This is a genomic window from Polaromonas sp. (assembly GCF_039930745.1).
Taxonomy (GTDB): domain Bacteria; phylum Pseudomonadota; class Gammaproteobacteria; order Burkholderiales; family Burkholderiaceae_C; genus Polaromonas.
Map to the genome: position 1 here is coordinate 1 of NZ_JBDTTH010000032.1, position 41,926 is coordinate 41,926.

43 protein-coding genes and 1 pseudogene are annotated in these 41,926 nt (G+C 63.2%); 22 read left to right on the forward strand and 22 right to left on the reverse strand.

Features of this window, described 5'->3' with window-relative positions; genetic code table 11:
- Positions 1-80 precede the first annotated feature (80 nt).
- The 13 genes and pseudogenes from ABI660_RS11795 to ABI660_RS11855 form a co-directional block, all read right to left on the reverse strand.
- The gene (locus ABI660_RS11795; RefSeq protein WP_348068163.1) at positions 81-383 is read right to left on the reverse strand and encodes a type II toxin-antitoxin system RelE/ParE family toxin; all 303 of its coding nucleotides are present in this window, start codon (positions 381-383) and stop codon (positions 81-83) included.
- A complete protein-coding gene (locus ABI660_RS11800) occupies positions 380-604 on the reverse strand; it encodes an addiction module protein (RefSeq protein WP_348068165.1) in 225 nt (74 codons plus the stop codon). The genes ABI660_RS11795 and ABI660_RS11800 overlap by 4 nt, the downstream gene beginning before the upstream one ends.
- 124 nt (positions 605-728) lie before the next feature.
- Positions 729-1,172 (reverse strand): cyanase, encoded by a 444-nt coding sequence (gene cynS, locus ABI660_RS11805; protein WP_348068167.1) that lies wholly within the window; start codon positions 1,170-1,172, stop codon positions 729-731.
- Between the two features lie 50 nt (positions 1,173-1,222).
- Positions 1,223-1,666 carry a nuclear transport factor 2 family protein gene (locus ABI660_RS11810; protein WP_348068169.1) on the reverse strand — a complete coding sequence of 148 codons (444 nt, stop codon included), beginning with the start codon at positions 1,664-1,666 and terminating at the stop codon, positions 1,223-1,225.
- Positions 1,663-2,580: an ABC transporter ATP-binding protein gene (locus ABI660_RS11815; protein WP_348068171.1), complete on the reverse strand. Its 918-nt coding sequence runs from the start codon at positions 2,578-2,580 to the stop codon at positions 1,663-1,665. Before ABI660_RS11815 ends, ABI660_RS11810 begins: the two co-directional genes overlap by 4 nt.
- Entirely contained in the window at positions 2,570-3,436 is an 867-nt protein-coding gene (gene ntrB, locus ABI660_RS11820) for a nitrate ABC transporter permease (RefSeq protein ID WP_348068173.1), read from the reverse strand. The genes ABI660_RS11815 and ntrB overlap by 11 nt, the downstream gene beginning before the upstream one ends.
- 163 nt (positions 3,437-3,599) lie before the next feature.
- Complete coding sequence (locus ABI660_RS11825; RefSeq protein ID WP_348068175.1) at positions 3,600-5,003, reverse strand: CmpA/NrtA family ABC transporter substrate-binding protein; 1,404 nt, start codon at positions 5,001-5,003, stop codon at positions 3,600-3,602.
- Positions 5,004-5,301: 298 nt separating this feature from the next.
- Positions 5,302-5,628, reverse strand: a complete 327-nt coding sequence (locus ABI660_RS11830) for a plasmid stabilization protein (protein WP_348068177.1) — start codon at positions 5,626-5,628, stop codon at positions 5,302-5,304.
- Positions 5,629-5,630: 2 nt separating this feature from the next.
- Positions 5,631-6,149: a CBS domain-containing protein gene (locus ABI660_RS11835; RefSeq protein WP_348068179.1), complete on the reverse strand. Its 519-nt coding sequence runs from the start codon at positions 6,147-6,149 to the stop codon at positions 5,631-5,633.
- Between the two features lie 174 nt (positions 6,150-6,323).
- Positions 6,324-6,983 carry a response regulator transcription factor gene (locus ABI660_RS11840; protein ID WP_348068181.1) on the reverse strand — a complete coding sequence of 220 codons (660 nt, stop codon included), beginning with the start codon at positions 6,981-6,983 and terminating at the stop codon, positions 6,324-6,326.
- A 17-nt stretch (positions 6,984-7,000) separates the two neighbouring features.
- Entirely contained in the window at positions 7,001-8,197 is a 1,197-nt protein-coding gene (locus tag ABI660_RS11845) for a PAS domain-containing sensor histidine kinase (RefSeq protein ID WP_348068183.1), read from the reverse strand.
- Positions 8,182-8,360 (reverse strand): annotated as a pseudogene (locus ABI660_RS11850) (hypothetical protein). Before ABI660_RS11850 ends, ABI660_RS11845 begins: the two are co-directional and overlap by 16 nt.
- Positions 8,361-8,426: 66 nt before the next feature.
- On the reverse strand, positions 8,427-9,137 hold the full coding sequence (locus ABI660_RS11855; RefSeq protein WP_348068185.1) for a hypothetical protein: 711 nt from the start codon (positions 9,135-9,137) through the stop codon (positions 8,427-8,429).
- Positions 9,138-9,274: 137 nt separating this feature from the next.
- On the opposite strand from ABI660_RS11855, the gene ABI660_RS11860 reads away from it, so the two are divergent.
- From ABI660_RS11860 to ABI660_RS11940, 17 genes are all read left to right on the forward strand, one after another.
- Entirely contained in the window at positions 9,275-9,835 is a 561-nt protein-coding gene (locus ABI660_RS11860; RefSeq protein ID WP_348068187.1) for a hypothetical protein, read from the forward strand.
- Positions 9,835-11,271, forward strand: coding sequence for an MFS transporter (locus ABI660_RS11865; protein ID WP_348068189.1), 1,437 nt, complete (start codon positions 9,835-9,837; stop codon positions 11,269-11,271). Before ABI660_RS11860 ends, ABI660_RS11865 begins: the two co-directional genes overlap by 1 nt.
- Positions 11,268-11,711, forward strand: coding sequence for a PTS fructose transporter subunit IIA (locus ABI660_RS11870; protein ID WP_348068191.1), 444 nt, complete (start codon positions 11,268-11,270; stop codon positions 11,709-11,711). Before ABI660_RS11865 ends, ABI660_RS11870 begins: the two co-directional genes overlap by 4 nt.
- Complete coding sequence (locus ABI660_RS11875) at positions 11,680-11,949, forward strand: HPr family phosphocarrier protein (RefSeq protein ID WP_348068193.1); 270 nt, start codon at positions 11,680-11,682, stop codon at positions 11,947-11,949. The genes ABI660_RS11870 and ABI660_RS11875 overlap by 32 nt, the downstream gene beginning before the upstream one ends.
- A gap of 128 nt (positions 11,950-12,077) precedes the next feature.
- Complete coding sequence (gene ptsP / locus ABI660_RS11880) at positions 12,078-13,841, forward strand: phosphoenolpyruvate--protein phosphotransferase (protein WP_348068195.1); 1,764 nt, start codon at positions 12,078-12,080, stop codon at positions 13,839-13,841.
- 691 nt (positions 13,842-14,532) lie between these two features.
- Positions 14,533-14,820: an ATP-binding protein gene (locus tag ABI660_RS11885; RefSeq protein WP_348068197.1), complete on the forward strand. Its 288-nt coding sequence runs from the start codon at positions 14,533-14,535 to the stop codon at positions 14,818-14,820.
- A gap of 16 nt (positions 14,821-14,836) precedes the next feature.
- Positions 14,837-16,192: an SWIM zinc finger family protein gene (locus tag ABI660_RS11890; protein ID WP_348068199.1), complete on the forward strand. Its 1,356-nt coding sequence runs from the start codon at positions 14,837-14,839 to the stop codon at positions 16,190-16,192.
- Positions 16,189-17,754, forward strand: a complete 1,566-nt coding sequence (locus tag ABI660_RS11895) for a DUF5691 domain-containing protein (RefSeq protein ID WP_348068201.1) — start codon at positions 16,189-16,191, stop codon at positions 17,752-17,754. Before ABI660_RS11890 ends, ABI660_RS11895 begins: the two co-directional genes overlap by 4 nt.
- Positions 17,755-17,765: 11 nt before the next feature.
- On the forward strand, positions 17,766-18,845 hold the full coding sequence (locus ABI660_RS11900) for an AAA family ATPase (RefSeq protein ID WP_348068203.1): 1,080 nt from the start codon (positions 17,766-17,768) through the stop codon (positions 18,843-18,845).
- A gap of 16 nt (positions 18,846-18,861) precedes the next feature.
- Positions 18,862-21,168: a DUF5682 family protein gene (locus ABI660_RS11905; protein WP_348068205.1), complete on the forward strand. Its 2,307-nt coding sequence runs from the start codon at positions 18,862-18,864 to the stop codon at positions 21,166-21,168.
- Positions 21,165-22,373 (forward strand): VWA domain-containing protein, encoded by a 1,209-nt coding sequence (locus tag ABI660_RS11910; protein WP_348068207.1) that lies wholly within the window; start codon positions 21,165-21,167, stop codon positions 22,371-22,373. The genes ABI660_RS11905 and ABI660_RS11910 overlap by 4 nt, the downstream gene beginning before the upstream one ends.
- Before the next feature lie 534 nt (positions 22,374-22,907).
- Positions 22,908-23,363, forward strand: coding sequence for a Spy/CpxP family protein refolding chaperone (locus tag ABI660_RS11915; protein ID WP_348068209.1), 456 nt, complete (start codon positions 22,908-22,910; stop codon positions 23,361-23,363).
- A complete protein-coding gene (locus ABI660_RS11920) occupies positions 23,356-23,832 on the forward strand; it encodes a DUF4260 domain-containing protein (protein WP_348068211.1) in 477 nt (158 codons plus the stop codon). The genes ABI660_RS11915 and ABI660_RS11920 overlap by 8 nt, the downstream gene beginning before the upstream one ends.
- A 25-nt stretch (positions 23,833-23,857) precedes the next feature.
- Positions 23,858-24,547 (forward strand): response regulator transcription factor, encoded by a 690-nt coding sequence (locus ABI660_RS11925; RefSeq protein ID WP_348068213.1) that lies wholly within the window; start codon positions 23,858-23,860, stop codon positions 24,545-24,547.
- A complete protein-coding gene (locus tag ABI660_RS11930) occupies positions 24,544-25,893 on the forward strand; it encodes an ATP-binding protein (RefSeq protein ID WP_348068215.1) in 1,350 nt (449 codons plus the stop codon). Before ABI660_RS11925 ends, ABI660_RS11930 begins: the two co-directional genes overlap by 4 nt.
- A gap of 186 nt (positions 25,894-26,079) precedes the next feature.
- The gene (locus tag ABI660_RS11935) at positions 26,080-27,270 is read left to right on the forward strand and encodes an HDOD domain-containing protein (RefSeq protein WP_348068217.1); all 1,191 of its coding nucleotides are present in this window, start codon (positions 26,080-26,082) and stop codon (positions 27,268-27,270) included.
- A 189-nt stretch (positions 27,271-27,459) separates the two neighbouring features.
- Complete coding sequence (locus ABI660_RS11940) at positions 27,460-28,668, forward strand: HDOD domain-containing protein (protein ID WP_348068219.1); 1,209 nt, start codon at positions 27,460-27,462, stop codon at positions 28,666-28,668.
- A 181-nt stretch (positions 28,669-28,849) separates the two neighbouring features.
- On the opposite strand, the gene ABI660_RS11945 is transcribed toward ABI660_RS11940, so the two are convergent.
- The 9 genes from ABI660_RS11945 to ABI660_RS11985 form a co-directional block, all read right to left on the reverse strand.
- Positions 28,850-29,707, reverse strand: a complete 858-nt coding sequence (locus ABI660_RS11945) for a DMT family transporter (RefSeq protein ID WP_348068221.1) — start codon at positions 29,705-29,707, stop codon at positions 28,850-28,852.
- 2 nt (positions 29,708-29,709) lie between these two features.
- Complete coding sequence (locus ABI660_RS11950; RefSeq protein ID WP_348068223.1) at positions 29,710-33,315, reverse strand: DEAD/DEAH box helicase; 3,606 nt, start codon at positions 33,313-33,315, stop codon at positions 29,710-29,712.
- A complete protein-coding gene (gene lipA, locus ABI660_RS11955; RefSeq protein ID WP_348068225.1) occupies positions 33,312-34,361 on the reverse strand; it encodes a lipoyl synthase in 1,050 nt (349 codons plus the stop codon). Before lipA ends, ABI660_RS11950 begins: the two co-directional genes overlap by 4 nt.
- A 94-nt stretch (positions 34,362-34,455) precedes the next feature.
- A complete protein-coding gene (gene lipB / locus ABI660_RS11960; protein ID WP_348068227.1) occupies positions 34,456-35,169 on the reverse strand; it encodes a lipoyl(octanoyl) transferase LipB in 714 nt (237 codons plus the stop codon).
- Positions 35,170-36,354 (reverse strand): Fic family protein, encoded by a 1,185-nt coding sequence (locus ABI660_RS11965; protein ID WP_348068229.1) that lies wholly within the window; start codon positions 36,352-36,354, stop codon positions 35,170-35,172.
- A gap of 116 nt (positions 36,355-36,470) precedes the next feature.
- Entirely contained in the window at positions 36,471-36,761 is a 291-nt protein-coding gene (locus ABI660_RS11970; protein ID WP_348068231.1) for a DUF493 family protein, read from the reverse strand.
- Positions 36,758-37,663: a D-amino acid aminotransferase gene (locus ABI660_RS11975; protein ID WP_348068233.1), complete on the reverse strand. Its 906-nt coding sequence runs from the start codon at positions 37,661-37,663 to the stop codon at positions 36,758-36,760. The genes ABI660_RS11970 and ABI660_RS11975 overlap by 4 nt, the downstream gene beginning before the upstream one ends.
- Before the next feature lie 44 nt (positions 37,664-37,707).
- The gene (locus ABI660_RS11980; protein ID WP_348068235.1) at positions 37,708-38,304 is read right to left on the reverse strand and encodes a DUF2062 domain-containing protein; all 597 of its coding nucleotides are present in this window, start codon (positions 38,302-38,304) and stop codon (positions 37,708-37,710) included.
- A gap of 100 nt (positions 38,305-38,404) precedes the next feature.
- Positions 38,405-38,851 carry a CopD family protein gene (locus tag ABI660_RS11985; protein ID WP_348068237.1) on the reverse strand — a complete coding sequence of 149 codons (447 nt, stop codon included), beginning with the start codon at positions 38,849-38,851 and terminating at the stop codon, positions 38,405-38,407.
- A gap of 221 nt (positions 38,852-39,072) precedes the next feature.
- Between ABI660_RS11985 and ABI660_RS11990 the strand changes: the two genes are divergently transcribed.
- From ABI660_RS11990 to ABI660_RS12010, 5 genes are all read left to right on the forward strand, one after another.
- Positions 39,073-39,585 carry an ATP synthase subunit I gene (locus ABI660_RS11990; protein ID WP_348068239.1) on the forward strand — a complete coding sequence of 171 codons (513 nt, stop codon included), beginning with the start codon at positions 39,073-39,075 and terminating at the stop codon, positions 39,583-39,585.
- Positions 39,586-39,602: 17 nt separating this feature from the next.
- Positions 39,603-40,460, forward strand: a complete 858-nt coding sequence (gene atpB / locus ABI660_RS11995) for a F0F1 ATP synthase subunit A (protein WP_348068241.1) — start codon at positions 39,603-39,605, stop codon at positions 40,458-40,460.
- A 73-nt stretch (positions 40,461-40,533) separates the two neighbouring features.
- Positions 40,534-40,782: a F0F1 ATP synthase subunit C gene (gene atpE / locus ABI660_RS12000; RefSeq protein ID WP_096668784.1), complete on the forward strand. Its 249-nt coding sequence runs from the start codon at positions 40,534-40,536 to the stop codon at positions 40,780-40,782.
- A 30-nt stretch (positions 40,783-40,812) separates the two neighbouring features.
- The gene (locus tag ABI660_RS12005; protein ID WP_348068244.1) at positions 40,813-41,283 is read left to right on the forward strand and encodes a F0F1 ATP synthase subunit B; all 471 of its coding nucleotides are present in this window, start codon (positions 40,813-40,815) and stop codon (positions 41,281-41,283) included.
- A gap of 13 nt (positions 41,284-41,296) precedes the next feature.
- Complete coding sequence (locus ABI660_RS12010) at positions 41,297-41,827, forward strand: F0F1 ATP synthase subunit delta (protein WP_348068246.1); 531 nt, start codon at positions 41,297-41,299, stop codon at positions 41,825-41,827.
- Positions 41,828-41,926: the final 99 nt, after the last annotated feature.

Here is a 41,926-nt window from a genome sequence, read left to right on the forward strand (position 1 = left end):
ATTTGGATGAAAAATCTCAACTCAAAGGGGTCAAATTTGCTCGGCAATCAACAGCTACTGGCTCGCCGCTGGCCATCCCGTCACCTTCCGACCGCCCGCCAATAGTTCGGTCTGCGTCGATGGTGGGCAACGGCGATGATTGTCACGGTGTCGTCAATCACGTCGTAGAACACAGAATACGGAAATCTCTTCAGCACACGATGGCGGTTTCCGTCCTCATCTGCGGGTCTGCTCAGAGGGGCATCTGCAATGTGTTCAATGATGTCGAATACCTCTGCGCGAAAGCCGTCGGCAGCCAGCGCATTCCTCTCGCGGTACCAAAGAATCGCGTCCGAGATGTCGCTCTCTGCTGCTGGAGCAAGAACGACGGAGAAGGGGCTCACAAAGCGTTCAGGCGGGAACGGGCTTCGGCCCAGGGCACTGCTTGTGTCACCCCGGACCGCAGGTCACTTTTGCGCTGGCGAATCTCGTTGGCCCAAGCCTTGGCAACAGTGGCCTCGTCCTCGCCGTCCAGGCTGTCGAGCAGCGCAATCATCACCGCCGAGCGCTCATCCGGTGCCAGCGCAAGGGCTTCGTCAATGAGGTGGTCAACGCGGGCATTCATGGTCTGCAGTCTAGCAGTTTTGGCCGGAAAACGGCTTCGACCCCATTGACCAAGGGGGCGAAAGGCGGCGCGCTTTGCCCACCGCTCTTGCCAAACATTCAGGCCTGCTTGATGACTTGCCTACTCAATAAGTCTTGTACGGCAAAAACTTGCCCGACAACACCACATTCACACGGTCACCCTTGGGGTCGGGCTGGCGCACGATGTCCATCGAAAAATCAATCGCGCTCATGATGCCGTCGCCAAACTCTTCGTGGATCAGTTCCTTGATCGTCGTGCCGTACACGCTGACGATTTCGTACCAGCGGTAGATCAGCGGGTCGGTGGGAATGGGTGTGGGCAGCGAGCCCTTGTAAGGCACAACCTGCAGCCACTTCTGCTCTTCGGCGTTCAGGCTGAAGATCTTGCCAACCACTTTCGCCTGCTTCTCGTCAAACGTCATCTGGCCCAGGCAGGCGGCGGTGACCCACTCCTTGCTGAGGCCGACCTTCTTGGCGACCGATTCCCAGGTGATGCCCTTGGACACCTTGGCGGTGATGATTTTTTCGGTGACTTCCATGCGGTTCATGTGGTTTGCTCCTGTGTTTGAAAAATTGAAGAGGGGAAAAAAGTTAAAGGTCAGACCGCGACGGGCCGCGGCCAGTGGAATTTGCGGTCGGCGACCTTGATCGGCACGTCGTTGATGCTGGCCTCGCGGCGGCGCATCAGGCCCAGTTCGTCAAACTCCCACTGCTCGTTGCCGTGGGAGCGGAACCAGAAGCCCGCGTCGTCGTGCCATTCGTACTCAAAGCGCACCGAGATGCGGTTGTCGGTGTAGGCCCAGAGTTCTTTCTTGAGCCGGTAGTCCAGCTCCTTGGCCCATTTGCGTTTGAGGAACTCGCGGATCATGGGCCGGCCCGAGAAGAAGTCGGCGCGGTTGCGCCAGACCGAGTCTTCGGTGTAGGCCAAGGCCACGCGGTCGGGGTCGCAGCTGTTCCAGGCGTCTTCGGCCTTTTGCACTTTTTCTTTCGCGGTTTCCAGCGTGAAGGGCGGCAGCGGCGGGCGGGCTTGTTCGGTGCTCATGCAACAGCTTTCAGGGTGACGGAGGTTGGTGTATCTGCCAGCGCGCCGCGGCCGGGCTCTACCGTGGGCGGGTGCGCGGGCGCCTTGCCGTGCGACAGGTCTTTGGAGCGCGCCACCAGAAAGTCCACCAGGTGGTTGCGCAGCGGGTAGTACTGCGGGTCGTGGTGCACGGTGGCGCGCTGGCGGTCGCGCGGCATGGTGTTGCGCACGATCTCGGCCACGCGGGCCTGCGGGCCGTTGCTCATGAGCAAAATTTTGTCGGCCAGCAGCACGGCCTCGTCTACGTCGTGGGTAATCATGAACACCGTCTGGTGCGTCTCGCGCACGATGGCCAGCAACTCGTCCTGGATGGTGCCGCGTGTCAGTGCGTCCAGCGCGCCGAAGGGCTCGTCCAGCAGCAGCATCTTGGGCTCGATGGCAAAGGCCCGCGCAATGCCCACGCGCTGCTTCATGCCGCCCGACAGCGCCGAGGGTTTCTTGTCAATCGCGCCGGACAGGCCGACCAGGTCCACGTACTTTTTCACATGGGCATCGACCTGCGCCGATGTCCAGTCCGGCCATTTGGAACGCACGGCAAACGCAATGTTCTTGCGCACGCTGAGCCAGGGCATCAGCGCATGGCCCTGAAACACCACGCCGCGCTCCAGGCTGGGGCCGGCGACCTCGCGGCCGTCCATGAACACATGGCCGGCGCTGGCGCTTTCGAGGCCTGCCAGCACGTTGAGGATGGTGGTTTTGCCGCAGCCCGAGTGCCCGATGATGCAGACAAACTCGCCGCGGTTGATGCTGAAGTTGACCTCGTCGAACACCGGCTCGCTGGTGCCGGGGTAGGACTTGGCCAGGCCTTCGACCTGCAGGAAGGGGCGGCCCACAGCGGTGGCGGGGCTCAGGGTGTCTTTCGGCTCATTCGGCATAAGTCACCCACTTTTGCAGCTGCGCAAACATCAGGTCCAGCAGCATGCCCATCACGCCAATCACCGCAATGGCAAAAATCACGTTGGTCAGCGAGAGATTGTTCCATTCGTTCCAGACAAAGTAGCCAATGCCGGTACCGCCCACCAGCATCTCCGCGGCCACAATCACCAGCCAGGCAATGCCCATGGAGATGCGCATGCCGGTCAGAATGGTTGGCGCGGCGGCCGGCAGGATGACCAGAAAGGCCTTGCGCAGCGGCTTGACCTCCAGCGTCTTGGCGACGTTGAGCCATTCACGCTTGACGGCCGATACACCAAAGGCAGTGTTGATCAGCATCGGCCAGACCGAACAGATAAAGATCACGAAGATGCCCGAGGTGGACGAGTCTTTGATGGTGTACAGCGCCAGCGGCATCCAGGCCAACGGCGAGATCGGTTTCAGCACCTGGATGAAGGGGTCGAGCGCTCGCCGCATCAGTGGCGACATGCCGATCAGGAAGCCCAGCGGAATGGCGACCACGCAGGCCAGCAGAAACCCCAGGCCCACACGGGCCAGCGAATAGCCGAGCTGGATCGCGACGCCCTTGTCGTTGGGGCCCTTGTCGTAAAACGGATCGGACAGATGCTTCCAGGCGGTCTGGCCCATTTGCAGCGGCGTCGGAAACCCGCCCGCCTTGGCGGTGCCGGGGTCTTTGCCCAGCATCTTCAAATACTCGGCCTGTTCGGCTGAAACCGCAGGCCCGGCTGCGCCGCCGGTGGCAGGCAGGGTGGCCAGTTGCCACGCCGCCAGAAAAACCAGCAGCAGCAACACCGAGACCAGAGTGGCCTTGAAGTTCAGGGTTTTGAAGAGGTTCACAGTTGAAGGTCCAATAAACGTTGCGGCACCGCCGACGATGCGGATAGCCCCGGAGTATCTTTCAAGCCGGGGCCGCGGGACTGGCTCTGCCAGACCGCAGGCGCAGCGGCCCCCTCGGGGGGCAGGGAGCTACACGCAGTGAGCGACCGTGGGAGCCACATGTTCAACCCATCTTGTTGATAGCGAAGGACTTGAGGTATTCGTCCGGCTTGGCCGCATCAAACACCTTGCCCATCACTGTGAACTTGGGGTAGGCGCCTTCGGGCGGCTTCTGGCCCAGTTCGGCCATGCGCTTTTTGGCGTCGGTCAGCAGAAAGACTTTTTCGGCAATCTGCTTGTAGTTGATGTCGCCCTTCACATAACCCCAGCGCTTCATCTGCGTCAGCATCCACACCGCCATCGACTGCCAGGGGATCGGGTCGAAGTCGGCGCGGTCGGGCACGGTCTTGATGTTGCCCAAGCCGTCGGCAAACCGGCCAGTCAGCACTTGCGCCACCACGGTTTCGGGCTGGTTCAGGTAGGCCTGTGGCGAGATGACCTTGGCGATCAGTTCGCGGTTTTTCGGGTCGCGCGCCATGGCGGCGGCTGTGAGCACCGAGCGGTACAGCGCGGCAAAAGTGTTGGGGTTCTTCTGGATGAACTCGGTACTCGTGCCGAAGGCGCAGCAGGGGTGGCCGTTCCACAAGTCCTTGGTCAGGATGTGCAAAAAGCCGATCTCCTCGTACACCGCGCGCTGGTTGAAGGGGTCGGGGCCGAGGTAGCCGTCGATGTTGCCGGCGCGCAGGTTGGCCACCATTTCAGGCGGCGGCACCACGCGGATCTGGATGTCGGTGTCGGGGTTCAGGCCCGCTTCAGCCACGTAGTAGCGCAGCAAAAAGTTGTGCATGCTGAACTCAAAGGGCACCGCGAACTTGAAGCCCTTCCACATCTTGGGGTCGCGCTTGTCCTTGTGCTTGTTGGCCAGCGTGATGGCCTGGCCGTTGGTGTTCTGTATGGTGGCCACATTCATGGGCACCGGGTTGGAACCCACGCCCATGGAAATCGCCAGCGGCATGGGGCTCAGGAAGTGGGTGGCGTCGTATTCCTTGTTGATCATCTTGTCGCGTATCAGCGCCCAGCCAGCGGTCTTGACGACTTCAACATTCAGGCCCTGCTTGCTGTAGAAGCCCAGCGGGTGCGCCATGATCAGCGGCGTGGCGCAGGTGATGGGGATGAAGCCGATCTTCAGGTTGGTTTTTTCGAGCTTGCCCTTGTCCTGCGCCATGGCCTGCATGGTGCCGACGGGCAGCACGCTGGCAATCGCGGCCATGGCCGTGCCCTTGCCGACGGCGCGCAGAAAGCGGCGGCGTACGGCGTCCTGCGGAAACAGCGCCTTGACCAGCGTGGCTTCAATGAATTCGTTGGAGTAGCTCTCGAACGCGCTGCTCAGGCTGCGGCTGCGCAGCTCGGCGGCGGCGCTGTCGGCATTCATTTCCTGGTGGTGGTCTGCCACCGTGTGGTCGCGCCCGCAGCTGCACTTGAGCATCAGGGGCCTGTCGGCGTCATAGGGAGAGAAATGGTCAGACATGGGGCGCGCACCTTTCAAATGAAGATGCGGCAAGCCATGCAAATGACGCGCCACTTGGGCCTGCTGAATGGCCTTCTGCCTTATTTAGGAGTGGCGTGGATGACGGCTTGTAGGGGCGGCACTACAAAACGCGGCGCATGTGGCGCCGCTAATGCGCGAAGTGCATCGCTAGGCAGGGTGTCCAGTCCGGGAGTGCGGATTTTTGCGGGGGCGCGTCAGCGGCTGCCTCTGCATGCGCCAGCACACGAAGCCGCTGCGCACCAATTTCGCTCACGCCCGGCGGGGCTGGGTGCGGCCCTCAGCGGCCCACGGCTTTTTGGAGCTCGTCCTTGCGCATGCTCGAGCGGCCGCGTATGCCTTTTTCTTTTGCCTCTTCGTACAGCTGGTCGCGAGTGCGGCCGCCGGCCCCGCTGTGCGAGCGCTGGCCACCGCGCACTGGTGCGGGTGTGTCGCTGAGCGTCTGTGCGCTCGCCTCCCTGGCCTCGCCGTGCTGGGCGCGCTCCTTGTTGACCGTGCGGGCCGCGATTTCTTCAGCCGTGTCTTTGTCCTCGCCGCGCTGGAGCACGCTTTCCTTGACGTGCTCATACTGGCGTTCGCGCTTGTCGCTCCAGGCTTTGGGTGCCATGGTCAGCCTTTCTTGCCGGAATTGCGCGCCGGCTTGGCCGAGGCAGCGCCGCCACCGGTGGCGCCGCGGGCCTGTGACTGGCCGCCGCGGTCAGGCGCGGCGGGTGACGAAATGGTAGCGAGCGATTGCCCGACCTCTGCCTCGTCACCGGGGTCTTTGGCGGCAAGGTCGCCGAGCGAAACAATGCCAACCAGCCGGTTGTCGTCGTCAATCACCGGTAGGCGCCGGATCTGGCTGCCGGCCATTTTGCTGAGGATATCTTCCACGTTATCGCCTTCCCTGACAGTACGCACACCGGTGCTCATCACGCTGGACAGCGGGGTGGACTTGCCGTCCAGCCCTTGCGCCACGCCGCGGACGACGATGTCGCGGTCGGTCACCATGCCGAGCAGCCTTTCGCCGTCGCACACGGGAATCACCCCCACATTGAGTTCGTCCATGGCCTGGGCTGCCAGGGCCACGGTGTCGGAGGGGGTCATGGTCCGCACGCCGCGGGTCATCACTTCTGTTGCGGTTGTCATCGAGTTCTCCTTGGTTGGAAGCTGGGCCGGACACTTGCGCCAGCCAGATTCCAGCCTAATGCGCGGGGTGTGGGGCGTTATCGGCCACATCCCAAGCGAACGTAGGACAAGGCCGCATGCGGCCAGCGGTGGTGTTGCCTCCGGGGAAAAGCGTGTGGTACCCGGGTCCGCCGCTCAGGCGCCTGAAGGTGTTTTGGCATGGCGCTCGGCATACAGCGCCAGCTCCACGTCGTTCTTGGTGCCGGTTTTTTCGAGGATGCGCAGGCGGTAAGTGCTTACCGTGTTGGACGCCAAGCCCAGCTGCGCGCCAATCTCGCCGACGGACTTGCCCGACGTGAGCAGGCGAAACACCTGATGCTCGCGGTGTGACAGGGCTTCGGCACCGCTGCGCCCGCCGCTGCCGCCGACCGCGCTGGCCAGCGCTTCGGCGGTGATGGCTGAGACATACAGGCCGCCGGCCGCGATCTTGCGCACCGCGGCAATCATGTCGTCGGGATTTGCGCTTTTGTTCAGGTAGCCGGCGGCGCCCAGCTTGATGCAACGAACCGCGTACTGCTTCTCGGGGTAGGTGCTGAGCATCAGCACCGGCAGCAGCGGCCAGCTCTTTTTGAGGGCCTGCAACACGTCCATGCCGTCGCGCTCCGGCAGGGCAATGTCGAGCAGCACGGCGCCCAGGCCTTCGTGGCCGCCCAGCGCCTGGACGCGCTGCAGCACCTCGGGGCCGGTTTCGGCTTCTGCCGCCACCTCGATCTCGGGCGCATCGGCCAGCACCTGCTTGAGGCCTTCGCGCACGATGCGGTGGTCGTCGCCGATCAGGATTTTCACGGTGTTCATGGTGTGCCTGTCTGCTCTTAATTTGATAGCTGTATGCGCAGGTGGAACAAGGACCCAAGCCCGATTTGGCTTGATATTTCCAGGCTGCCACCCAAATGCCGCGCGCGCTCGCGCATGCCCATCACGCCATAGGCATTGGCCGCTTCAAAGGCGGCGGCTTCGGCGCCCCGGCCGTTGTCCTGCACGCTGATGCTGATCTCCCCGGGCGTGGCGCGGATGGCGATGGCCACGCGGCTGGCGTGTGCATGGCGGCCCACGTTGCTGAGCATCTCCTGGAAGATGCGGAAGACGGCAATCGCCGAGGCTTCGGGCAGCGGGACAGCGCCGGCCACTTCCATCTGCCAGTCAAGCGCCAGCTCGGCCGACTGCACAAACTCGTGGGCCTGCCAGTCCAGCGCAGCCCACAGGCCCTGATGGTCGAGGATGCTGGGGCGCAGGTCGGTGATGATGCGGCCCACGTTGTCAACGGCGGCTTCAATCAGCCGGCTCATGTTCTGGCATTTGCTGCGCATGGTGTCGCGCATGGCCTGGGCTTCGTCGGTGGAGCGGCGGGGCTGCTCGCCCAGGCGCTTGTCCAGCCAGCCCACGTCCATCTTCAGCGCCACCAGCAGGCTACCGAGCTCGTCATGTACCTCCCGTGCGATGCGCGTGCGCTCTTCCTCGCGCACGGTGTGGGTGTAGGCCGAGAGTTCGCGCAGTTGCTGCAGCGCTTCAGATAGCGCCTGGGTGCGCTCGCTGACGCGCTGCTCCAGCACGGCGTGTGCCTGGCGCAGGGCGTCTTCCGCCTGGCGGCGCGCCGAGATGTCCACAAAGGTGACCACGGCACCCTGCACCACGCCGCCTTCGACGATGGGATAGGAGGAATATTCAACCGGGAAGGCGCTGCCGTTCTTGCGCCAGAAGAGCTCGGTGTCTATGCGGCAAGGCAGGGCCTTGCGGAAGGCGTTGAAGATGGGGCACAGGTGTTCCGGGTAGTGGCAGCCGTCAGCATGGCTGTGGTGCGCCAGCTCGTGCATGTTGTGGCCCAGCATGTCGGCCGGCGCATAGCCCAGCTGCTCGGCCCCGGCGCGGTTGATGAAGGTGCAGCGGCCGTCCATGTCGATGCCGAAAATGCCCTCGCCGGTGGACTCCAGCAGCTGCGACAGCTTGTCGCGCCAGACCGGCTGGTCTGCGCCGGACAGCACTCGCGTCGTCAAAATCAGTACGTCTTGCATGGCAAAAACTTGCCCGACAAAACCACGTTCACACGATCACCCTTGGGCAGGTGGCGGTGACCCACTCTTTGCTGAGGCCTATTTTTTTGGCAACGGATTCCCAGGTGATGCCTTTGGAGACTTTGACGGTGATGATTTTTTCGGTGATGTCGTTGCGGTTCATGGTGGCTCCAGTGTTTGAAATGGGCGTCGTGCGGGCAAGGAGTGGCTGGGTTAATTGGGAAATTAATTAGTCCGTAAATTCAGTAAACATCGTGTCAGGGCAGCGCCCGCTTGAGCCATTGCGTACGTAGTAGTTCCAGCGATAAGCCATCTCTGTGTTGTCCTGGCAAACCACGCCTTTGTACAACTTGCCATAAGTGGCTCTGGCCCCCGAGGATGATCGATAGCTGTCAAGAACTTCAGTGACCAGCCCGCCATCTTTGGGATAAACCTTCAGCACGCCAAAAGACGCATTGCTGGGAATGTCGTAGTCCATATACAGTGCGTTCCGCTCAGGATCCGGGTACGCCTTGGTTACCAATAAGAAAACAGCTTGTTGTTGCTCCACCAACTCTTGCTGCGTCAGGTGGGTAAATGAGGTGGATTTGATTTTTGCGCCGAACTTCAGGGCGGGACCCAGCACCAGCAGTGGTGGGCGCTCGCCCGTAGCCGCAGAGTTAAACCGATGTAGCAGCGGCTTTTTAAACCGGTTGACGACAGCCGAGAAGATTTCGTCATCGCTGAAGTTTTGATTCTGCAGCTCTAAAGCACAAACAGGGCTTGCAGCACCTAGACATAGCAATATTGCAGCGATTGATTTTTGCGTTTTGAGGGACATCATCAGTAGCTTATCAAGGCGGACAATGTTCGGTCGGTGGTGACTGCAGGGCTGCATCATTGCGTGGTCAAGTCCTGGCTTCTTCAATTCGGATTCTTCGTGCATGCCATCAGCAAACATCGTGCCCAGCTTGGTGCGTTGGCGGGGGCTGTAACAGATCCAAAACGGTGCATGGTCGGCTGGCCGGGGCGGTTTGCCCCAAAACGGGTTGTACTTTTGAATCGCTGTAAAGTCAGGTGCTCCCTCCAAACAAGACCATGGCCCCGGCTTTCCCTTCCCTGACACCGTTGACGACGCGCCTGTTGGCTGCCACCTTGGTGCTGCTCATGGCATGCAGCCCGGCTTTTAACTGGCGTGAAGTCCGCCCTGACAACACTGCGCTGAGCCTGCTGCTGCCATGCAAGCCCGACAAGGCGACACGCAGCGTGCCATTGGGCGGGCAGACCACCGAGCTGGCCATGCTGGGCTGCGATGCCGGGGGCGCCACTTTTGCCATCGCCGTGGCCACCGTCAAGGACGCCAGCCAGATGGCTGCCGCACTGACCGGCTGGCGGGCGGCCACCCTGGCCAACATGAAGGCCACCGACGCCGGCCAGAGCGCCCCCTTGAAACTGCCCGGGGCATCGGTGCAGCCGTCAGCCCTGCTGGTGCAGGCCACCGGCCAGCGCGCCAATGGTAGCGCGGTGCAAAGCCAGGCCGCTTATTTCACCCACGGCGCCCAGGTGTTCCAGGCGGTGATTTACGCCGACAAGATTTCGCCCGAGGTGGCCGACACCTTTTTCTCCAGCCTCAAGCTGGATGCTGGAAGCGTGCGCTGATGAGTGCTGTTCAGGCGGCCGCAGGTTTTCCGGCTGGCCATGCGCCTTCTGGCCTGCTGGCGCGGCGCGCGGGCATTGTCGTGTTCCTGGCCTTTGCGGCGGCCTACTTCTGCTCGACCCTGGTACGCGCCATCACCGCTACTCTGGCGCCGGTGCTGACGCAGGAGTTTTCATTGCATGCGCGCGATCTGGGGCTGCTGGCGGGCGGCTACTTTCTGGGTTTTGCCGCCACCCAGCTGCCACTGGGCACCTGGCTGGATCGGCATGGTCCCAAGCGGGTGATCCTCAGCTTTTTGAGTTTGGCTGTGCTGGCCTGCCTGGCTTTTTCTGTCGCGACAAGTTTTACCGGGTTGCTGATCGCACGCGTGTTGCTGGGCATGGGCGTCAGCGCCTGCCTGATGGCGCCGCTGACAGGTTACCGTCGCTGGTTTGACACAGGCACCTTGCTGCGCGCGAATTCGTGGATGCTGATGACCGGCTCGCTGGGCATGCTGGCCTCCACCTTGCCGGTGCAGTGGCTGATGCCGCTGACGGGCTGGCGCCCACTGTTCTGGATTCTGGCGGGGCTGATCTTGTTGTCGATGCTGGCGATTGCGTGGGTGGTGCCTGCATGGAGCGCAGGGTCCCCCTCTCCCTTCAAGCAGGGGCCGCGGAACCGGCTTAGCCGGGCAGCAGGCGCAGCGGCCCCCGAGGGGCTGGAGCCTGCGGGTCCAAACCTGCCTGCGCAGGTTTGGACAGGCGACAGAAGCGAAGCCTCTGGCGAGCGGCGGCCTGCAAGGCCTCGCGAACCACACGCAGTGGGGAGCGTGGGGGCCACATTCATTTGGCGCAGCCGCTATTTCCAGAAAATGGCGCCACTGGCTTTTTTCAATTATGGCGGCGTGATTGCCATCCAGACCTTGTGGGCGGGCCCGTGGATGATCCGCGTGGCGGGCTACACGCCGCTGGAAGCCGCCACCGGGCTGTTCTGGATCAATGGCGCCATGTTGTTCACCTTCTGGGGCTGGGGCATGGTCAACCCGTGGCTGTCGCGGCACGGCTGGAGCGCCAACCGGTTGATCACCTGGGGTGTGCCGCTCAGCATGACGGTGTTGGCGGCAAACATTGTTGCCGGGCCCGCCACAGGCTGGGTTGGCTGGGCGCTGTTTTGCATGAGCGCCAGCGTCATGGGCCTGGCCCAGCCCGCGGTGGGCATGGCCTTTCCGCAGGCGTTGGCCGGGCGCGCACTGTCGGGCTACAACCTGGTGATATTTGCCGGTGTGTTTGTCATGCAGTGGGGCATCGGCTTGCTGATCGATGCTTTCCAGGCGATGGGGATGGACCGTGTGGCGAGCTTTCAGGCCGCGCTGGGGGTGTTTTTGTGTTGTTGTATCGCATCGTATGCCTTCTTCCACGGCGCTAAAGCAGACCCCACCGCCGATAATTCAAGGCAATGAACGGCATTCTCATCATCGCCCACGCGCCGCTGGCCTCCGCCTTGCGCCAATGCGTCCTGCACGTGTTTCCCGACAATCCGGCCAGTATCGCGGCGCTGGACGTGCAGCCCAACATGCCGCCGGAGGAAACCCTGGCTCAGGCGCGCATCGTGTTCAGGCAGATGGGCACCTCGCACGCCCTGGTGCTGGCCGACGTGTTTGGCGCCACGCCCTGCAATGTGGCGCAGAAGCTGGTTGACGGCGTGCATTCCAAACTGATCACCGGCGTCAACCTGCCCATGCTTCTGCGCACCGTGTCTTACCGGCACGAACCGCTGGACTCGCTGGTGGCACGCGCCGTGATGGGCGGAACGCAGGGCATCATGCAGGTGGCCATCACCGCACCGCAGAATCAAGCACGTAGAAACCATGATCAAGACCAGCACGACCATCAACAATAAGCTGGGCCTGCATGCGCGCGCTTCGGCCAAGCTCACCAAACTCGCCGGCAGCTTCCCCTGCGATGTCTGGATCTCCAGGGGCGAACGCCGCGTCAACGCCAAAAGCATCATGGGCGTGATGATGCTGGCCGCCGGCATCGGCAGCACTGTCGATATTGAAACCGATGGCGCCGACGAGCAAGCTGCAATGGACGGCATCCTGGCCTTGATTGCTGACAAGTTCGGGGAGGGCGAATAAATGACGCCCCCACGGTCGTTCGCTTCGCGTAACTCCCTGCCCCCCGAGGGGGCCACTGCGCCTGCGGGCCGGCAAAGCCGGACCCGCGGCCCTGGCTGGCTTGGGGAAAAACCGGTGCGGGGAGCCAAGTGACCTTCAGCGTCCACGGTCTGGCTGTCTCTCGCGGGGTGGCGATTGGCCGCGCCGTGCTGGTGGCGTCGAGCCGTGCCGACGTGGCGCACTACTTCATCGACGCCTCCAAAACCGCTGAAGAGATCCAGCGGCTGCGTGTGGCGCGAGACGCGGTGGCCGAGGAGATTGCGCGGGTGCAGCGGGAGCTGCCCAAGGACGCTCCGCACGAGCTGTCGGCACTGCTTGACGTGCACCTGATGCTGCTGCAGGACGAGCAGCTGATCAGCGGCGTCAAGCACTGGATCAAGGACCGGCTCTACAACGCCGAATGGGCGCTGACCACGCAGTACGAAATCATTGCGCGCCAGTTCGACGACATGGAAGACGAATACCTGCGCGAGCGCAAGGCCGACCTGGAGCAGGTGGTTGAGCGCATCCTGGGTTTCATGAAAGGCGTGGCCTCGCCGGTGTTGCCGGCGGCGCAGGCTGGTGCCAACCGTCAGCGGCGCGAGCAGGACCTGCTGCTGGACGACACCATGGACGTGCCCCTGGTGCTGGTGGCGCACGACATCTCGCCGGCCGACATGCTGCACTTCAAGCAAAGCCTGTTTGTCGGTTTTGCCACCGACGTGGGCGGCAAGACCTCGCACACCGCCATCGTGGCGCGTAGTCTGGACATTCCGGCTGTAGTGGGGGCGCGTAGTGCCAGCCAGCTGATCGAGCAGGACGACTGGGTCATCATCGACGGCGATGCGGGCGTGCTCATCGTGGACCCTTCGCCTATCATCCTGGCCGAATACGGCTTCAAGCAGCGCCAGGGCGAACTCGAGCGTCAACGCCTGAACCGCCTCAAACACACACCGGCGATCACGCTGGACGGACAGAAGGTCGAGCTGCTCGCCAACATTGAAATGCCCGACGACGCCGCGGGCGCGATCGCGGTGGGAGCGGTGGGTGTGGGCCTGTTCCGCAGCGAGTTCCTGTTCATGGGCCGGCCCGGCAAGCTGCCCGACGAGCAGGAGCAATACCTCGCTTATCGCAAGGCGGTCGAAGGCATGCAGGGCTTGCCGGTCACCATCCGCACGGTGGACATCGGCTCCGACAAACCGCTGGACAAGCTCGCCGGCCGCGCACAGGACGGACAGCTGAACCCGGCGCTGGGCCTGCGCGCGATCCGCTGGAGCCTGGCTGACCCGCCGATGTTCCTGACGCAGCTGCGTGCCATCCTGCGCGCGGCGGCGCATGGCCAGGTCAACCTGCTGGTGCCCATGCTGGCTCATGGCAGGGAGATTCGCCAGACCCTGTCGCTGCTCGACCATGCGCGCGCCGAGCTGGACAACAAGGGCATTGCCTACGGGCCGGTGCAACTGGGCGCCATGATCGAAATTCCGGCGGCTGCGCTGACGCTCAAGCTCTTCCTGAAGTACTTCGACTTCCTGTCCATAGGCACCAACGACCTGATCCAGTACACGCTGGCGATCGACCGCGCCGACGAAGCGGTTTCGCATCTGTACGACCCCTGCCACCCGGCTGTGCTGCGGCTGATTGCCGACACCATTGCCGAGTGCAATGCGCAGGGCAAGGGCGTCAGCGTCTGCGGCGAGATGGCCGGTGACGTAACCATGACGCGACTCCTCCTGGGCATGGGCCTGCGCAGCTTCTCGATGCACCCGTCGCAGATCCTGGCGGTCAAGCAGCAGGTGCTGCGGGCGGATGCGGGCAAGCTGGAGCGTTGGGCGCAAGACGTGCTGGCCAGCGAAGAGCCGGCTACGCTGCTGTAGTCTTCTTGCTGCTTTTGCTATTGAAGTTATAGCTGCTTGCGCCCGTGCAATAAGGACTGCGGGCATTTTTCTTATAAATTTTGACCGCTGCAGAGAGTTTTGTGGCATCTGATTTTTGATGAAATGTGCCGCTAGCCCTTATTTGATGGGCGCAGACAGCTACTAAATTTATAGCGAAATTTTCCTAGATTTGTCATCCCGGACTTGATCCGGGATCCATGTTTGTTGACCACGTGCTTTGTTCTGGCTGTTGCGGTTTGCCTGCAAGCGGGGGGTTGCCCGGCGGCAACTCACTTTCTTTTTGCGTCGCCAAAAAGAAAGTAAGCAAAGAAAAAGGCGCCCCCGCTGTCTGCGTCCCTTCCCTTCGCTACGGACAGCCTGCGGTGCTCGGTCCAGCCGGGGTCGAGCTCGAACTCGCCTTCGGCTTAGACAATCGCTCGCCCTGGTCCGGCTGGATCTCCGCTCCTCGGCGCATACAGAAGGGTGAGGGATGAAAGCGGGACCGGACGCGCGACCTGATCAGCGACTTGCTGGAAAGCGAGCGGCTGGCCAGTCCGCACGCCACGCTGGACCGTATGCATATGCGGCTGATGCTACGCAACCTGCTCGACAACGCACTGCGCCACAGCGCTGAAGCTGAACGACCGCCAGGCTCGCGCTGGTACTGCAGGGCGAGCGTGTATTCCTGGAAGTGCGCGACTTCGGTTCCCGCGTCGCCCCCAGCCAGTTAACCCGTCTCACGGAGCCCTTCTACCGGACCGACAGCGCCCGCCAGCGCGCCACTGGCGGCGTTGACCTCGGCATGTACCTGTGCCGCCTGATCGCCCAGGCCCACGGCAGCGAGCTCGAACTCCGAAACACCGAACCCGGCCTCGGTGTGCGCTTGCGGTATATTGCTTTGAGCAAAAAACAAACGGGGGATGGTGTGGCGGGATGTGGAAAGCGGTTTGGGCGGTCGATGACCGTACGTCGAATTTGAACCCCCGCCACCGCGCATGAGCCGTGTGCCGTTCAGCGCCGATGCCGTGCTGGCGCTGTCTCCCGATGACAGCTCCAGCAAGGCCGCGCGCGGCCTTGTTGCATCGGGTAAATGGCCCATGCTGGGCGCCAGCGACAACGCGGTCTGGGGCGAATGCCAGGGCAGCGGCAGCAAGCCTTACCAGACTCAGGTCGACCTCTCAGGTGCCGGGCCGACTTTCCGCTGCAGTTGCCCAAGTCGCAAATTTCCCTGCAAACATGGTCTGGCGTTGCTGCTGTTGCAGGCGCAGACTCCTGCCACCTTCACGGCGCCTGAACCGGCCTGGGTCGGCGAATGGCTGGCCTCGCGCAAGGAGCGCGCCGAGAAGAAGGAAGTGCGCGCCTCCGCCGCGCCAGCACCGGCTGATCCTGCGGCCGCCGCAAAGCGCGAGGACAAACGGTTTGAACGCATGGCTGCGGGTGCGCGCGAGCTGGCGCTGTGGCTGGATGACCTGGGCCGCAAGGGATTGGCAGCGCTGGCTGGCCAACCCGGTAATGCGACCGGTATCGCTGCACGCATGGTGGACGCGCAGGCGCCCGGTCTTGCACAGCGCCTGACGCAGGCGATGGCCCTGGTCGGCGAAGGCACCGACTGGCCGGCGCGCTTGCTGGCGCGGCTCGGCAACCTGCAACTGCTGGTCGATGCAGCACAACAGCGCGAGCGCTTGACGCCAGCGCTGCAGGCCGACCTGCGCCAGGCGCTGGGTTGGCCCCTGGAGCGGGAGGAGGTGCTTGCCGCCGGACCGGCTGTGAGCGACAGCTGGCAGGTCATTGCCCAGGTGATGGTCGAGCGAGAGGCACGGTTGACCGAGCGCCGGGTTTGGCTGATTGGGCGGCAAAGCGCCCGGCGCGCGCTGCTCGTCGATTTTTCTTACGCTGGCAAAGCCTTTGAGCACGGCTGGATGGTGGGCCAGAAGAGTCTTTGTGCATTGGCCTTTTACCCCGGCGCCGACCCTCTGCGCGCGATGCTGGCACAGACCGTGGACGATATGCCGGATGGCGGCGACACAGCCTTTTCGCCAGTGCCCGGCTGGGACGACGAATGGTCGGCGCTGGCCGAACGCATGGCCGCGAATCCCTGGGCCGAACGCTGGCCACTGCTGCTCGGCAATGCACAGTTGCTGCGCCACGCCGATGGCTGGGCGCTACTGTGCGGCGAGCGGCAACTGGGGCTGCGACTGAGCGATGCCGACGGCTGGGAGTTGCTTGCGTTTGCTGGCGGGCAGGCGGTCGAGCTGTTCGGTGAATGGGAAGGGGCCGCGCTGCGACCGCTGTCGGCCTGGGTGCGGGGCGGCAGTGACTGCTGGCGCTGCGCCGCGGAGACCACGTCATGATCGACTGGAGCAGCCTGCTGCAGGCCGCGCTGGTGGGCGCCGAGCGACCGTGGTCATTGCCGGCCGGCGTCACAACCGATCCGGTCCAGGGCCTCCTGCGCGAAGCGGCGGCGCTCGCCCCGCCCGATGCGCCCGGGCAGCTGTTGCGCCTGGCCGGTGCGCTAGCACTGTGCCGCCAGGCCGGCTGGCAGGCGCCGCCCGGCACAATCGCCGCGCCTGCGCCGGCTCCCGCTGAAAGCCGGCGTGAGGCAGATGCCGACTGGGTGGATCTGCTGTCCGGGGGGCTGGCCCACGGACCGCTGCGGCTTCAGGCGCAATTGCTGCGGGCGATGGTGAACGCCGGGCTGCATGCGCCGCCGGCCCTGCTGTCTGCGCTTCTGCAACTGGGCCGCGCCAACGTGTTGCTGCGGGCCGACCTGGGGCCGGTGCTCGGCGAGCGCGGCCGTTGGCTTGCCGCACAGAATCCCGATTGGGCCTATGCCTGCGGTGCCGAGGAAAGCGCTAGCGCGGCGACGCATTGGGAGCGCGGCAACCTTGAGCAGCGACGTGCCGTGCTGCATGCCGAGCGCGCCAGTGCGCCCGGCCAGGCGCGCGCACGGCTTGAGGCAGATTGGAGCAGCCTGGCCGCGAAGGACCGGGCGCTGCTGCTGCAGACCCTTGCGACCGGGTTGTCAATTGACGACGAGGCCTTTCTGGCGGCGCAGCTCAAGGATCGCGCGCAGGATGTGCGCTCCGGCGCGGCCGACCTGTTGGCGTCCTTGCCTGACAGCGCCTATGCCCAGCGCATGGCCGCGCGCCTCGCACCGTTGTGCGTGTCCGGGAACGAAAGCCCCGGCCTGCTCAAGCGCATCACCGGGCTTGCCGTGCCGCGTGTCCGCTTCGAGGCGCCGCTGCAAAAAGAGGCCGACTGGAAGGCAGACGGCATCGAAACGGAGTTGCCCAAATATGAATCTCTCGGCGAGCGCGCGTGGTGGCTTTATCAGCTCACGCGGCGCAGTTCACTGGCCTGGTGGTGTGTGCACAGCGGGCTCGATGCGGCGGCGCTGGTCAGGCTCGCCGTCGCCAGCGACTGGGCCGAAGCGCTTCTGCGCGGCTGGCTGCACGCGCTGCTGACGCAACCGGATGCCGACTGGGCCGAAGCGCTTCTGTCGCTGGGCGGCGCACGGCGCGAGACCATGCCTGCGCCGCTGCTCGCCATGTTGCCGGTTGAGCGCCGTGAGGCGTGGCAGCTTGCACAGCTGTCAAGCGACAACGCCTTGCACGCCGCGATAGACGCCTGCCTGTCCGGCGTCGCCGCACAGGACTGCTGGGGTGCGGCACTTTCCTTGCGGTTCGTGCAACTGCTGCAGCCGAAGCTTGCGCAGGGCGCGCTGCAGCAGGACTACGGCCTGCGCCAGCAACTGCCGGATTTGCTCTGCGCGCTGCATCCCGACGCGCTGGCCGGCTGGTCCAGCCCGCCGCGTGGCGACGACGACACGGCATCGCTGTCGGACTGCCTGAACCTGCTTGAGCAGGTGCTGAGCAGCCGGCGGCGGATGCAAACCCTGATTTCCCAACCTTGAAAAGATCTGCCATGACCCAAGTTCTGCGCCGCCATGCCGAAGACCAGTTTGCTGAAGAACTCGCCGAGATTGGCAAGGTCGACCGGCGTCAGCGCCCCGCGAACTGGAAAATGTCGCCTTGGGGCGTGGTGTCCTACCTGATGGGTGGCAAGCTCGACAACGGCTTCGAGGTGAGCGCCAAATACATCGGCAATCAGCGGCTCATGGAGATCGCGGTCGCGACCCTGGTGACTGACCGCGCGCTGCTGCTCTATGGCGTACCGGGCACCGCTAAATCCTGGGTTTCGGAGCACCTCGCGGCCGCGGTCAGCGGCGACTCGACGATGCTGATCCAGGGCACCGCCGGCACCAGCGAGGAGCAGTTGCGCTACGGTTGGAACTACGCCGAACTGCTTGCCAACGGCCCGAGTGAGAAGGCGCTGGTGCCCAGCCCGCTGGTCCACGCCATGCGGCTTGGCAAGATTGCGCGGGTTGAAGAACTCACGCGGATTCCGGCCGACGTGCAGGACACCCTGATCACCGTGCTTTCGGAAAAGACCCTGCCGATTCCCGAACTCGGCAGCGAGGTCCAGGCGACGCGTGGTTTTTCGGTGATCGCCACCGCCAACAATCGCGACAAGGGTGTCAACGAGCTGTCGAGCGCGCTGAAGCGCCGTTTCAACACCGTCGTGCTGCCGGTTCCTTCAAGCGAGGAAGAAGAGGTGCGCATTGTCGCCAAGCGGGTCTCCGAACTCGGCCGCGCACTTGAATTGCCGGCCGAGCCGCCGGCGCTCAAGGAGATACGCCGCGTCGTTCAGATTTTTCGCGAATTGCGCAACGGCCAGACGGAGGACGGCAAGACCCGGATCAAGTCGCCGAGTTCCACGCTCTCGACCGCCGAGGCGATCTCTGTCATCAACAGCGGCATGGCACTCAGCGGACATTTCGGTGACGGTGAACTGCACGCGAGCGACATCGCTTCCAGCCTGCTTGGCGCGGTGATCAAGGACCCGGTCAACGACACGGTCGTCTGGAAGGAATACCTGGAGACGGTCGTCAAGGAGCGACCGGAGTGGAAAGAGCTGTACCGGGCTTGCCGGGAACAGCTGTAAACGGCGCGCTGCCCGCATGAGCGATTCGCCGGTTCATTACTTCGGCATCCGCCATCACGGGCCGGGCTGCGCGCGCAGCCTCGGCCGCGCGCTCGAGGCATTGCAACCAGACTGCGTGCTCGTCGAAGGGCCGCCTGATGCTGACGCCTTGCTGCCCTTCGTGTTGCAGGCGGGCCTGCGGCCGCCGGTCGCGCTGCTGGTGCATGGCGCTGACGACAGCGAAAGAGCGGCTTTCTACCCATTTGCCGAGTTCTCGCCCGAATGGCAGGCGCTGCGTTTCGGACTGGCGGCCGGGTTGCCGACACGTTTCATCGACCTGCCGCAAGCGATCCGTTTTGCGCAGGACAAGCTCGCTGACGAGGCCGATAAGGACGACGTCGGGCCGAGCGAATCCGCGCCACCCGAGGGCGAATCTCCCGACACCGGGGCATCCGGCGCAAGGCTGCCCGACTTGCAGCATTACGACCCCATGGACGCGCTCGCCGAGGCCGCCGGATTCTCCGACGGTGAAAGCTGGTGGAACCACCTGGTCGAGGAACGCGGCGATAGTGAGGACCTGTTTGTGGCCATCGCCGAGGCGATGACGGCGATTCGCGCCGAGTGGCCCACAGCGATGCGCGGCGAGCGCCATGCGCTGCGTGAGGAGCAGCGCGAGGCACACATGCGGCAATGCGTGCGCGAGGCAATCAAGGCCGGGCACACGCGCATTGCAGTGGTTTGCGGCGCCTGGCACGTGCCGGCGCTGCGCACCGAACACACAGCCAAGGCTGACGCGGCCTTGCTGAAGGGCTTGCCGAAAGCCAAGGTCAACGCGACCTGGGTGCCGTGGACCTACCGGCACCTGACCTCGGCGAGTGGTTATGGCGCTGGCATAGATTCACCGGGCTGGTACGACTTCCTCTGGCGTGGCGGCCAGGGCAGCGCCGGCCGTGCGGGCGGCTGGCTGGCCAGAGTGGCGCGGCTGCTGCGAGACAACAGCCTTGACTGCTCGTCGGCGCACGTGATCGAGGCAACCCGCCTCGCCGATACCCTGTCTGCGTTACGCGGCCGCGCAGCGCCCGGCCTGGTGGAACTTGACGAGGCGGTCTGCAGCGTGATGTGTCTCGGCGATCCTGCCGCGCTGCTGCTGATACGGCGCGAACTCACGGTCGGCGACCGGATGGGTGAGGTGCCGCCCGAGGTGCCGGCCGTGCCGTTGCAGCGTGATATCGATCAGACGCAGAAATCACTGCGGCTCAAGCCCGAAGCGCTGCAAAAGACGCTGGAGCTCGACCTGCGTCAGCCCAACGATCTCGCGCGCAGCCGTATGCTGCACAGGCTCAGCCTGCTTGACATCGGCTGGGGCGCGCTGGCGCGCGGCAGCCGGCAGGGCCGCGGCACCTTCCGTGAGACCTGGCAACTGCAGTGGCAGCCCGAGTTCGCGCTGCGCATCATCGAGGCCAGCCGTTTTGGTTCGACCCTGGAGCAGGCGGCTGGCGCGCGGGTCGTTGAATGGTGCGCCGGCATCAGCCGCCTTGACGAACTTGCAGGCCTGGTCGACAGCGTCCTGCTGGCCGATCTTGGCGATAGCGTGCGTTTGCTCAGCGAGGCGTTACAGGCGCGCGCGGCGATCACCGGCGACGCGCTGCAACTCATCGCCGCTGTGCCGCCGCTCGCCAACGTGTTTCGCTACGGCAGCGTACGTCAGACCGACAGCGGCCTGCTCGCCCAGGTCCTTGACGGTCTGATCGCGCGCGGCGCGATCGGCCTGCCTCTGGCCTGCCAGGCGCTCGACGAGACTGCCGCACAGGCCCTGCGCGACCCACTGCTCGCAGCGAACGAAGCGATAGGACTGCGCGAGAGCGCCGAGCAGACCGAAGTCTGGCGGCTTGCGCTGCGCCAGATCGCCAGCGGCGATGCGCCGCATGCGCTGCTGCGCGGGCTGTGTTGCCGCTTGCTGCTGGACGCTGCGGCGTCCAGCACCGATGAGATTGCGACATGGCTGTCACGCGCGCTGTCGGCCGGCGTAGACCCGTTGGACGCGGCGCTTTGGCTGGACGGCTTCCTGAACCGCAATGCGATGGTGTTGCTGCACGACACGACGCTCTGGCGGCTCATTGACGATTGGCTCACCGGCTTGTCTGACGCGCATTTCCTTCAGGTCGTGCCGCTGGTGCGGCGCAGCTTCGCGGCTTTCTCGAATGCGGAGCGGCGCGACCTCGGGCAGCGCGCGGCGCGTGGCAGTGCTGCTGCGCCGGCGGTCGAGGCCGTTGCCGGCCTCGATGCGGCGCGCGCTGCCAAACCGTTGCCGACCTTGCGACTGTTGTTGGGGCTTCCCGCATGAATGATCCGTCCCTGAACCCCGTCACTCCGGTCGCACCGGCCGCAAACCGCCTGCAGCGCTGGCGCCTGGTGCTCGGCAGTGAGGCCGACAACAGTTGTGGCAGCGCAGAGGGCGGGCTGCGCAACATCGAACTTGCGCTCGCGGCGCTCTATGAGCCGGACGGTAGCGGCGGTCTGGGCCGTGGTGCCCGCGGCGGGCGCGGCGACTCCCGGCCGAACGTCGCACGCTGGCTCGGCGACATTCGCAATTATTTTCCGAGTTCCGTGGTGCAGGTCATGCAGCGCGACGCGATGGAGCGGCTCAACCTGCGCGAGATGCTGCTCCAGCCCGAAATGCTGGAAAGCGCCCAGCCCGATGTCCATCTCGTCGCCAACCTGCTGTCGCTGGCGAGCGTGATTCCCGAGGGAACCCGGGCCACAGCCCGCCAGGTGGTGCGCACGGTGGTCGACCAGCTCATGGACAAATTGCAGGAGCCGCTGCGCGGCGCCATCAGTGGCGCGCTGGACCGCAGCCAGCGCAGGAGCCGGCCGCGCCATGCCGAGATCGACTGGAACCGTACGATACGCCTGAACCTGCGCCACTGGCAGCCGGCATTGCGCACTATCGTGCCGCAGACGCTGATCGGTTACGGGCGCAAAGCCAGGCGGCCGCAACGCGAGGTGATCCTGTGCATCGACCAAAGCGGTTCCATGGCCGCGTCGGTCGTTTATTCAAGCATTTTTGGCGCGGTGCTTGCGAGCCTGCCTGCTGTTGCGACAAAGCTTGTCGTCTTCGACACCAACGTTGTTGACATGACCGAGCAATTGCAGGATCCGGTGGATCTGTTGTTCGGCGTGCAGCTCGGCGGCGGCACCGACATCAACCGTGCGATCGGCTATTGCCAGACTCTGGTGCAGGAGCCGCGCAACACGATCATGGTGCTGATTTCCGACCTTTACGAGGGCGGCGTCGAAACCGGCTTGCTGCGCCGCGCCAGCGAGCTGGTTGAATCAGGCGTGCAACTGATTGCCTTGCTCGCACTCAGCGACGAGGGCGCGCCTTCGTACGACCGCGAGCTGGCCGCCAAGCTCGCGGCGCTCGGTGTGCCGAGCTTTGCCTGCACGCCGGACCAGTTTCCGGGCCTGATGGCCGCGGCCGTCAGGCGCGACGACGTTGGCGCGTGGGCTGCCGGCCAGGGCATCAAAACCAGCCGCGCGCAGGGCTAGGAGCCCAACAGAGTCCTAGCGCGCCCGGGTCGCCAAAAGAAAGTCACCAAAGAAAAAGAGACCCGATGGTCTGGGTCCTTCCGCTTCGCTGCAGGCAACCTCCGGTGCTCGCCGAAAGTGGGATCGAGCTCGAACTCGCCTTTGGCTCAGACAATCGCTCGCCCTGATCCACTTTCGGCTGTGCTCCTCGGCCCAGCCCGACAGGTTGCGGGGAAAAGCCAATACCAATTCAGGGAGAGACATGACGCGCTTCACGCGTCATGTCGAGAACGTGGCCGTCATGCTTGCACGCGGGTGCAGCTCACGTTGCCAAATGAGTCTCCCTTCCATCGCCTAGCGGGGCGAGGGAAGGGCGGGGGGTTGGGAGTGGGGAGTTGCGCCTACTGTCCAAAGCAGACCCTAAGCGCAGCGTGACGACGGATTAACCCCCCGAGAACGAAACAAAGCGAAACACACCGCAACCCCACTGAAACCCCCACCACCCCCAACCCCAGCACCATACAAAGCCTCAACAACTTTTTCAAAAGGTCTCTCATGAAACGCTTCATCAAGAAAACCCTGTTCGCCCTGGCCGGCGGCGCGCTTATCGTTGGCAGTCTTGGCGCCTGTTCCCATCGTGGCCCTGGCGGCTGGCACGAAGCTTCGCCGGAGTCGCGTGCGCGTATGGTCGAGAAGGTTGGCTCCAAACTGGACCTGGACGCAGCGCAGAAGCAGAAGCTCTCGGTGTTGGCCGACAAGCTGCAGGCCCAGCGCGCCGCGCTGCATGGTGCAACCGATCCGCGCGCGGCCATGCAGGGGCTGTTTGCCGGCAGCAAGCTGGACCAGGCCGGTGCCAAAAAACTGATCGACGAAAAAACTGCCGCCGTCCAAAGCGGCAGCCCCGAAGTGATTGCCGCAGCGGCCGACTTCTTTGACAACCTGCGGCCCGAGCAGCAGCAGAAAGTACGCGAGTTCATGGAGCGTGGCCGCCGCTGGGGCCGTCATGGCTAAGGCCTTGAGCTTTGGTCTGGTGGGCGGGCGGCTGGCCCGCCTAGCCCAGGCGCCTCATGTCAGTAGCGTGCCGCGCGCCTTGTCCCCGGGCAGTGTGGGCGGTGGGGTGCGCTGGCTGCTGCGCCTGGAAGGGCTGGCGGTGCTGGCGCTGGCCGTGGCTGCTTACATGCAGTTCGGCGCAGGCTGGGCGTTTTTCGCCTGGCTGTTCCTGCTGCCGGACCTGTCCTTCCTGGCTTATCTGAACGGGCCGCGGACAGGGGCGTTGGCCTACAACGCCGCGCACTCTTACGCTGGCGCGCTGGGCCTGCTGGCGCTGGGCGTTTTGGGAGCGATGCCGCTGGCTTTGGCCGCCGGACTGGTCTGGTGTGCGCATATCGGGCTGGACCGTGCACTGGGATATGGCCTCAAGTACGCAGAGGGCTTTGGCAGCACCCATCTGGGCCGGTTGGGGCGCGCTGACCCGTGGTGAGCGGCAAGCTTCTTATGATGGCGACATGCCCCGCATCCTGCTGATTGACGACGACGAACACCTGGCCGCACCTTTAGCGGCCTACTTTGCGCGTTTTGACTTTGTGCTCGACAGTGCCACGCGCCCGTCGCAGGGTCTGGCCAGATTGCGCGCCAGCGCCTATGACGCCGCCATTTTGGACGTGATGCTGCCCGAGATGGACGGCTTTGCGTTGTGCCGCGAGATTCGCAAGGAAAGCGACATTCCGATCGTGATGCTGACCGCACGCGGCGACGTGATGGACCGCGTGGTGGGCCTGGAACTGGGCGCTGATGACTACCTGCCCAAACCCTTCGAGCCGCGCGAACTGGTTGCGCGCGTGCAGACCATTTTGCGGCGACGCAGAAACGGCGCGCCGACATCACGCGAGCAGCGCCGTGTGTTCCAGGATCTGGTGATTGACCTGGAAACACGTGAGGTGCTGCGCCAGGGCGAGCGGCTGGAGCTGACGGGCACCGAGTTTGAGCTGCTGGCCATGCTGGCGGCCGAGCCGGGCAAGGTGTTCAGCCGCGACGACATCCTGAACCGCTTGCGCGGGCATGAGGCCGAGCTCTACACCCGGGCTGTCGATATTGTGGTGAGCCGGTTGCGCAGAAAACTGGAGCCGCTGGACTGCATCAAGACCCTGCGTAATGCCGGCTACACGCTGGCCGTGGGCAAGGCGGAAGCGCCATGAGAAAAAACAGATACGGCGGACATGACAGACGCGACAAGCAAGGTCTTCAACCCGGCCGCTGGCGCCGGCGCTGGCGTCATTCGCTGAAGCTGCGCCTGGTCACCATGTTTGTGCTGCTGGCGCTGGCCATGACGGCGATTTTCATGGGAGGCATGCAGCGCGCGTTTTCCACCGGCTGGCGCGACGCCGCCAAACCGCTGGTGGCCGACTACATGGACCGGGTGGTCACCGAGCTGGGCACACCGCCGGATGTGGCCAAGGCCGAGGCACTGGTGACACGGCTACCCATTGCCATACGCATCGAGGGGCCGCAGGTGAACTGGCAGTCGCACCCGGAGCGCTTCGAGTTTCGCGAACGCGCAGGCCTGGGCACGCGAGGCGGCGACTGGCTCAGCCGCAGCACAGCTGACGGGCACCGCGTGAGTTTTGGCCTGGGCACCGTGCCCTGGCAGCGCGGGCCGCACGGCCTTTTTGGCTGGCTCACGCTGGCCCTGCTGCTGGCGCTAATTGCCGGGTCCTATATCTATGTGCGGCGCCTGCTCAGGCCACTGGACGACATTGGCGCCGGTGCCGAGCGATTTGGCCGCGGCGACTTTGCTGAAGCGATACCGCTGCGCCGCCGCGATGAACTGGGCGACCTGGCCCAGCGCATCAACGCCATGGCGCAGGACATCAAGGGCATGCTGGACGCCAAGCGCGGTCTGCTGCTGGCGCTGAGCCATGAGCTGCGCTCGCCGCTGACACGCGCGCGCCTGAACGCCGAGCTGCTACCCACCACCGCGCACGGTAACGGCCCCGGCGAGCCCGAGCGCGCCGCGTTGCTGCGCGACCTGGGCGAAATGCGCGACCTGATCAGCGACTTGCTGGAAAGCGAGCGGCTGGCCAGCCCGCACGCCACGCTGCATCGCGAGCCGGTGGACCTGGCCGCGCTGGTGCGTGAGGTGGTGGCCGACATGCCCGACGCAGGGGCCGTGGTGCTGGACCTAGCCGCGGACCTGCCCGTACTGGCACTGGACCGCATGCGCATCCGCCTGCTGGTGCGCAATCTGCTCGACAACGCCTTGCGCTACAGCGAAGAGGCCGGTCAGCCGCCACGTATCGTGCTGAGCCGCCAGGACGGCGGCATGCTGCTGGAAGTGCGCGACTTTGGCCCGGGCGTGGATGCAGAACAGCTCGCCCGCCTGACCGAACCTTTCTACCGCACCGACAGCGTGCGCCAGCGCGCCACCGGCGGCGTGGGGCTGGGCATGTACCTGTGCCAACTGGTGGCGCAAGCGCACGGCAGCCGGCTGGAGGTGCGCCGTGCCGAGCCGGGCCTAAGCGTACGCCTGTTGCTGGCGGGCTAGCTGCTTCCGCCGGTCAGCGGTTCCGCGCCGGCGCGGCTGGATTCACCAAGCAGAGGGAGAAACCCCGGCTTTCTTGAAGAATCAGCTGTCACGCTTTTTCCTTACAGTGTCCCGAGGAGAGCCTGCCATCGGTCTTGCTGATGGAAGGCGGAAGCATCTTTTACCCATAACTGGCGCGACACCTGAATGGCTGAAAATAATTACCTTGTGCGGGCGCCGCTGCTTGATCCGAAGCAGAAGGTTGCCGGCTACCAGCTGGTATGGCAAAAAAATGGCGAAACCAGCAGCGATGCCGAATTGCGCCAGCTGCTGGCTTTTGTGGCCGAACACGTGGCCAACGCCAAGCTGGGGTTCCTGTTTTTTGACGCAAGCCCCGCCCTGTATGGCGCCGCTGCGCTCAATGTCCTGACACCTGCCAGTACGGTGCTGGTGCTGAACCGCGCCGACCTGGTGGAGGAAGACCATGTGATGATGGCCACGGCGCTGCGCAAGCGGGGCTTTGGCCTGGCGCTGCGTGACGCGGACCTGACCTGCCTGGAAGGCGACCCAACGCTGCTGCCTCTGGTGACTCATGTCCGGATAGCTGCCGCTCATCCACAGCTGGCTTTGATCAACCGGTATGCCAAAACCAGAAAATTCCCCCTCTCGGTGGTGGTGGACCAGTTCCCGGGCTGGCGCGAGTTTGATGCCTGCGCCCTCATGGGTTTGAGCGGGCTGTTCGGGAATTTCTGCCTGACGCCGCGCGCACCGAGCCCGGCAGAAAAACCAAGCTCGCAGGCCATACTGATTCTCCAGCTGATGCAGCTGGTTCAGGACAACGCCGACATCCATCACCTTGAAAAAATCCTGAACCAGGATGCCAGCATTTCGGAGAAGCTGCTCCATCACATGAACTCCGCCAGGTTCGGCCTGGATGGCCAGATTGCTTCCGTGCGGCAGGCGGTGACGATGCTGGGTTACAAACCGCTGTTTCGCTGGCTTTCTCTGCTGCTGGCAACAACCAGCAAGACCGGGTTTAGCCCCGCCTTGCTGCAGGCCGCCATTATTCGGGGGCGGTTTATCGAGCTTCTTGGACAGGGACTGCTTCCCAAAAGCGAAGCCGACAGCCTGTTTATCGTTGGCACGTTTTCGCTGATGGACCAGCTGCTGGGAATCTCGATGGACGAAGTGTTCCGCCAGGTGGTGCTGCCGGAGGCTGTGGCGCAGGCCCTGCGTTCGCGCGATGGCGTGTATGGGCCTTTCCTCGCGCTGGCAGAGTCCTGCGAACGAGAGGACGGCAGCACAGCGGCGCTGGCCGATGCCCTGTCCATGGAAGCGGAGCGCATCAACCAGGCGCACCTGGCTGCCATGGTCTGGGCGCAAAACATCAAGCTTTGAGGTCAGTGATGGTGCTCACGTGTAACCGGCAGAAATTTATCTCTCAAAACGCTGAACAGAAGGATAATTTTGATGTCATTGGATCGACCCGGCTCTCTTTGTTGAGAGCTTCTCCGGCCTCTGGCCCGCGCCCTTGCGTCGCGTGACCCAAGGCGTGGCGACCCTGTTTTTACAACCTGGCTTTAAAGTTTGGCAAGCGACAACCGTTATCTTTTCAGGGCACCGCTGCTTGACTCCGAGCAGCGTGTCATCGGCTACAAGCTGGCTTGTCAGAAGAACCCGCAGGACAGCGAATTCTCCGACGAGGCGAGTTCGCATCAACTGCTCGGCTTGCTGGCAGAACATGCCGGTGAAACCCGGTCGGGCCGCTTCTTCCTGCAAGTGAGCCCTGTGGCCCGGTTCGCGGAGGAATTGGCTGCACTCTCGCCCCAGGCCACTGTGCTGATCCTGACGCCGGCCGACCTGCTGGGCGAGGGCAATCGCGCCCTGCTGGCCTCATTGCGTGAGCGTGGTCTGGGCCTGGCTCTGCGCGATGCCGACCCGGTTTTTCTGGCGCCGCTGGCGAACGAAGCGCTGCTTTCCCTGCTCAGCCATGTACTGGTTGCCTTTGATCATCCGCAGCGGGCCGCCATCACCAGCCTGGCCCGGCAACGGCAGCCGCCTCTGGGCGTGGTGGTGGACAAGGTGCCGGGCTGGCCGGAACTCGCCGCCTGTGCCGGCACGGGTGTTTCGGGCATTTTTGCGGACCTCTGCCGGGCGCCGCGCGAGATCAGGCAAGCAGGCAAGCTGGGCCCGCAAGCGCAGCAGATTTTGCAGCTGATGCACATGGTTCAGGGCAATGCAGACATACGCCATGTTGAAAAAGTCCTGAAAAGCGATGTCACGCTTTCCTACAAGCTGCTTCGGTATATCAACTCCGCGGGTTTTGGCCTGGAAGTTGAAATCGAATCGCCACGGCATGCCGTGGCCATGCTGGGTTATGCACCCCTGTTTCGCTGGCTTCTGCTGTTGCTGGCGCGTACGCACACCACCGGGTTTTCTCCTGCGCTGATGCAGGCAGCCATGATTCGCGGGCGGTTTGCAGAGCTGCTGGGCCAGGGTTTTCTTTCCCGGCGGGAAGCGGAAAACCTGTTTGTGGTTGGCATGTTTTCCTTCCTCGATCGCCTGCTGGGCATTCCCATCCAGGAAGTACTGGGCCAGCTAACGCTGCCGGAAACAGTCGCCGAAGCCTTGCTTGCGCGGGAGGGTGTGTACGCCCCGGTCTTGACGCTTGCGGAAGCCTGCGAGGGTGAGGACGGGCGCGCTGCCGATTTTGCGGCGGCGTTGTCCATGAAGGCCGAAGACGTGAACCTCGCCCACCTGGCGGCGCTGGCCTGGGCCCAGAACATCAAGATCTAGTGGCCTGTAACGCTGAAACCAGAAGTCGCTGCCCGCGCGATACAGGGCACGCTGCGGCGTTGCAAATGCGCGCGATGCCTGAGGCATCGCTGTGCTTTGCGCCTTGCATCGCACCCCGTCTCACGCGGTCCTCGCCTCCTATTTCAACGTTACAGGCCACTAGTCCCACGGGGCGCGGGGTTTATGCTTTGGCAGGAGCGCGTGTGCCGAGCACGGCGGCGCCAATGATCATGGCCGCCGCCAGGCCAATGCTCCATGTCAGCGCGCGGCCGCTGACCAGCATCAACAGCGCGGTGGAGCCCAGCGGTGTGAGGTAACTCAGAATGCCGATCTGCCGCGCGTCGCCCAGCTTGAGCGCCTTGTCCCAGAGAAAAAACGCCGCGCCGAGTGGGCCCAGCCCCATCACCGCGATCAAGGCCCAGTCCCGGCCTGACAGCGCTACGGACGGCTCCAGCGCCCAGTGGCACAGCAGCGACAGGATGCCCGAGACCAGTCCAAACAGGCCGATGGCGGCAGTGGGGAAGGGTGCGACGCGTTTTGTGAGCAGCGAGTAGCTGGCCCAAATGAAGGCCGAGGCCAGGGCCGGCAGGTAAGCCCAGGACCAACCGCCGCTTTGGCCGCTGCTGTCACCGCCGCCGGCACCCAGGATGGCGATGGCCGCGCCGGCAAAGCCGAGCAGGGCCGCGACGACATGCATGGCGCGCAAGTGAACGCCGCGCAGAAATAGCGGCGCCAGCACCACCATGAACAATGGCCACAGATAGTTGACCAGATTGGCCTCGACCGGTGGCGCATGGCGCAGGGCGATGAACAGCAGGAAATGAAAACCGAACAGGCCATACACGCCCAGCAACAGCGTGCTGGCGGGGATTCGCCATTGTTGTTTGTCTTTCAACACAAAGGGAAGCGCCAGCAGGCTGCCAACCAGCAGGGCGAGGCCGGTCAAAAGAAAGGGCGGGACGTGGCGCAGCGACACACCCAGTGAGGCGAGGCTGGCCCACAGGGCGATGGCCCCTAAAGCGTACAGATTGGCTGGCATGCTCACGTCCCCAGCGGCTTGAGCAGCGCGGCCAAGTCGTTTTCCGTGAACAGGGGCTGCTTGCGCGCCGCCGCTTCGCTGTACATGCTGTCGGCCAGCGCCGCCTTGCGCTCCTGCAGCGCCAGGATGCGTTCTTCAATCGTGCCCTGGGCCACCAGCTTATAGACCATCACGCGCTGGGTCTGGCCGATGCGGTGGGCGCGATCGGTTGCCTGGGTTTCCACGGCCGGGTTCCACCACGGGTCGTAGTGAATCACAGTGTCCGCCTGCGTCAGGTTCAGGCCCACGCCGCCGGCCTTGAGGCTGATGAGAAACAGCGGCACTGCGCCGGAGGTGAAGCGTTCGATGAGGGCATCTCTCTTCTGGGACTGGCCGGTCAGTTTGACCCACGGCATGCCGCGTTTTTGCAATTCTTCTTCAATCAGTTCAAGCATGCTGGTGAACTGCGAAAACAGCAGCACCTTGCGCCCTTCGGCCAGCAACTCGGGAAGCAGTTCCATCAGCAGTTCGAGTTTGGCCGATTGCCTGATTTTTTTGGCGGCGGCCACCGGCACCAGGCGCGGGTCGCAGCACACCTGGCGCAGCTTGAGCAGTGCGTCGAGAATCTGGATCTGTGATTTGGCCAGCCCTTTGTTTGCGAGCGCTTCACGCACGGTCTTTTCCGTCGTCAGGCGTATGGTTTCGTATAAATCAGCTTGGTGGTCGCCCAGTTCAACGCTGGAAATCGCCACCTGTTTTTCCGGTAGATCCGTGGCGACATCGTTCTTGTGACGGCGCAGCATGAACGGTGTCACGCGGCGGCGCAACTGGTCGGCACGCTCGCTATCGCCGTGTTTTTCAATCGGTGTGCGGTACAGGGCCTTGAACCTGGCCTGGCTGCCCAGGAAGCCGGGCATCAGAAAGTGAAACAGGCTCCACAACTCGCCCAGATGATTTTCCATGGGGGTGCCCGACAGGCACAGGCGATGGCGGGTGTTCAACTCGCCGACGACTTGCGCCGCATGGCTGCTGGCGTTTTTGATGTTCTGCGCTTCATCAAGCACCACCAGGTGCCAGGGCTGAGCGTGCCAGCGCTCGCGGTCCCGCTGCAGCAGGGAGTAGGGTGCGATCACGAGGTCGTACTTGGCGATGTCGGGCGCCAGCGCGTGGCGATCCTTGCCGTGCAGCACCAGGGCGCGAAGACCTGGCGTGAAGCGTTCGGTTTCCTTGCGCCAGTTGCCCATCAGGCTGACCGGCGCAATGATGAGTGCCGGCAAGTCCAGCCGCCCGGCCTCTTTTTCAACCAGAATATGCGCCAGTGTCTGCAGGGTTTTGCCCAAGCCCATGTCGTCAGCGAGAATGCCGGCCAGGCCATGGGTGCGCAGAAACTGCAGCCACACCAGCCCCTGCAACTGGTAGGGCCGCAAATCAGCTTTCAGGCCTGTGGGCAACGCCACCTCAGGCAGCGCGCTGCGTCCGGCCAGCTGGCCCACCATTTGGCGCAGGCTGTCAGCGCCTTGCCATTCAACGCCGGCGCCCAGTGCGGCGCCCATACGCATGGCCTCCAGGCGCGACAGGCGCAGGGCCTCGCCGTTGAAGTCGCTGCCGTGTGCGCTGCTGCGTTCGCCCACCAGGTCCAGCAGAGCTTGCAGCCACGGGTGCAGCGGCCCGGTGGGCAGGCGCAGCCAGGTGCCGCCTTCCTGCGCCAGATAAATAAAGGGCGGCAATTGCAGCGTAGCCGTTTCGGAGGCAGCCGCTGAACCCGGTGATCCCGATGCGGGGGCCGGGCTGTGGCTGGCCGCGCCCAGTTGCGCCAGCAACTCGGGCAGCAAGGGCAGGATGTTGCGGCGCTGGCCGTTAATCGACATACCCAGCGACAGGTCAAACCAGGGTGACTGGCTGTCATCTAGGGCTTTGGGTGCCTTCCCTTCTGCGGCAGCGTTGATGCCGGCATGGGGCGACATTTGTACCTCCAGCGTATCGGCTCTCGCAATCCAGCCAGCCAGGCCGGGTTCCACCGTCACTGTCAGGCCGACCTCGCGCAAGGCGGCGAAATCGTCATCCAGCCACCGCAGCCAGGCATGCTGCTCGGCGGCAGAATTAAATGGCCGGTAAAACTGTCCGACTGTGTCTCCGGCCAGCCCCAGCCCATGCAGGGCCTGGTGGGCGGCACGCTCGGCAGCCAGGTCCCGGTACAGCTGAATGCGCCGGATGGCCGGGTTTGCGTCGGCGCCACCGTCGGCTTGTTCCAGGAGTACCGGGTTGTGCTCATGCATGGCGTAGTGGCGCAAACCAGCGTAGTCGAAACGCAGCGTGGCGCGCAGCAGGCCCAGACGGGCGCGGTCGTCGGCTGTTATGGCGGTGATGTGCACATGCGCCGTGGGCGTAACACCCTCCACCCGCTCTGGCGGCCTCATGACAGGCGGCAGGGGCAGGCCCGCCAGACGCCGCAACAGGGTGGTTTCGTGCAACGCAAAGGCCGACTGCGGAATCGGCGGTGCTTTCATCAGCAGTAGCAAGTGCTCGCTGGACACCCCCGGCGTCTCCAGCGGGCCGCACAGCCCGGCGCGGGCGTGCATGTACAAGGGTGGCATGTTGGCAAAGCACCCGACACCACGCGCTTCATCTGGCAACTGCGGGGTCAGCATCCACACTGGCTCGGGCGCCTCTGGCGCCTGCAGCGCAACGCCCGCCTTTTTAACCACCACTGCCCGGGCCGCCTTGTCGGGTTTGACTTCGCTCCAGCGCCATGCCAGGGGCTGCGCTGGGCCCCAGACGAGGGGTTGACCCAGGACACGGTCCTCGGTGCTTGAAAACAACCGCCCTGTGCTGGATGCAAGTTGCAGCGCCAGCAGGCCGGTCGGGCCGGCCACGAGACCCTGGTTGTTGGAATAGGGGTAGCTGTAGGTGCGGTCGGCCAGGCTTTCGATCAGACGCACGATTTCGAGGTCTTCCCCGCTGGCGTTGTGATCGCCCATGTACCGAGGCTGTTTGACTTTGCCCCAGTTGCCGTTTTTCAGGCGGCGCGTCAGGCCAAAACCGAGCTGCAGCACCCGGTGCGTGCCCATCATGGCGGGGCTCAGCGTGAACACGATGTGGTCCGCCGCATCCGCGTCGGCCTGTGCCCGCGCGTTGCTCTCGCCGGCCTGCGTGCTGGCGCTGGCGTCGCCAAACAGGTCCAGCCACTGGGTGACTTTTTGCTGCGCCTGCCGGCGATCCTGCTCCAGACGGGCTTGTGCCTGCGCTTCCTGTTCGGCTTGCAGTTGTGCGGGGGTTAGAACCGCCGCGGGCGGTTTGCCGTCCGGTCGCATGCCGCCTGATTTATAGGCAGCTCTGAGCGTCAGGGCCACACTGTGCTTGCAGTTGTGACTCACCGGGCAACTGCATTGCGCGTCAAAAAAAACAATCTGCCCCTCGTCCCCTACTTCAAGCGTGGCGGACACGCCGTAGACCTCGTATTTGCTGCCCTGCACGGCTCCGTCAATGGTCCACTCATGGCGCCCCGCGCCTGTGAGCACGCATTCCAGCACTTGCTGGTTGCGCAAAACTTCCAAGCCGCGCGCAAAAGTGGCGGACGGTACCTGTTGGGCCAGCGATTGCGGGTCCAGCAAAAACTTCGACGCGCTCACCTCCCCGCAGCCAGCCCGAGACTTTGGTCACCAACGCCCGCAGCATGGGCCTGCTGGTCGGCGTGGTAACTCGAGCGCACCATCGCGCCCACAGCCGCGTGGGTGAAACCCATCTTGTAGGCTTCGGCTTCAAACATCTTGAAGGTGTCGGGGTGCACGTAGCGGCGCACCGGCAGGTGGCTGGTCGAAGGCGCGAGGTACTGGCCGATGGTCAGCATGTCGATGTTGTGCGCGCGCATGTCGCGCATGACCTGCAGAATTTCTTCATCGGTTTCACCCAAGCCAACCATGATGCCGCTTTTGGTTGGCACGGCAGGGTGAAGCGCCTTGAATTTTTTCAGCAAGTTCAGGCTGAAGGCGTAGTCGGAACCGGGGCGGGCTTCTTTATAAAGGCGCGGCGCAGTTTCCAGGTTGTGGTTCATGACGTCGGGCGGCGCAGCCTTGAGGATTTCCAGCGCGCGGTCGTCACGGCCGCGGAAGTCGGGCACCAGGATTTCAATGGTGGTGCCTGGCGAGAGTTCGCGAATGCGCGTGATGCAGTCGACAAAGTGCTGGCTGCCGCCGTCGCGCAGGTCGTCGCGGTCCACGCTGGTGATCACCACATACTTGAGCTTGAGCGCGGCAATGGTCTTGGCCAGGTTTTCGGGCTCGTTGACATCCAGCGGGTCCGGTCGGCCGTGGCCGACGTCGCAAAACGGGCAGCGACGCGTGCACTTGTCGCCCATGATCATGAAGGTGGCGGTGCCCTTGCCGAAACATTCGCCGATGTTGGGGCAGGACGCTTCTTCACACACAGTGTTGAGCTTGTTCTCGCGCAGGATCTGTTTGATCTCGTAAAAGCGCGTGGTCGGGCTGCCGGCCTTGACACGAATCCACTCGGGTTTTTTGAGCATCTCGCCCTGCACCACCTTGACCGGAATGCGCGAGAGCTTGGCCGCGGCCTTCTGCTTGGCCAGCGGGTTGTAGGCCTCCTGGCTCTGGATGTCGCGCACCACGGGATTGGTGGCGGGGCTGGTGAGGGAGTTGACGACTTCAGGTGTGCTCATGGTCCATACCGTTCGCCCTGAGCCTGTCGAAGGGCTGGTAATCCGTTCACGCCGGTCAGACCGGGGGCTTCGACAGGCTCAGCCCGAACGGGAGTCAGGGTGCCAGATAAGCGCTCAGCTTCTGCCCCAGCACGTCCGCGGCCTCTTGCCACGCGACGGATACGCCAATTGTACGGAGGTCCGTGGTTTGCAGCCCGGCATAACCACAGGGGTTGATGCGCGAGAAGGGTTCCAGGTCCATCGCGACATTGAGCGCCACGCCGTGGTAGGTGCAATGGCGGCTGACCTTGATGCCCAGCGCGGCGATCTTGCCCAGGCCGCGGAAAGGATCGGCTGGGTTGAGCGGGCCGGTCAGCGCGGCGTGCGAGCTGGGGTCGTCCAGGCGCACATAAATGCCGGGGGAGCCGCCGACGCGGTGACCGGTGACGCCGAAGTGTGCCAGCGTGCGGATCACCGATTCCTCGATGCGGTAGACGTATTCCTTGACAAAATAGCCAGCGCGTTTCAGATCGATCAGCGGGTAGGCCACGACCTGGCCGGGACCGTGGTAAGTCACCTGGCCGCCGCGGTCAGTCTGCACCACAGGGATCTCGCCGGGGTTCAGCACGTGGTCGGGTTTGCCGGCCAGCCCCTGCGTGTAGACCGGTGGATGCTCACAAATCCATAGCTGATTGCGCCCATCCTGATTGGGCTGAAGGCCTATTTGGCTTGAATTTTCACGGTTGCGAGCGGCCGTGAAGGCCTGCATGGCGTGGTAGGTGGGCAGGTAGTCCGCGCTGCCAAGGTGGGTGACTTGCATGGATTTCATTTAGCCTGACGTGGCAAGCGGCGCATCAAATAGTGCGTCTCGGTTCAAGGTGTCCAGGTAGGCGCTGTAGCCGAATACGCGGCCGCGGCGCTTGCCCGTCATCTCCCGGACTATGCCGATGGACTCCAGTCGCAACAGGGCAGTATTGACGGTGCCAGGACTTTGCAGCGTTTCTTTGCAGATGCTGTGCACGCTGCGTACAGGTCGTTTGGCAAGGGCTTCGAATACCAGCGTAGCCGACGCAGCGGTACGGCCCAGCGCCGCGATCCGCAAACGGTCCCGGCTGACAAGTTGGTTGATTTGGCGTGCGGTATCCACGGCTTGGGTGGCACATAGCTGCACGGCATCCAGAAAAAAATCAAGCCATGCTTCCCAGTCGCCATGGGTGCGCACGCGGGTCAGCAACTCATAGTAGCGGCTGCGATGCACCTTGAAAAAAAGACTCAGGTAAAGGAGGGGTTGCTGCAATACTTTTTCATTCAGCAACACAAGCGGAATCAGCAGGCGACCGACTCGCCCATTGCCGTCCAGAAAAGGGTGAATGGTTTCAAACTGGACGTGTGACAGCGCGGCTTTGACCAGCGGGGCATGGCGCTGCGGTACGTCGTTTAAAAAGTTTTCGAGGTCAGCGATGCATTGAGCAATATGCTGGGGTGGGGGTGGCACCAAAGATGCCGTGCTGGGGCTCGGCCCGCCCACCCAGTTCTGGATGCGGCGGTATTGGCCCGGGGCTTTGCCTGCGCCGCGACCGGACTGCATTAGATGCTCATGCAACTCGCAAATCAGGCGAGATGACAGCGGAAAATCCTGCGCCAGTCTGGCAATGCCGTGGTCGAGTGCGGCGACGTAGCACGACACTTCGGTGACGTCGTCAATTGGCACACCGGGCGCCGCATCTTCCTCAAACATCAACAGGTCGGCCAGCGACGACTGTGTCCCCTCGATTTGCGAGGACAGCACGGCTTCCTTGCGTACATAGCTGTACAAAAACATGGCAGCGTCGGGCAGCAGCGTGGTCAGGCTGTCGAGCCGTCCCAGCGCCAGATGGGCTTGGTCAAGCTTTTCCTGAAGTGGGGCCGACCATTCGAGACCAGGAATGGGCGGCAAAGGCGTGGGTATAAACCCTGGGCAGGCCAAGCCATGGGCGACCGAAGGTTCAAACCGACCAGAAATACCGCGTTGCATGAGGGCCTTTTTTGGAATAAGAAGTCATACTATTCCAAATTTGGCTAATTATTGAATTAGCGACAGTCTTACTATGCAAAACAGGGCCAATCTTCAGTAGCGACGCAAAAGTAAGCTCACAGCACCACTTTGACCATGGGGTGCGTCGACAGTGTGCGGTACAGCTCGTCGAGCTGTTCACGGCTGGTGGCGGTGACGGTGATGGTGATGCCCAGGTATTTGCCGCCCTTGCTTTCGCGCAGCTCGATGGTGGTGGCGTCAAACGCCGGGTCAAACTGGCGGGCGATCATGCTGATGGCGTGGACCAGCCCATCGGTCTTTTCGCCCATCACCTTGATGGGGAACAGCGAGGGATATTCGATCAGCGATTCCTGGCGCGGTGTTTCTGGTGGGGTGGGGGTGCTCATGCTTGCTCCGTATGCGCCTGTTTGGCGCGCTGGTAGGCGGTGTGCAGCTTCTTGTAAACCGGGCCGGGCTGGCCGCTGCCCACGGGCAAGCCGTCGAGTGTGGTGATGGCCAGCACTTCCTTGGTGGCCGACGACAGCAGCAACTCGTCAGCGGCGAACACTTCCTCGCGGCTGATGCGGCGGAGTTCAAACGGTATGCCGGCATCACGGCAGATCTCTTCGAGCAGGCCATAACGAATGCCTTCGAGCACCAGGTGGTCCTTGGGTGGTCCCAACACCTTGCCGCCCTGAACGACCCAGACGTTGCAGGCAGCGGCTTCGCTGAGGAAGCCGTCGCGGAACATCACGGTTTCCACCGCGCCAACGTCGGCGCTGATCTGGCGCGCAAACACCGCCCCCAGCAGGCTGGTGCTTTTGATGTGGGCCTTGTTCCAGCGGAAATCGTCCGCAGTGACGCAGGCCACGCCGTGTGTGCGCTGCTCCGGCGTCGGGGGCTTCATGGTATTTGTCATGACAAACACGGTAGGTATCAGGTCGGGCGGCATCACATGGTCGCGCGGTGCCACGCCGCGTGTGATCTGGATGTAGACCAGCTGGTCCGTCTTTTCGGGCGAGGTGTGCATCTGCAGCGCGTAGTCGGCCACCAGTTTGAGTGCGACATCGTGCCACTGGGCGGGGGACAGCGGATTGGCGATGCGCAGCTCGGCCAGGCTGCGCTCAAGGCGCGCCATGTGCTGGGCGAAGCGAAAAGGCCTTCCGCCATATACCGGCACCACTTCATAAACGCCGTCGCCGAAGATGAAGCCGCGGTCCATCACACTGACCTTGGCGTCCTTGAGCGCCGTGAATTCGCCGTTCAGGTAGCACGGGGTGGCGGGTAACGGTGGGCTGGAAGTGCTCATCATGTCGTCTGAAGTGGATAGAGGGATGGATTGTGGTGCAGGCTTTACCTGCCGTGCCGCTGAACGCGCCGCTTGAACCAGACGCGCCAGCGCCAGATGAGTTTGACCATAACGTAACCGATGACTGAACCCATGACTGAAAAAATCGCCATGCCGAGGACGGCGGGCCAGCCAAAGTGTGCCAGCCACCCCATGACATCAAATCCGGCGCTGGCCGAAGCGGCTTCCAGGGCGGCACTGCCCGCCTCGACGTCGTGGGGGGCGACGCCCAGGATCAGGCTGCCCAGCTTGTAAGCCAGCCAGAGCCAGAAACCAATGGTGAAGGGATTGGTGACCAGTGTCGCCCCTGCCGCGACCGGAATGTTGCCGCGCCACCAGATGCAGTGGACCGCTGCCACCAGGATCTGGGCAACAGGCAATGCAAACGCCCAGAACAGGCCGATCGCGACACCGCGGGCCACGGCTTCGTGCTGCACATGCCAGAGCCCGGGCTCACTCAGGCGATGAGCCACCGGTTTGAGCCACGGATGGGCCGCCAGTGTTTCGCGGCTGATCCCTTTGGTGAAGCGGTCTGTCCAGTGGCCTCCGCGTTTTTTGCTGACGGGCTGCGCAGATGAGGGTTTTGATTTGTGGGGGCTCATGCAATGGCCGGTCCGGCTGATCCAGCCCGCAACGGCTGGGTATCGCCAGGATTGATCATGGAAAATTCATTGTGATTCATGGATGCGCGGCAGGCTGTTTTCAGTTGTAGAAAATCACGGCGGCAATGGCCAGCGCCCCCAGCCCCAGGTTCAAGCCTGCCAGCGTGGCGATTTGCCCTACCCGACGCCCGCCTTCGGGCCAGTCCGTTGCGGCCACCGCCAGTTTCAGGCGCCGGTAGGGGCCGAAATAGAGGTGTCCAAACAGTGCAAACATCAGCAGGCCGATGCCGAACATCAGATGCCAGCCCCAAGGCGCATTTTTCATGCCGACGGCCAGCAGCATGGCTAATCCGGTGAGCATCAGCAGCCCGATGGCGGGCCAGACCAGCGCAAAAAACTTCTGCAGGACCATGGCGACCAGCGGCAGGCGCTGCGGCGGGGCCAACTGCGCGGTGACCGCAGGCCGCAATGCAAAAAGCATGAAGCTGATGCCACCCAGCCATACGATGGCAGCGGCGATATGGAGGAATTTCATCAGGGCTGGCATGCGAAGATCTTTCAAAAAACGGCGCCCTGCGGGAGCGGAATTTCCGCCTGATTCTTGGAGGCTGCGGGCGAACCGATTGTCGCCTGCAAAGCATCCCGGGAATGTTGCCTGCAGGGATCCCAGCCGCACAATCGTGCGGGGGCTTTCCGGAATGGGCGGGTTTCTACGTATAATCAAGGGCTTTGCTAATAACCCGGCTTGTAACCTGCCTGTAATTTGTGATGGACAAAATGACAGATTCGGCGGTTCACCCAGCGGCGAAAGCCTCAATCCGAAAAGAGGTTGAGGCAGACCGCGAGGATTTCAAGCCGCTGACGCGTGAAGAAGCGCAAAAACTGCGTGAAGCCAGTCCCTCGCTGTCACCCTGGTGGGTGGTGGTCGGTCAACTGGCTGTGGGGGTTGTGGTGGCATGTGCTGCCTGGGCCCTGACCGGAAGGCAGAGTGTGGCTTGGTCGGCGTTCTATGGGGCGCTGACTGTCGTGGTTCCTGCGGCGCTTTTTGTGCGCGGGCTGACCAGCAAGGTGTCTTCCATGAATGCAGGTGCTGCGGTGTTTGCATTCTTTTTGTGGGAAATGGTCAAGATTGCCTTGACGGTTGCGATGTTGTTCGCGGCGCCGCGGCTGATCGAGAATTTGAGCTGGCCCGCCATGCTGGTGGGCCTGATAGTGACGATGAAAGTGTATTGGGGCGTGCTCTGGTTCAAGCCGAAGCGCCCAACTGCACACCAAACTTAACGGGACGAGTAGATTAGATGGAAGCTGCACACGGACCCACCGCTGGTGAATACATTGGTCACCACCTGACCCATTGGCAAAACAAGCCGATGAACGGTGTCATCGATTTTTCGGTCTATAACCTCGACTCGATTCTCTGGGCTGTCATTCTTGGCATCGTCGGCAGCTTTTTCCTCTGGAAAGCTGCCCGCTCGGCGACCTCGGGCGTGCCGGGCCGATTCCAGGCTGCCGTCGAGATCCTTGTTGAAATGGTCGATAGCCAGGCCAGGGGCATCATCAGCAGCGCCCAGAGCCGCAAGCTGGTCGCGCCTATGGCGCTGAGCGTTTTTATCTGGATTTTCCTGATGAACGCGATGGACTTGCTGCCCGTCGATCTGCTGCCCAAAATCTGGGAGCAGATTTTCAATGCTGCCGGGCTTGACCCGCATCATGCCTACATCCGCGTGGTGCCTACCGCTGATCTTTCCACGACGCTGGGGCTCTCGATGTCCGTGCTGCTCGTTTGTGTGGCGTACAACATCAAGATGAAGGGGATGGGCGGCTGGGTGCACGAGTTGTTCACGGCGCCATTCGGCAATCATCCGGTTTTGTGGCCAGTCAACTTTTTGATGCAGATGATCGAGTTCGCGGCGAAGACGGTTTCGCACGGCATGCGGCTGTTCGGCAACATGTATGCCGGTGAGCTGGTTTTCATGCTGATCGCATTGATGGGTGGCGCTGCGGCCATGTCGCTTTCAGGTGTTCTGCTGCCGATAGGCCAGATCCTTGCCGGCACGGTTTGGGCCATCTTCCATATTTTGATCATTACCCTGCAGGCCTTCATTTTCATGATGCTGACGCTGGTGTATGTGGGGCAGGCCCACGATCATCATTGAGGTTTTTCGGTCTGGTTTTTCTCTCGCTTTTTTCTTTTGTTTGTTGGTTAACTTAAATCCATAGGAGCTTTAAATGGAAAACGTTCTCGGTCTCGTCGCTTTGGCCGCTGGCCTCATCATTGGCCTGGGCGCTGTCGGCGCATGTATCGGCATCGGCATCATGGGTAGCAAATACCTCGAAGCCGCTGCCCGTCAACCAGAGCTGATGAACGAATTGCAAACCAAGATGTTCCTGCTTGCAGGCCTGATTGATGCCGCTTTCCTGATCGGTGTCGGTATCGCGATGATGTTCGCGTTTGCCAATCCTTTTGTGTTGAAGTAATCGTCACAACCCTGACAGAAAGGCGTTGCCGTGAGTATTAATGCAACCCTGTTCGTCCAGGCGATTGTTTTCGCGATCCTGGTGTGGTTCACAATGAAATTTGTGTGGCCGCCAATTACGAAAGCGCTGGACGAGCGTGCCCAAAAAATCGCTGAGGGCCTCGCCGCTGCTGACAAGGCAAAATCCGAACTCTCCGTCGCCAACAAGCGCGTGGAAGAAGAGCTGGCCAAGTCACGCAACGAATCGGCCTTGCGCCTGGCCGAGGCCGAGCGCCGCGCCCAAGCCATGATTGAAGAGGCCAAGGCCAAGGCTGCGGAAGAAGGCAGCAAGATCATTGCCGCCGCCAAGGTCGAAGCTGAGCAGCAAACCGTCAAGGCACGTGAGACTCTGCGCGAGCAGGTCGCCGCACTGGCCGTCAAGGGTGCAGAGCAGATTCTGCGCAAGGAAGTCAATGCCGGTGTGCATGCTGACTTGCTGGGTCGCCTGAAGACCGAACTTTAAGCGAGCGTAAAACATGGCCGAACTAGCCACCATTGCCCGTCCCTACGCCGAAGCGTTGTTCAAGGCCTCTGGTTCCGACTTGGGCGGAACTGCCATCTGGCTCGATGAGCTTGCCGCCATTTCCTCCAATGTGCAATTGCAGCAGTTCGCCGGAAACCCCAGTGTGACGGTCAACCAGACGTTTGACGTGATTTCCGGGGTGGCCAAGACGAAGCTGCCGGACGCCGCCAAGAACTTTCTGCGGACTGTGATCGAGAACGGGCGCATCAGCGTCCTGCCGGAGATCGCGGCCCAGTTTCGCGCTTTGAAAAATGCGCAAAGTGGTTCGTCGGATGCCATCGTGTTCAGCGCATTTCCGCTGGAAGGCGCTGCATTGGCTGATTTGGCCGCAACGCTGGAAAAGCGGTTTGGCCGCAAGCTCAACCTTTCGGTCGAGATCGAGCCGGCGCTGATCGGTGGCGTACGTGTCGTGGTGGGTGACGAGGTGCTGGACACCTCGGTGAAAGCCCGTTTAGAGCAAATGAAAGTGGCGCTGATTTCCTGAGCTTGCGCTCAGGCGCTGCCTCCGGTTTTTAGCCAACAACATACTGAAAGAAGGAAAGAGTCATGCAACTCAATCCCGCAGAAATTTCTGAACTGATCA

What these genes read in the sequence shown, in the direction of transcription:
- ABI660_RS11800 (WP_348068165.1), bottom strand. Translation starts at nt 604, where the DNA reads ATGAATGCCCGCGTTGACCACCTCATTGACGAAGCCCTTGCGCTGGCA.
- cynS (WP_348068167.1), bottom strand. Translation starts at nt 1,172, where the DNA reads ATGAACCGCATGGAAGTCACCGAAAAAATCATCACCGCCAAGGTGTCC.
- ABI660_RS11810 (WP_348068169.1), bottom strand. Translation starts at nt 1,666, where the DNA reads ATGAGCACCGAACAAGCCCGCCCGCCGCTGCCGCCCTTCACGCTGGAA.
- ABI660_RS11815 (WP_348068171.1), bottom strand. Translation starts at nt 2,580, where the DNA reads ATGCCGAATGAGCCGAAAGACACCCTGAGCCCCGCCACCGCTGTGGGC.
- ABI660_RS11825 (WP_348068175.1), bottom strand. Translation starts at nt 5,003, where the DNA reads ATGTCTGACCATTTCTCTCCCTATGACGCCGACAGGCCCCTGATGCTC.
- ABI660_RS11830 (WP_348068177.1), bottom strand. Translation starts at nt 5,628, where the DNA reads ATGGCACCCAAAGCCTGGAGCGACAAGCGCGAACGCCAGTATGAGCAC.
- ABI660_RS11835 (WP_348068179.1), bottom strand. Translation starts at nt 6,149, where the DNA reads ATGACAACCGCAACAGAAGTGATGACCCGCGGCGTGCGGACCATGACC.
- ABI660_RS11840 (WP_348068181.1), bottom strand. Translation starts at nt 6,983, where the DNA reads ATGAACACCGTGAAAATCCTGATCGGCGACGACCACCGCATCGTGCGC.
- ABI660_RS11845 (WP_348068183.1), bottom strand. Translation starts at nt 8,197, where the DNA reads ATGCAAGACGTACTGATTTTGACGACGCGAGTGCTGTCCGGCGCAGAC.
- ABI660_RS11855 (WP_348068185.1), bottom strand. Translation starts at nt 9,137, where the DNA reads ATGTTTGCTGATGGCATGCACGAAGAATCCGAATTGAAGAAGCCAGGA.
- ABI660_RS11860 (WP_348068187.1), top strand. Translation starts at nt 9,275, where the DNA reads ATGGCCCCGGCTTTCCCTTCCCTGACACCGTTGACGACGCGCCTGTTG.
- ABI660_RS11865 (WP_348068189.1), top strand. Translation starts at nt 9,835, where the DNA reads ATGAGTGCTGTTCAGGCGGCCGCAGGTTTTCCGGCTGGCCATGCGCCT.
- ABI660_RS11870 (WP_348068191.1), top strand. Translation starts at nt 11,268, where the DNA reads ATGAACGGCATTCTCATCATCGCCCACGCGCCGCTGGCCTCCGCCTTG.
- ABI660_RS11875 (WP_348068193.1), top strand. Translation starts at nt 11,680, where the DNA reads ATGATCAAGACCAGCACGACCATCAACAATAAGCTGGGCCTGCATGCG.
- ABI660_RS11890 (WP_348068199.1), top strand. Translation starts at nt 14,837, where the DNA reads ATGAGCCGTGTGCCGTTCAGCGCCGATGCCGTGCTGGCGCTGTCTCCC.
- ABI660_RS11895 (WP_348068201.1), top strand. Translation starts at nt 16,189, where the DNA reads ATGATCGACTGGAGCAGCCTGCTGCAGGCCGCGCTGGTGGGCGCCGAG.
- ABI660_RS11900 (WP_348068203.1), top strand. Translation starts at nt 17,766, where the DNA reads ATGACCCAAGTTCTGCGCCGCCATGCCGAAGACCAGTTTGCTGAAGAA.
- ABI660_RS11905 (WP_348068205.1), top strand. Translation starts at nt 18,862, where the DNA reads ATGAGCGATTCGCCGGTTCATTACTTCGGCATCCGCCATCACGGGCCG.
- ABI660_RS11910 (WP_348068207.1), top strand. Translation starts at nt 21,165, where the DNA reads ATGAATGATCCGTCCCTGAACCCCGTCACTCCGGTCGCACCGGCCGCA.
- ABI660_RS11915 (WP_348068209.1), top strand. Translation starts at nt 22,908, where the DNA reads ATGAAACGCTTCATCAAGAAAACCCTGTTCGCCCTGGCCGGCGGCGCG.
- ABI660_RS11920 (WP_348068211.1), top strand. Translation starts at nt 23,356, where the DNA reads ATGGCTAAGGCCTTGAGCTTTGGTCTGGTGGGCGGGCGGCTGGCCCGC.
- ABI660_RS11925 (WP_348068213.1), top strand. Translation starts at nt 23,858, where the DNA reads ATGCCCCGCATCCTGCTGATTGACGACGACGAACACCTGGCCGCACCT.
- ABI660_RS11930 (WP_348068215.1), top strand. Translation starts at nt 24,544, where the DNA reads ATGAGAAAAAACAGATACGGCGGACATGACAGACGCGACAAGCAAGGT.
- ABI660_RS11935 (WP_348068217.1), top strand. Translation starts at nt 26,080, where the DNA reads ATGGCTGAAAATAATTACCTTGTGCGGGCGCCGCTGCTTGATCCGAAG.
- ABI660_RS11945 (WP_348068221.1), bottom strand. Translation starts at nt 29,707, where the DNA reads ATGCCAGCCAATCTGTACGCTTTAGGGGCCATCGCCCTGTGGGCCAGC.
- lipA (WP_348068225.1), bottom strand. Translation starts at nt 34,361, where the DNA reads ATGAGCACACCTGAAGTCGTCAACTCCCTCACCAGCCCCGCCACCAAT.
- lipB (WP_348068227.1), bottom strand. Translation starts at nt 35,169, where the DNA reads ATGAAATCCATGCAAGTCACCCACCTTGGCAGCGCGGACTACCTGCCC.
- ABI660_RS11965 (WP_348068229.1), bottom strand. Translation starts at nt 36,354, where the DNA reads ATGCAACGCGGTATTTCTGGTCGGTTTGAACCTTCGGTCGCCCATGGC.
- ABI660_RS11970 (WP_348068231.1), bottom strand. Translation starts at nt 36,761, where the DNA reads ATGAGCACCCCCACCCCACCAGAAACACCGCGCCAGGAATCGCTGATC.
- ABI660_RS11975 (WP_348068233.1), bottom strand. Translation starts at nt 37,663, where the DNA reads ATGAGCACTTCCAGCCCACCGTTACCCGCCACCCCGTGCTACCTGAAC.
- ABI660_RS11980 (WP_348068235.1), bottom strand. Translation starts at nt 38,304, where the DNA reads ATGAGCCCCCACAAATCAAAACCCTCATCTGCGCAGCCCGTCAGCAAA.
- ABI660_RS11985 (WP_348068237.1), bottom strand. Translation starts at nt 38,851, where the DNA reads ATGCCAGCCCTGATGAAATTCCTCCATATCGCCGCTGCCATCGTATGG.
- ABI660_RS11990 (WP_348068239.1), top strand. Translation starts at nt 39,073, where the DNA reads ATGGACAAAATGACAGATTCGGCGGTTCACCCAGCGGCGAAAGCCTCA.
- atpB (WP_348068241.1), top strand. Translation starts at nt 39,603, where the DNA reads ATGGAAGCTGCACACGGACCCACCGCTGGTGAATACATTGGTCACCAC.
- atpE (WP_096668784.1), top strand. Translation starts at nt 40,534, where the DNA reads ATGGAAAACGTTCTCGGTCTCGTCGCTTTGGCCGCTGGCCTCATCATT.
- ABI660_RS12010 (WP_348068246.1), top strand. Translation starts at nt 41,297, where the DNA reads ATGGCCGAACTAGCCACCATTGCCCGTCCCTACGCCGAAGCGTTGTTC.